This is a genomic window from Cytobacillus pseudoceanisediminis (genome assembly GCF_023516215.1).
Taxonomy (GTDB): domain Bacteria; phylum Bacillota; class Bacilli; order Bacillales; family Cytobacillaceae; genus Cytobacillus; species Cytobacillus pseudoceanisediminis.
Genome location: NZ_CP097349.1, coordinates 1,325,676 through 1,383,346 on the forward strand (window position 1 = coordinate 1,325,676; position 57,671 = coordinate 1,383,346).

The following is a 57,671-nucleotide window of genomic DNA, read 5'->3' on the forward strand; positions in this document are numbered from 1 at the left end:
ATATTATATGTCAGCTGAAAAATTTGATGTGCAAGCTTTCGAAAAAAATATGTAGCAAGGCTGCAAGATCGATCACTGGACTGGAATGTTCTTAAATTTCAAGAAGAAATTGATCCAAAGTACAAAAGGGCGCAAATGAGATATATTGGCCGCGGGGCAACAGCGAATAATGATTCAAATGTAATCGCAGCGGAACATTTCACACTCAGCACGATGGTGCTTCCAGCTGGATGTGTTGGACCTCTTCATCTTCACGATGATGTGGAAGAAGTATTCTTTATTCTTAAAGGGAGTGTAAAGGCTCTTATCCAGGAAGTAGGCAAGGATGAAGTACATGAAATTCGTCTGAATGAGCGTGACTGCATCAGTTCTCCTCCGGGAGTGTACCGCGGCATTCATAATGATGGCGATGAAGAAGCGTTAATGCTGGTTATGCTTGGAGCAGTAAAACCAAATCTTCCTACATATCCGAAAGGGAGTGCTCTTGAAGAGCTGCGCATTCAGCGTGCGAAAGAAAGAGAAGCTATCATCAACGGAAAATAATAGTTTCTGGCAAACTGGCACTCTAATGAATATAACCGGGATGGTCCGCTAAATTTAACTCTGCCGGGTCATCCCGGTTCCTTTAACAAAAAATGTTTCCTCGGCAGCCAATGATCGGAGGATTGTAAATCTATTATTTTGGAGGTGCATAGGATGTTAGGTATTACTCACTTGAGGCACATTAGTCTCATTACTCCAGTTCTTGAGGAGCAGGCTGAGTTTTACGAGAAGATTTGGGGACTTGATAAGGTATCCGAGGATGGGGATTCTGTCTATTTCAGGGGTGCTGGTTCAGAGAATCATATTTTAAATTTGAAGCGGGGAGAAAAAGCGGGGCTTCACCATATTGCATTTGGAATGGTTGATAAGAACGCCGTTGACAGGGCAGCGGAGATTCTGGCTTCCAAGGGTATCCCGGTTATTTCACCGCCGGGCTATTTAGATGAAGAAGGTAAAGGGTACGGACTTCGCTTTGCTGATCCGGAAAACCGCTGCATTGAACTTTCAGCATGGGTGGAAATGCACACGACTATCTGGAATAAGAAGAATGTGGATCCGGTGAAGCTGAATCATGTTGTCATGAATACGGCAGACCTGGATATGATTACAGATTTTTATACTAATATTTTAGGATTTAAGGTAACTGATTGGAGCGAACATCAAATGTCTTTCCTCCGCTGCAACAGGAAGCATCACTCACTTGCCTTCAATCAGGACCAGCATGCATCTGTCAATCATATTGCCTATGAGGTAGACACGGTGGATGAAGTCATGCGGGGGATTTCAAACGTCAGAAAAGCAGGTTATCAGGAGCTTTGGGGGCCTGGACGCCATGGACCGGGAAATAACATCTTCTGTTACTTTCAGGATCCTGCCAAATTTGTCATGGAATACACGTGTTATTTAGAAACCATTGAAGATGAGGAAGAATGGGTGGCTCGAGTATGGAAAAGGGTTCCACACCTGATGGATCAATGGGGAATAGCCGGACCTCCAAAACCTGAAGCACGTGCAGCGATGGGCGGAAAGCCTGATCCAGGTTGGGTTAACGTGAATGCATTAACCTAAAGCTATTTGAAAGGGGTATCGTGATGGACTTTGGTTTAAAAGGAAAAACAGCAGTCATAATGGGCGGGACTTCGGGAGTAGGCCTCAAAACAGCAGAAATGTTCCTTCAGGAAGGTGCAAAAGTTGCGGTATGCGGCAGAAATGCAGAGAGGAAGGATAAAGCATTTGACCATTTATTGCATTTCGGGCCACGGGAATCAATCTTTGCCGCCACTTGTGATGTAACAAATAAAGAGGATGTTAATCGTTTTGTCGATTCAGCAGCATCCCGGCTTGAAGGAATTGATATTTTAGTTAATGCCGCTGGACAAAGTGTTATGGGGTATTTCTTTGATATTACAGATGAGCAATGGCAGGAACAGATTCAGTTAAAATATTTTGCCATTATCCATGCGGTACGTGCTGTCCATCCATATTTAGTGAGGCGCGGAGGCGGAAGGATCATCAATATTAATGCGACGCTTGCAAAGGAACCTGAAAGACATATGGTTGCTACGGCCGCAACAAGGGCAGGTCTTTTAAACTTAAGTAAAACGCTTTCCCAAGAGCTTGCATCAGACAATATCCTGGTCAACTCCGTAAGTCTTGGATTAATCCGTACTGACCAGTGGGAACGCAGACGATTGAAAAATGCACCTGATATGGATGCCGAGGAATATTACAAAGATCTTGCAGTAAAGCGGGAGATTCCGCTGGGCAGGGTTGGAGAAGCAGAAGAAGTAGCCAGTGTCATTCTCTTTTTAGCCTCAAAGCAGGCAAGTTATGTTTCAGGATCAACCATTGAGACAGCTGGAGCGCTGGGGAAAGCGCTTTAATATTAAGCAAAGGCAGGAATGATTAGGATGAGCCAACAGGAACAATTGGTAATTGCACCGGTAAAAGCAAGTGTGCAAATGGAATTTACTGCAGCAGATGCAGTTGTGAAGGAACTCGTCCGTGCTGGTGTTGAGGTGGCATTTGGGATTGTAAGCATTCATAATATGCCGATTTATGATGCCATCCTCCGTGATGGAAGAATTCATCTGGTATGCTCCCGCGGGGAGAGCGGTGCGGCAAATATGGCAGATGGTTATGCCCGTGCGACAGGAAAATTGGGAGTGGTCATCACGAGTACGGGAACTGGTGCAGGAAACGCTGCTGGTTCACTGATTGAGTCATGGGCAGCGGGGGTTCCGCTCCTGCATTTAACAGGTGAGGTTGCATCCCCCTATTTGGGAACTGGAAGAGGCTATATTCACGAGTGTAAAGACCAGCTGTCTATTATGGAGGGTTCATGCAAAAAAGCTATGCGGCTAAGAAGGCCTGAACAGGCAGCTGCGGTTATCAGGCAAGCCATTAAGGAAGCTGCTGCTGTACCTTCAGGACCTGTTTCAGTAGAAATTCCAATCGATTTCCAATCTGCAATTATACCGGATTATTCATTGGAAGAAGTGAATGTTTCAGTACAGGAAAACAGCTCAATATCGTATCTTCCAAAAGAGGCGATAACCAAAGTCAGCCAGGCCCGCCGCCCGGTCATTTGGGCAGGTGGGGGCGTCATTAGCTCCGGGGCTTCCAAAGAATTGCAGGAGCTTGCGGAAAGGATCGGGGCAGCCGTTATTACGAGCCAATCAGGAAAGGGCAGCATTCCGGAGGATCATCCTCAATGTATTGGCCACTTTGCATCATTTGAATTAACAAAAGATTTAGTGAAAAAATCGGATCTCCTGATCAGCATTGGAGTCAGATTTAGAGGGAATGAAACCTCCAACTGGAAAATAGAAATTCCAGAAAATCATATCAGCATTGATGCTGATCTCCAGGCAATGAACAGAAATTATGCCGCGGCCATTGGGCTGGCAGGTGATGCTAAGCTTATATTGAGAAAAGTAAATGAAGAATTGGCTAAGGAATCATTATCACCTTCCAAAGATTATTTGGAAGAAGTGCTATCAGTAAGGAAAGAACTGCGTCTTCAGTTGAGAGCAACACTTGGACCATATGAAAAAATTGCTGATGCTATGCGTAAATTGCTCCCGCGGGATACTGTATTGGTGCGTGACGTTACGGTACAGGCAAATGTCTGGGGCAGCCGATTATTTGAAATATATCAGCCGCGTACATCCATACATGCTTCAGGCGGAGGAATTGGGCAAGGCTTGCCGACTGCAATCGGAGCACAAATGGGATGTAAGGATAGACAAGTTGTTTTATTAGCTGGAGATGGCGGCTTCATGGTCAATGTCGGTGAAATGGCAACTGCAATACAGGAAAGCCTTCCGATAATCGTCATCCTGTTTGATGATGCAGGATATGGTGTTCTCCGAAATATTCAGGATGCCGCTTATGGACGGCAGGTTGCGGTCGATTTAGTTAGCCCCGATTTCGTTTTGCTGGCTCAGTCCATGGGATTTGCATCTGCAAAAATCGGTTCTCCGGAAGAATTCTCATCCGAGCTGGAGAAGGCAATGGAAAGAAGAAAACCATCCATGATCGTAGTGGATATGGAAGCAGTCGGGCCAATGGCGAAACCATTTGGTGGGCCTCCTGGCGCGGCGGAAGCGTTCAAACCGAAAAAGTTGTAAGGGAGTGATTTGGGATGATTTCGACGTATCCATTTGTTTCAGGAAAATATTTAATAGCTGGAGAGTGGATTCAGACAGAAAATACAGCCCATGTTCTTAATCCGGCTGATCATCAGGAAGTTGTGGGCGAAGTTGCCTTGTGTACAGAAGAACAGGTTGAATTGGCCATTTCTGCTGCAGCAAAGGCTTTTGAAACCTGGTCGAAAAGTGAGATTGAGGACCGGGCAAACCGGATGAAGCTCGCTGCCGACGAGATTAAAGCAAGTGTCGAAGAGAACGTCACTTTGCTGATCCGAGAAAATGGAAAAGTGCTGGTGGAAGCGAAAAAAGACCTTCTGCGATGTGTTGATATTATGAAGGAAGCTGCCGAAGAGCTTTTGGAATGGTGGAAGCCTGAATCCATTCCCGGTTCCCAGAAGGTCCAAATCCGAAAGCGTCCCCGTGGGGTAACGGCAGTGATCTCTCCATGGAACTCACCAATGATCCTTACGTTTAAGCGGGTGATCCCAGCTGTTCTTGCCGGAAACACAGTCGTTGTAAAGCCGGCGACAAGCTGTCCGCTAACAATCATGTCATTCCTCAAGACAGTGGCTTCTTATTTCCCTGATGGAGTCATTAATGTTGTAACTGGTTCAGGAGGGCTGATCGGCAATAAGCTTTGCTCAGATCCGCGACTCCGAACCATTGCATTTGTCGGCAGTACCGAGACTGGGAAAGAAATCATGCGTGCTGCTTCAGGCACGGTGAAAAATGTCTACATGGAGCTTGGCGGAAATGATGCGGCTATTATTCTCGAAGATGCCAATCTGGATGAAAGCGCTATTAAGCGACTGCGTTTCGGAGTTCTTAGGGCAGCAGGCCAGGTGTGCTCAGCCATCAAAAGGATCTATGTCCATGAATCCCGATACGGGGAGCTGGTAGAAAAGCTTAGAAAAGAATTTCAACATATTAAGGTTGGAAACGGCATTCAGCCTGATGCCGAGATGGGGCCTTTGAACAATAAGGCCCAGTACGAATATGTGAATGGGCTGATCGAACGTGCCAGAAAATCCGGAGCTACCGTCATCACAGGAGGGATTCAGCTTGATCCAGAGTCCTGGGATAAAGGCTATTACATACTGCCTGCAATCATCACCGGTGTGGATCAGAAAAGTGAAATTGTTCGTGCTGAACAGTTTGGACCTGTCATTCCGATCCTTCCATTTAAAGAGGATGAGGAAGTCATCAGCCTGGCAAATGACAGTGAATTTGGTTTAAGGGCTTCTGTTTGGACAGAAGATGAATCCAAAGCACTTGAATTTGCAGACCGGTTAGAGGCCGGCGCCGTTTTCCATAATAATCATACCGTTTTTCAGGATCTCCATCTGGACTTCCCGGGCCTAAAGGAAAGCGGACTTTCACGAGAAACGCGGCATTGCGGTCTGGAGTTTTTTGCAGATTCCTATGGTTTTGCCAATTAGGGGGATACCGATATGAAATTAGCCTTAATAGGAGGCGGGAATATAGGCAGGTTCCTGCTTCAAAGCATTAATATAGACTGCTTAATACCGAATGCGAAAATTATTGGCCTTCATACTCGCTGCCAGGAACAGGCAAAGGAACTATCACGTGAATTTGAAGCGGAAATCTTTGAAGACGTGGAATCCCTTTTAAAATCCGATGCCGACCTGGTTATTGAAGCAGCAACTGTTGAAGCTGTAGAAGAGTATGCTGCTTCCATTTTGCTTTCAGGCAAAGATCTGGTTGTCAGCAGTGTTGGGGCATTGGCAGACCGGGAATTTTATAAGTGCCTTGAAGAAATCTGCATCTTAAATAATACGAAAATCCACTTGCCATCAGGGGCAATCGGCGGACTGGATATTTTAAAAGCTGCCAAATCGATTGGTGAGCTGGATTCTGTCTCCATTATCACCAGGAAGCCTCCTCAGGCACTTCCTGGTGCCCCGCTTAATGGGGAAAAGGTGCTTTTTGAGGGATCTGCCGCCGAAGCCATTAGATTATTCCCAAAGAATATCAATGTTTCCATTATCTTGTCTCTCGCGGGATTAGGTGCCGAGAATACCGGAGTTAAAATCATATCCGATCCAGCAGCAAGGAAAAATAGCCATACGATTGAGGCAGCAGGTTCTTTCGGAAAGCTATCGCTTCAAGTCGAAAATGACCCGATGCCTAATAATCCAAAGACAAGCTACCTGGCAGCTCTAAGCATCCTGGCTTCATTGAAGAATAGGGATGAGATGATCCGGGTTGGATAGATGTAAACTGGTGCAACAGCAGGAAGAGAATATTTCATTCTTTTCCTCGCTCCATGGAGAAGCTTATATTAAGACGAAGGGGAATTTACATATGATTAAAACGACAACTAAGAATTTAGAAGAAATGACCCAAAAAGAAACGATCGGCTACTTGAACGAAACAGTCCAGCCTGAGGCTGGATCCATTCCTGCCTTTATCCTCGCAGATCCTAAGATTTACGATATTGAGCATAAAAAGGTGTTTATGAAAACCTGGCTTTTTATTGGCCATGAATCAGAAATCCCGAATAAAAATGATTATATGTTAAGAGATTTAGCAGGCTACTCCATTATTATTACAAGAGATTCAGAGAATGAAATCCGCGGTTTTTACAATATGTGCACACACCGGGGGATGAAATTATGCCGTGCTGACAAAGGAAATAAATCTTCATTTGTATGTCCTTATCATGGATTTAATTTTAAAAACAATGGTGATCTTATTGGAGTACCTCTGCAGAAGGATATTTATGGTGCTGACCTGGATAAGTCCAAACTGGGACTTCACAAAATAAGGATTGAATCATATAAAGGCCTTGTTTTTGGAACCTGGAATGAAGAAGCTGAGTCTCTATCAGATTTCCTCGGCGATTTCAAATGGTATTTGGATATTTTAGCCGGACGTGCTGAAATGGAAGTCGTCGGCCCTCCGCAAAGGTTTATCATCCATTCAAACTGGAAGGTAGGAGCAGATAACTTTGTCGGCGATTCCTACCACACAATGGTCACTCATGGATCCATTGCAAAATTGGGCATGGTGCCCAGTGCGACATATTCCAAAAAGGGATACCAAATCCACACTATGAACGGACATGGTTTAAATCTGGGTACTCCTAATCCTGACTTCGCATTCCCTGAAGAGCTAAAATCTGAATATAAATCCAATTTAACAGATGAACAATATGATGTGCTGGCCAATTTGAAAAATATGATCGGAAACATCTTTCCAAACCTGAGCTTCCTCATTTCACATACAAAGGTAAAAGGACAGCTGATTTCGAATACAACCGTTCGGATGTGGAGGCCAATTGGGCCAGATAAAATGGAGGTGATTGCCTGGTTCCTGGTAGAGAAAAATGCTGCAGAGGACTGGAAGAAACGTTCAAGGGATTCTTTCATTTTAACGTTCAGCCCTTCAGGCATTTTTGAGCAGGATGATACAGAAGTTTTTACTGACATCACCGCTGCCGCATCAGGGCCAATGCCTGTTATGAAAGAACTTGTTTACAATTATACGATGGGCATGCACCGGGAACCGGTCAGCGATTTCACCGGTCCGGGTGTTGTCTACGATGATAAGTTTTCTGAAGCAAATCAAAGGAATTTCTATCGCTACTGGCTTGATCTCATAAACGCTTAAGTAAACTGGAACGATGCCTGAAATGGGGGAATACGGAATGAGTTTAGAGAAAATGCTCGCAACCTATGAATTTGAACAATGGCTCTACAGAGAAGCTGAGCTGCTTGATCATATTGATTTTGATGGCTGGTTCAGCCTTATGCATCCATCCCTGATTTATCAAATGCCTGTACGTGTCAATAAGGAAGGCACCGAAAGGCCGGATTATGCGGAAGATATGTTTTCTTTCAATGATGATATAGATTTGCTGAGCCTGAGAGTCGAACGGTTAAAAACGGACTATGCTTGGGCGGAAATTCCTCCTTCCCGCACCCGCCGCTTTGTAAGCAATGTAAAACTGGCAGACTATGTCCCGAATGAAAAAGCATCTGTAAATAGTTATCTTCTAATCTATCGCAGCCGGAGTACAGACATTCATCATGACCTGATCTCAGGAGAGCGCCGTGATGAATTTACATATGAAGATGGCATCTGGAAATTATCAAAGAGGGTTTTCATTGTCGATCAAACAACACTCAATACCAGAAATCTCGCTATTTTTGTTTAAGGAGGAACATTCAGTATGGCACAGCTAAGCGGAAAATCAGTCTATTTGACCGGGGCGCCTCTGGCATTGGCAAGGCTGTTACAGAGACTTTTATACAGGAAGGAGCCTTTGTAACTGTACTGGATAAATCAGCAGCTGGCCTCGAGCAATTGAAACAGGAATACGGGGATCGTGTTCTATGCATGGAAGGGGACGTCACTGAATACGGGGATCACATTAACGCCGTTCGAGCTGCTGTGGAAGCGGCGGGAAAACTCGATGTGTTCGTGGCCAATGCCGGCGTATTTGACGGATTTGCCAAATTTAGTGAAGTAACACCAGAGGCCATGTCAGATGCCTATGACCTGTTATTTACTATTAATGTTAAAGGCTATTTTAATGGTGCAAAAGCTTCTGCGGAAGAATTGAAAAAAACAAATGGAAATATGATTTTCACGGTTTCCGGAGCCGGCTTTTACCCAGACGGGGGCGGAGTCTGGTATACAGCAAGCAAGCACGCGCAAATCGGCTTAATGCGCCAGCTTGCCTTTGAATTAGCCCCGGACATCAGAGTAAACGCGGTGGCACCAGGCGGCACATTGACGGCACTCAATGTCATAGGCCCGCTTAAGCCGTTTGTGACAGCAGTCGATCCGGATACGAAAGCAAAAAGCATTAAATCCCGAAATCCCCTCCGCATAGCTATGACCAGCGAAGACCATGTTGGAGCGTATCTGCTGCTTGCTTCTGATCAATCCCGAGCCATTACAGGCGAAGTGATTTCCAGTGATGGAGGACTTGCTGTACGGGGATTATCTTAAAGGAGAAGCGTCATTTAGGAGGATTTTTTTATGGCAGAAAGCAAAACTACTAAAGCGCCATTAGCTGGAAATCAGGAAATAAACCAGCTGGCTTTTGTTGTTCAGGATATTGATGAGGCTTGTGAGGCTTTTTCAAGTTTACTGGGAGTTCCGAAGCCCGAGTGGTTTTTAACAGGTGATCAGGAAGTATCAAAGGTAATTTACCGTGGAAACCCTACTGCATCAAGAAGTAAATTAGCATTTCTAAATACACCAACTGTTCAATTTGAACTTATTGAACCAAATGAAGAACCAGGCACGATGCGGGAGTTTTTGGATCGGGCTGGAGAGGGCATACACCATATTGCCTTTGATGTGGAATCCATCAGTGAACGAATGCCGCTTTTTGAAGAGAGCGGGTACTCACAACTGCAAAGTGGAGAATTTACATCCAGTGAAGGCAGATATGTTTATGCTGATACCTTGAGAGACTGCAAGATATTGGTTGAACTCCTGGAAAGCTCTGAGGCAAGAAATACTGCAGCTCCCCTGATTCACTATGCCCCTTGCTTGGAACAAATAAAGTCGAGCAGCTGGCAATCGTGGTAAAAAATCTGGATTTGGCTGCAGAAGCTTACTGTAAGCTTCTCGGTGCCGATAAGCCACCCATTATACAATCAGGTCCAAGTGAAATGACGCAGGTCATTTTCAGAGGCCGGCCAACAGAAGGTAAATCAAGATATATGTTTATCAATACACCTTTCATTCAAATTGAATTAATCGAACCAGGTGATTCACCAAGTACTTGGCAGGAACATCTGGAGAAATACGGGGAAGGTGTCCATCATATTTCGTTCGTTGTCGATAACCTGAATGAAAAAATCAGATTGCTGGAAGAAATGGGATATCCTGTCATACAAACTGGCAACTTTTTTAATGGGAAAGGCAAATATGCTTATATGGACACAACCTCAACATTCAAAGTGATTATTGAATTACTTGAGAGATATTAAAAAACGGCTGCACATAAAAGTGCAGCCGTTTTTTTTAGGGTGGCATCACCTCCTGTTTAATTGTAAAATAATACTATTCTAGAAATTATTAGGGGATTTATGTACACTTACCAATCTTTTGTAACAGATGGAACCTTTACATTATTGAGGCCAGTGATTTCTAGTTTCCTATTAATTACTGTGGTTCTATTCGTTCTTGTTTGGCTTCCTAAAGCCTTGCAGGGTTTCTTGAACGGATTTACGGTTATGGCGGTTGCCCTCATTTCAATCTTTATGTCTGGTCAGGTACTATTTTTTGAAGCCATTCTTGCCGATGAGTTAGGGATGGGAGGAGGAAGCGGATTTTGGATGTTCCTTGTGATTGTCATCCTGGGAACCGTGAGCCCCATTATTTATTTCATGAGACATAGGGAGGCGGGATCGTGACCAGTTCTGAAATTAAGAAACTGAGAGTCAGGCAGCTCCTGCTCTTAAATGGCACCCTCCTATTCTTCTTAAGTGCGACTTACATTTTACAAATATTAATAGATATTACTTTTTCGCAAATGTTTATTTTCCTTGGCACGGTAACTCTGATTCAATCAATTGGGGGATGGGCAAAACGTAATTCCACTAAATCTATTCTTCCTGTTATCGAACAAGTTGCCATCTATGAAAAAGAAAAGATGGGCAATGAATGGAGTAAGCAGCGGATTGTGGGGAGTATTTGGACATTGCTTTTTAGCAGCATACTATTTATCAATGCTTACTTCCATTCTGATTCCGGGGAAATTCTGAAAATAGAGCCGATGTTTTTATTTTTTCTTACAATTGCGATTCTAATCATGACCAATATCAGTATGGTCATTCACAGCAGGAAGGTGGATGTTGCTCAATCACCTGCAAACTTCACAGGGTACACACGTAACTCTAATGTAAGGGCTATTATCTTTGGTGCTTGTTACGCCATCCTTATCTTTGTGTTAATACTTTCTTTAGTCTAACCGCTCCATATATGTTTAGAGCGGTCTTTTTTCTTCTTAAATACAAGTTGACAGGTCGGAATAGTTGGTTATATAATGTGAGTAATTAATTCTGAGGGAGGAATAGATTATGAATGAACGTTATCCTGTTTTGGACGGTGCAGAATCATTCTACTATGAAGGCAATGAGATCGGGATTCTGATCACACATGGTTTTCTTGGAACTCCCCAGAGTGTACGGTTTTTGGGGGAGTCATTTGCCAAGCTTGGCTATACCGTCTTTGCTCCAAGGCTTAAAGGCCACGGCACACATTATAAAGATATGGAAAAAACCTCTCATGAGGATTGGTTTGCTGAAGCAGAAAAGGGGTATCAATTTCTAAAAGACAGATGCACATCTGTTTATGCTGCAGGTCAATCAATGGGTGGTGCATTGACCCTTTGGCTGGCAAATAAATATCCCGAAATTGCAGGTATTGTGTTAATAAATGCCGCTCTCCGGGTTCCATGTTATGAATATTTAAAGGGGAAAACAAATCCCAGATACCTTGATGAAGGTGCACCAGATATTAAAAAAGAGGATGTAGAGGAAATTACGTACGGGAAAGTTCCGGTTCCCTCCATCTTCGAATTGCAGAAAATCATGGAAGGAACACCAGACTTATTACCATCCATTAAAACACCTGTATTAGGCTTTAAGTCGGTAGAAGATCATGTGGTGCCTGCAGAGTGTACAGATTTTATTTTGGAGAAGATTGGCTCCGTGAAAAAGAAAGCTATATCGCTCTATAACTCCTATCATGTGGCATCCATGGACAATGATAAAGAAAAGATTGTTAACATAACTCATCAGTATATTCAGCAGAATCAAGCAGGCAGCTTGTCCTTTGTGTAAGGACGGGCTGTTTTTTATGTCATGAAACCTTTTAAACATGATAACGTATAAAAAGAAAAGGGTATTCAGCCTGTAATACAGAATAAGACAGTATATTTTTCTAGGGAAGAAGGTGATGGAAATGAAGGCGAGAAGTAAATTGCTCCGTATGTACAAATTGCTTTCTATGGCACTTCACATTATATTTCAAATTTACTGGTATAAATGGACCCGCAAATCAGAAGCAGAATGGGAAAAATTATGGTCTGGCATCGGGAAAAGATTCCGGACAACACTTTTTGAATTGGAAGGGCTGCTGATTAAGATTGGTCAGTTCATCAGCATTCGTTCTGATTTGCTTCCAAAAGCTTTCATCCAGGAGCTGCAAGACCTGACCGATAAGGTACCGCCATCGGAATGGAGTAAAATCCAGAGGATTTTAAACGAAGAGTGGGGGAGCGAGCTCTCTAAAAAGGTGGTGGCGATTGAAAAAGAAGCCATTGCATCAGCATCGATTGGGGAGGTATATAAAGGCGCTCTCCAGGACGGCTCAATTGTCGCCATTAAAGTACAGCGTCCTGATATTCAATCCATCGTACATACCGACTTCCGGACCCTAAGTATTCTTGTCTGGTTTGCTGATCGGTTTGTCCCTATTCCTAAGGGATTCCTTAATTTAAAGGTCCTATTTCAGGAGCTAAAGCAGGTTATTGAGCGGGAGCTTGACTTTACAAAGGAAAAGGATACCCTGCTTTATTTTAAGGAGCGATTTAAAGATAATGAGTTGGTTAAAATTCCCCGCGTGCATCAGGAGCTTTGCACTTCAAAAGTGCTTGTCATGGAATGGGTGGAGGGAAAAAGACTCAATGATTCAGCAGCGGTTGAAAAGCTTGAGATATCCCGTCACGATCTGGCACGCCGTTTGATGAAGATCTTCCTGCCGCAATGGCTGGAACCTGGGATGTTTCATGCCGATCCCCATCCAGGAAATGTGCTGTTTACAAGGGAGGGGAGGATCATTCTTCTTGATTTCGGCATGGCCGGGGAAATTTCAAAAAAAGATGCAGTCTCTTTTCAGAATTTAATTGAATCCATTCTCGCTAAAAACTACAGTAAAGCAGTCGAATGTCTGTCACAGCTGGGATTTTTGCTGCCGGAAGCTAATGCGGGAACAATGGAGAAGCTGCTGTCAGAATGGATGGCATTTGACCTTTCTCAGGTAAAAGATATGGATCTAGTGGCTCTTAAGCTTGAACTAAATGATATGATTGCTGCTCTTCCGATCCAGGTGCCAACCCGCTTTGTTTTTCTGGGCAGGTCATTTATGACAATAGAAGGGATTGTTCGCCATCTGGCACCAGAAGATGATCTTCTTGACCTTGGCAAACCAGTTTTTACAGAGTGGTTAAGCTCACAGGGGAATAAATGGTCATTCATTTGGAGCATTATTCAATCCCAGCCGCTCTTTAAAATTTTTCATTCAGCAGTGGAATTCCTGGAAACACCGCGTAAATTGGAAAAAATGAAAGAGGCCGGGCAAAGAAGGGATTTTCAGTTTACGATCTATGAAAATCGAAAAAAACAGCTTTTTCAGCTATTCATGCTAGGTTTAACTGGGTCTGGCTTTGGCATTTATTTAGAAGAAATGCTGATCATGCAATTATCCGCAGGCATCGCAGCCATTGCGCTTGCAGGGTTTGGAGTAAACAGCTGGAGGCTGGGAAAATGGCTGAAATATATGCCGGAAAAACGGAGATAATCAAAAGAGCCGAGTTTTGGCTCTTTTTTACTATTTTGATATATAACCAGCCAGATTATGATAAAATAATTAGTTAGGTAAACAATTATTCGGAAAAGGAGAGTACTCAGTGTGCTAATTCAAATCAATAAACAACTGGAGAAAATGATGCCATTGATTACTCCAATAAGCGTGGTTCTAGGTGTTATGCTCGCTGGTTATATTAAGGATTTTGCTTTTATCATCCCTTGGGTTTTTGCGTATATGACGTTTTCAGGAAGTCTGAACTCCAGTTTTAGCAGTTTAAAAGAAATCCTTCATCATCCAAAGCCGCTTTTCCTCATATTGTTTCTGCTTCATATTTTGATGCCTCTCTTTGCATGGAGCACAGGTAAACTTGCGTTTGGTGATGATTCATTAACCATTACCGGGCTGGTATTGGCTATGGCCATTCCGACCGGCATATCGAGCTTCATCTGGGTTTCCATTTATCGCGGCAATATTCCGCTGACATTGTCCATCATTCTGGTAGATACCTTTTTGTCACCATTTATTGTTCCGCTGACATTGTCGATATTTTTCCAGAAATCTGTACAGATCGATGTTGTGCCGATGATGGCTGGATTATTCGGCATGATTGTTCTGCCTTCTTTTCTTGGCATGCTCTTCAATCAATTTGCAGGAAAAAGCGCTGCAGCCTTGAGCAGCCGGCTCTCTCCTTTTTCTAAGCTAGGAATGGCCATTGTGGTCATGCTGAATGGAGCTGTCGTCGCCCCGTATCTGAAGGAGGTAAATTTTAAATTGGTCCTCATCGGGCTTGCTGTATTTTGTGTGGCGTTTATGGGCTATCTTATCTCTTTCATCATCGCTAATTTACTGAAATACGATCAGGGCACGACTGTGGCCGTTACGTTTAATGGCGGGATGAGGAATATCAGCGTTGGCTCCGTCCTGGCAGTTACTTATTTTCCTGCTCCTGTTGCTGTTCCTGTGGTCATCGGTATGCTCTTTCAGCAGGTATTGGCGTCCCTGTATGGGATTATAATGAAGCGTCATTTCAGCAGGAAGGTTCTTCAGGAAGGTCATACTGTGTAAGGTTTAAGCTCCTGTTTCAGGAGCTTTTTTTGTTTGCCAATATATCATAAAAATAAATTTTTGATTAAAATTATCCTTCCGCACATAAAAAAGCGTTATGCGCACATAAAATTTTTATCTGCACATAAAAATATTTTTCAATATAAAAGTGTGCCATCTGCATACAAAATTGGCTGAAATAATGGCCCAACAAGCAATTAAATATATAAATTTTACTAAATTTGAACAAAAAATATGATTTATCCCGAATTTTAACGGGTAGAATATCGTAGGGATATCGCCGGCATTGAAATTATCTTTAAAAAAAGTTATAATAAGACGTTGTTAACACTACCGAGGGGGAAGTTTTTTTGTCAATCGAAATTGGAAGTAAGGTACAAGGAAAAGTAACAGGTATTACAAATTTCGGAGCTTTTGTCGAACTGCCAGGCGGTACGACAGGTCTTGTTCACATTAGTGAGGTAGCGGACAGCTATGTTAAAGATGTGAATGAGCATTTAAAAGTTGGCGATGAGGTAACTGTTAAAGTGCTTAGCGAGAAGGAAGGCAAAATTGCCCTTTCCATCAAAAAAGCAGTGGACAGACCTGAAGGCCAATCTTCTTATTCTCAGCGCCCGCCGCGCCAGGGAAGAGATGATCGCCGCGGCGGTTCCAGAGATTTCCGTTCTAAAGGAAACTTTAAGCCGAAGGAAAGCTTTGAAGACAAAATGGCAAAATTCTTAAAATCGAGTGAAGAAAATATTTCTTCATTAAAGCGCAATACTGAAGGAAAGCGGGGCGGCCGAGGCGGACGCCGCGGTTAAGCAGCCCTTTAGATAGAGTGAAGCTTCAATCAGCGGGTGGTTTCCCAACTGATTGTTAGTTGAACCAATCTGGCCTATACGCTCAGTTAGACCTGAACCTCTGGATCAAAGGGTGGGGCTTACTGAGCATTAGACTGCGATAAAGGCAAGCCGTTTTAGGCTTGCCTCTTTTCGTTTATATTTCAATTATAATCGGCAGGATCATTGGTTTGCGCTTTGTTTTTTCAAATAAATACTGCCCAAGTGATTTCTTAATGCTCTGCTTGATGACATTCCACTGGCTTTTATCCTGTTCTGGAAGATCATTGACGGTTTTCTCCGCAATCCGATTTATTTCTCTCAGCAAATCTTCGGATTCCCGTGCGTAGACGAAACCTCGGGATATCGTATCAGGTCTTGATATCATTTTGCGCTCATTCTTGCTCATGGTCAGTACGATCACAATCATCCCATCCTCGGACAGCTGCTTTCTGTCCCGGAGCACGATGCTGCCAATGTCACCAACCCCCACTCCATCAACATAAGTATCTCCGGCAGGTACCCGCCTGGTCTGGCGTGCTTCTCCGTTCTCAATATCAACGACATCCCCATTTTTAATGATAAATGTATGCCCAGTTTCAACACCGATGGATTCAGCAAGCAATTTATGATGGTGAAGCATTCTATATTCACCGTGAATCGGGATAAAATATTTCGGCTTCATCAATGTGAGCATAAGCTTTAAATCCTCCTGATAGCCGTGGCCGGACACATGCATCCCTGTTGAGCTTCCTGAACCGTATATCACCCGGGCTCCCAGCTTGAACAGGTTGTCGATAATCTTAGAGACATCGCGTTCGTTCCCCGGGATTGGGGATGCTGCAAGAATCACGGTATCCTCAGGATGAATCTCTGCATCACGGTAATTTCCGGCAGAGAGCCGTGAAAGGGCAGCCATCGGTTCACCCTGGCTGCCGGTACATAATATGCACACCTTTTCAGGAGCCAGATTCATCGCTTCTCTTGGATTCACAATCATACCCTCAGGAACTGTCAGGTAACCGCGTTCAATAGCTACATCCACGACATTTACCATACTCCTTCCAAGCAGGACCAGCTTTCGGTTTGTTCTAATCACAGCGGCCACAACCTGCTGAACACGGCTCACATTGGAAGCGAAAGTTGAGATGATAATCTTGCGTGGTGCTTTCATAAATGCTTCCTCAATGTTTTCCCCGACAATATGTTCAGTTGGCGAAAAGCCAGACCGCTCAGCGTTTGTGCTTTCTGATAGCAGGGCCAGCACTCCACTGCGGCCGATTTCAGCCATCCTATGGATATCAGCATGCTCCTGATTTACAGGGGTTAAGTCAAATTTAAAATCGCCGGTATGGACAACATTGCCCTCTGGCGTCTTGAAAACAATGCCCAGACAGTCAGGGATGCTATGATTCACCTTGAAAAAGCTAACGCCTATTTTACCGAAATCAAGGCTAGAGTCAGAATCTATGGTTATAAGCTCTGAATCACCCAGCAGGCGATGCTCCGTTAATTTTAATTCAATCAGCCCAAGCGTAAATCGGGTCGCATAAACCGGTATATTGATCTTTTTGAGAAGATAGGCAACTCCGCCAATATGATCCTCATGTCCATGAGTGACAATCAGCCCGCGGATTTTATCCCGGTTTTCCTCAAGGTATGTGATGTCCGGAATGATCAAATCGATCCCCAATAATGTCTCATCAGGGAATTTCCCTCCGGCATCAATCACGACAATATCGTCATCATATTGGATCACATACATGTTTTTTCCAATTTCATTGATGCCGCCCAGAGAAAATATGGATAGTTGCTTTCCGTTTGACTCCATATGTAAATCCTCCCACTAGTCATTTTTTATTAGCATTCCCGAATGTGCCTGCTTTATCATACTGTATTGCACGCAGTTAAAAAGTTTGTCTGGGGATTTTAATCCTTTAAATCAGCGAATTAATTATTGACATAAAATACCGAAGGATGCATAATAATTCTAATTATAAGAAGAATTCAACAGCCATGACAGGGAACCAGTAAGTAGAACTCAGGCTAAAAGAGAGCAGGATTCACCGGCTGAAAGATCCTGCAGCCTGCAAAACTATTGAACCTAGCCCTTGAGCTGCCAGGCAAACCTGGCCGAATTTCCTGCGTTAAAGGATTTTCAAAGCGGGCACTTGCTGTGTGAAGTGCCAATGAAGGTGGTACCGCGAAAGACAAAGCTCTTCCGTCCTTTTTAAAGGGATGGGAGGGCTTTTTTTATTTGATTGGATGGTGGATAGCGTGAAAAGGAAACGAATTGTCGTCAAAATAGGAAGCAGTTCACTGACAAATACAAATGGAGGACTTTGCATCGAAAAACTTGAGGAGCATGTAGCTGCACTTTCCCGTTTAAAACAGCTTGGCCATGATGTCATCCTGATTTCATCTGGGGCAGTAGCAGCAGGTTTTGCTGATTTGGGCTATCCTTCCCGGCCTGTGACCATCGCCGGAAAACAGGCGGCTGCTGCAGTCGGGCAAGGGCTGCTGATGCAGGGATATACCGAAGAGTGTAAGAAGCATGGGATTGTAGCTGCACAGCTGCTGCTCACACGGCAGAACTTCCTGCACAAAGAGCAATATCAAAATGCACATGCAACTTTAGCGGAGCTTTTAAAGCGAAATATTCTCCCGATCATTAATGAAAACGATTCGGTGTCGGTGGAGGAGCTGGCATTTGGCGATAATGATATGCTTTCTGCTCTCGTAAGCGGACTTGTTCAAGCACAGCATTTAATCATTCTGACAGATATCAACGGCATTTATGATTCAAATCCGAGGACAAACCCCAATGCGAAAAAATATCATTTTATCACAGAAATCACAAAAGAAATGGTGAAAGCTGCTTCTGGTTCGGGCTCCAAGGTAGGGACCGGCGGTATGGTGACAAAGCTGGAGGCGGCACGGACAGCGCTGGCGCTGGGAGTGCAGGTGTTTATTGGAGTTGGCTGCGGACGGGAAAAATTAGTCGATATCCTCAATGGAAAAGGGAACGGCACCTATGTTGGCAACAGTTCAAAGGCGAGCGTTAGGACATCCAAACAGTGGCTGGCTCTGCATTCAGTACCTAATGGGAAAATTGAAGTGGACCAGGGTGCGGCACACGCGATGTTATCGCAAGGAAAAAGCCTTCTGCCTGCTGGGGTTACGAACATAACCGGGCACTTTCTGGTAAATGATGTGGTTGAAGTTGTAGGGCCAAAAGGAGTCATTATCGGCAAAGGCCAGGTTAATTTTTCATCTGAAGAATTGAGCGAAATCAAAGGCCTGCCAAGCTCTGAAGCCATGGTGATCGCCAACAGTGATCGCAGTGTGGTCATTCATCGTGATCATTGGGTAAGCCAAAAAAGAAGGGAGACGAGATAATGGAATTGATTCAAAAAGGGGAAAAAGCAAGGATAGCTGCGGGGAAGATGGCGAAAATGTCGACGGACCAAAAGAACCAGGCATTGGCATTAATTGCAAAACAGCTAATGGCTGAGAAGCACTTTATTTTAGCCGAAAATGAAAAAGACCTTGCTGCGGGAAAAAACAACAGAATGAATGAATCATTGCTCGACCGGCTTCGGCTTAATGAAGCCCGCCTTCAGGATATGGCGGACGCATTAATCCAGCTTACTCACCTGGACGATCCGGTTGGGGAGGTTTTATCCTCATGGGAACGTCCGAACGGACTCGCCATTACACAAGTAAGGGTCCCGCTTGGCGTTGTCGGCATGATATATGAAGCGCGTCCAAATGTCACGGTCGATGCATCCAGCTTATGTTTGAAGACTGGGAATGCTGTTATGCTGCGCGGAAGTTCTACTGCTATACATTCGAATAAAGCAATTGTGAAAGTGATTCATCATGCATTGGAAAAGAGCGACTTGCCTTCTGATGCTGTGCAGCTTATTGAGGATACGAGCCGGGAAACCGCTTCGGGGATGTTTAAACTGAACGAATACCTGGATGTCCTGATTCCGCGGGGAGGGGCAAAGCTTATTAAGACAGTAGTTGAAAATTCTACAGTCCCTGTACTTGAGACAGGTGCAGGCAATTGTCATGTCTATATTGATGAAAGTGCTGATAAGGAAATGGCGATAAACATTGCCATCAATGCGAAAACACAGCGTCCTTCCGTTTGCAATGCATGTGAAACGATCATTGTGCACAGAGAGTGGGGGGCCTGAATGATCTTGTGCTTGCTCTGGAGGAAAAAGGGGTTACCATTCACGGCGATGAAGGTGTATGCGGAGAAAAGATCATTCCGGCTGTGGAAGAAGATTGGGCCACAGAATATTTAGGCTTGGAAGTCGCGTTGAAAGTGGCGGAAAGCGTGGATGAGGCAATCGTTCATATTAACCGCTACGGCACTAAACATTCTGAGGCAATTGTTTCTTCAAACCCAGATAATGTGGAAAAATTCCTGAATGAAGTCGATGCAGCGGCAGTTTACCATAATGCATCCACACGCTTCACAGATGGATTCGAGTTTGGATTCGGCGCTGAAATCGGGATCAGCACACAAAAGCTCCATGCCCGCGGTCCGATGGGACTGCCGGCTCTGACTTCGACAAAATATATTTTGAAAGGGGATGGGCAGATAAAAAAATAAGCTGCCATTCCTTTTAATAAGAACGAATGAGCCATTTTCCTATTTATTGGTGTCGTTTAGAAATGAATGGTAAGATACATTTAGGTGAATGTGATGAAAATAAAGACATTATTTATTGCCCCTTATCCTGCTATGCTTCCATTAATTAAGGAATGCAGGAAAGAGGAAAAAGATTTGGACATTAAAATAGCAACTGGAAACCTGGGGCAGGCACTCCCGCATGTGAAAAATGCCGAATCTGAAGGCATTGATATGATCATCAGCAGGGGTGGAACAGCAAAGCTGGTCCAACAGGAAACAAATATCCCTGTTATTGATATTCAGGTATCCGGGTACGATATGCTTCGGGTGTTAACCCTTGCCAATGATTTTCCAGGGAAGAAAGCGATTGTCGGCTTTTCCAACATAACGCTTGGCGCCAAAACGATTACTGACATATTGGATATTGGTATAGAGGTTTTTACGATTCAAAAGGAAGAGGAAGTAGAAGCCCTTGTTCATGAATTAAGGTCCAAGGGTTTTGAATTGATCATGGGGGATGTTGTAACTGTTGAGGCTGCTGCTAAAGCAGGGCTCGAGGGAATCCTGATACAATCCGGACGTGAAGCCATCTTTGATGCGTTTCAAAAAGCGAAATCCCTGTATGATTCGTTTCGCAGAAAACAGCAGGAAAACGACCTGCTCAGGGCAATTATTAAGGAGAATACTGACAATATAATCCTTTTTAACCGTAATGCTGAATGTGTATTTGAACAATGGAATACTTTTTCTTCCCCTCCCATACTCTTGAGTGATTTACAGAGTCTTGTACACCGGAAGGGAAATGCAGAATCCGTTGTAATGATTGAAGGTATAAAGGGAGATATGCTTAAAGTTCAGGTTTCAAGCCTTGAAATTGCCGGTGAAACTTATACTCAATTTATTATTAAAGAGCTTAATGATATAAAGAGTTCTTCAGAAAATCTTAACGTGGAATCAGTATCTCAGCTGCCGATGATCATCCATGAAAGTGAAGCAATGAAAGATTGTCTGGCTGCCATATCTGCAGGAAAAAACCGAAATCTATGGCTTTTAATTGGTGCTGCAGGCACTGGAAAAGGATTATTAGCACGCTATATCCATTACTTAAAGCACCAGGGGGCCGGTTTGTTTCTTTCTATACATGCAAAGGAAGCAAGAAGAGGCTTAAATCCCTTTGATGACGACATCCGATCCATATATATTTATGACGCTGAGGACATTTCTGCAGAAGAGAAATCCCGGTTGCTCAACCAGTGTCAGAAATGGGCAGAATCGGGGAAAGAAGTGATCCTCTCTCTATCCAGTGAAATTCAAGAGTTGTACTCACTTCTTTTTAAAGAAGAAACAGTTCGCATCTATATCCCCTCTCTGTTAGAACGCAAGGATGATATAAGAGCTTTAACAGCATACTTTATTGCACATTTTCATCAGCAATATGGAACATCCGCAGTAAAAATAAGGGAGGATGCGATGGAGCTGCTGGAGCGTTATAACTGGCCTGGCAATACCGCTGAGCTGAAAGCATTCCTTTTTGATGTCTTGGCAGCTGAGAAAGGCTATATCATCAGTAAAGAAACGGTTTCAAGACAGCTGAATCGGAAGCAGCGTCCTGTCCAAATTGAAGATAGTCTGTTAACCGGAACACTCGATCAAATTGAAAAACGAATTATCGAAGCAGTTATGAAGGAAGAAAACCAAAACCAAACAAAGGTGTCAAAACGGTTAGGCATTAATCGGTCGACATTGTGGAGGAAGCTGAAGGAGTAATATTCAGCTTCTTTTTTTGTTTTATTATATGTTTAAAAATGCAACACAAAATAAAAAACTAGAAAATACCAAACTATTTTTCTGTAAAATGTGTTGAATTTTGCATTGAAAGCGTTTAATATGAAACTGTAATCGTTTTCACTAATTGTTTAAAATTGAAACAGATATAAAGGGGATGTTAAAATTATGAAGATCAAAGCAACTCTTGAGCGTATTCCAGGCGGGATGATGGTAGTTCCGTTGCTAATTGCAGCAGTGCTTAACACTTTTGCACCTGATTTGCTCCGTATCGGGAATTTTACTGAAGCATTGTTTGTTGACGGTGCATCAGCTTTAATCGCTTTATTCCTATTATGTACAGGTGCTCAAATTAATGTAAAATCATTTGGTGTTTCAATTGGGAAAGGGGCTACCCTTTTAGCAACGAAGTGGGTAGTTGGTGCGGCATTCGGGTTAATCGCTTACATGTTTGCAGGTGAAAATGGCCTTTGGCTGGGTTTGGCTCCAATTGCGATTATTGCAGCTATGACAAACAGTAATGGCGGCCTATTCGTCGCACTTGTTGGCCAGTATGGAAGCAAGGAAGACCGTGCAGCTTATTCATTGCTGGCTCTAAATGACGGTCCGTTTTTAACGATGGTTGCCTTATCTATCTTTGGAGCAATGGGCTTTGTTGATGGAATGTTCTCATTGCAGTCATTCATTGCCGTACTGCTTCCAATCCTCGTAGGTATGGTATTAGGGAATTTAGACGAAGAAATGCGTGCATTCCTTGATAATGGCAGCTCCATGCTCATTCCATTTTTCGCTTTCGCCCTTGGAATGGGAATTGACTTCAGTGCTATTGTAGACGGTGGTCTATCAGGTATTATCCTTGGCCTGTTAACAGTATTCGTAACGGGTACAGCTGGATATTTAGTGTTTAAAGCGTTTAAGTGGAATCCAATTGTAGGAGCTGCTGAAGGCTCAACTGCCGGTAATGCTGTAGCAACACCTGCTGCCATTGCAGCAGCAAGTGCAGGGTTTGCACAGTATGCTGAATTGGCTACAGTTCAGGTTGCGGCATCTACAGTGACAACCGCAATCCTGCTTCCGCTGTATATAGCGTTTTTGGTTAAGCGTCTAGAGAGAAAAGGATATGAGTTTAAAGAAGGAAACCTGACGAAAGTTAACGGCTAAAGGATGTGGTTCTTGTGTTTGAAAAATTTGGCATTATTGCGGATGATTTGACTGGTGCTAATGATTCAGGAGTGCAGCTGGCGAAAAAAGGGCTGACTGCCACTGTTATGATGGATTATACCGGGAAAAACATTCAATCTGACCCTGATGTCTTAATTGTTGATACTGATAGCCGTGCAAAAACACAAGAAGAAGCATATGAAGCAGTGGAAAAAGCTGCTTCTCTTCTTTTGAAAAAGGCTATGCTCATGTCTATAAAAAAGTAGATTCAACTTTAAGAGGAAATATAGCAGCTGAACTGGCAGCGCTTGAAGAGGTATATCGCCCGGAAATCATTGTTATTGCCCCTGCTTTTCCAAAAATGAATCGTACAACGGTATCTGGACATCATTATGTAAATGGTAAACTGATTACAGAAACAGAGTTTGGAAGGGATCCAAAGACACCTGTAACGGAAAGCTTTCTTCCTCGCATGTTAAATAAGAATGCAGGAAAAGATATTGCATTGCTTGATCTGGAATTGATCCGGGGAGAGAAAGCAGATATTCTTGAATTCATTGAAAGAGCTGTTGCGGCGGGGAATACCTGGATTGTTTGCGACAGTGAAAGGGAAGAGGATCTGCAGGTAATTGCCGAGAGTTTCACAAGCGTTCAGAAAAAAACGATTTGGACTGGCTCTGGTGCTCTAGTTGAATATTTACCCGATGCTCTAAAGCTTAGATCTCATCATGAAAATGATCATGAGGAGAATAACATCAGGAAAACACTCACAGTTTCAGGGAGTCTGTCACAGGTTACAAAAAAACAGCTTACCCGGATTAGAGAACTTGATCAATCTTATTTTGCAGAAATCAATCCTGTCCAATTGGTTAATCAGACAGTGGATCTTGAAGAAGTCATTGAAGAAATTGGACAAAACCAGGATAATAGCCATTTTGTTGTTTATGTGGATTCTTCAGATCAGAACCGGGATGCAGCCCGTATAGCGGGAGAAGCAATAGGATTATCAGGAAAGCAGATTGGTGAAAGGATTGCCATGGGACTAGGGCAAATTGCAAACAGACTTGTAAATAAGTTCCCGGAACTCGACGGCTTGATTTTAACAGGCGGAGACATTGCAAAAGCTGCTTGTTCAGAATTGGGTATTCAGGAAATGGAGCTCCATACAGAAATAGAACCGGGTCTCCCTTTTGGCCGATTGCGCAGCAAAGAAAGAAGCTATTGGGCTGTTACAAAAGCAGGGGGATTCGGAAATGAGCAATCTCTGGCTAACGCAATACATTATATGACAAGAAAGGTTGAGTGCAATGAGTCAAACTAAACCAGTAGTAGGCATTACAATGGGGGATGCAGCGGGTGTAGGGCCGGAAATTATTTTAAAAAGCCTGGCAGAGGCTGAAATGTATGAAATAAGCAACCCGCTTGTCATTGGTGATAGAAAAATTTTAGAACGGGCCAAATCATTTGTTGACAGCGGGCTTATTATTGAAACAGTAACGGCAGAGCAGATAAGCGAGATCCCTTATAAGCATGGAGTAGTACATTGCCTAGATTTGGACCTGTTGCCGGAAGACCTTCCCATTGGCCAGGTATCTCCTGAAGCTGGAGACGCAGCATTTCAATATTTGGCTAAAGCGATCGAAATGGCAAAAGAAAATCGAATTGATGCGATCTGCACTGCACCTTTAAACAAGGAAGCCTTGCAAAAGGGCGGCCATATGTATCCAGGCCATACAGAAATTTTAGCGGATTTGACCGATACAAAAGATTATTCCATGATGCTATCTGCACCAAACTTAAGGGTTATTCATGTGACAACACATGTCGGAATTATTGATGCAGTTAAAATGATCAATCCTGAAAGAGTGTACCACGTGCTGAAGCTAGCCCATGACACATTGAAAAAAGCAGGCATTGAATCACCTAAAATTGCTGTTTGCGGAATCAATCCTCATGCAGGCGAAAATGGATTATTCGGGTATGGCGAAGAGGAAGAAAAAGTCATTCCTGGAGTGGAAAAAGCACAGGCAGAGGGGATTAATGCTGTAGGGCCGCTGCCGGCTGACACATTATTTTTCAGAGCTGTCCGCGGCGATTTTGACATTGTCGTAGCCATGTATCATGATCAGGGTCATGGGCCAGTTAAAGTATTAGGGCTGGATGCCGGGGTTAATATCACCGTCGGCCTTCCCATCATTCGTACAAGCGTTGATCATGGTACAGCCTTCGATATTGCCGGAAAAGGCATAGCTGACGAGAAAAGCTTAATGGAAGCCATGCGTCAGGCAGTAGAGCTTGCACCAAAGAAAAAATAGCCTGATTTTAACCTGCTCGGGCCCCCGGGCGGGTTTTTTTATAGAATTTAATAGATAAATTTTTTTGAAAATGATATCGTTAACCTCACAATTGATGCTAAAATAATAGAAAAAACACAAAAAAGAGGAATATATGAGTAAACGGACAGGTCAAATTTCACTTGTGCTTATTTCGGTTTTATTTACCTCATATCAAACCATTTTCTCGCAGGAAACGTTTTTTACTTTTGATTTTATTCTATTTACCTGTATTGCCTGGTTTGTCGGCTGGCAGTTTGACAAAAGCAGGTACTACGCAGAAAAAGCGCGGGCCAGCGAGAAGAGCCACAAATTGCTTCTGGAATCACTGCCGGTTTCCGTGCTCATACATAAGGACTTTGAAATTTTGTATGCAAACTCGACTGCAGTTGCCGAATTGTCGTCATCAGATAAAGGTGCATTAATTGGCAGGTCGCTGCTTGACTTTATAGAGTTGGACTATATGGGACGTTTGCAGGAGCGTTATCAGTACATTAAGTCAGAGAAGCAGCTTTTAAACAATATAGAATATAAAATAAAACGTTTTGATGGAACCACTAGATTTTTTGAAGTTTCATCACTTTATGTTGAATTTGAAGGGAAAGAGGCCATACTCTCAATTGGAACTGATATTTCTGATAAAAAAGAGGAACAGGAAAAGCTCCTGCAGAAATCAGAAAAGCTGGCACTTCTTGGCCAAATGGCAGCTGGAATCGCTCATGAAATCCGTAATCCTCTTACTTCGATCAAAGGGTTTGTTCAGCTCTTCAAGTCAAATAGCCAGAAAGATGAATACTTTGACATTGTACTTTCAGAATTGGACCGCATAAATGGAATCGTCGGCGAATTTTTAGTGCTTGCAAAGCCGACTGCAGACATTTTCGAAAAGCAGGACCTTACTAAATTAATCAACGAAGTGATTCTTTTGAGCAGCACCCAATCCGTATTAAACAATGTCGAAATAGCAGCAGAAAATAATCTTCACGCCCCAATGATTCATTGTGAAAAGAACCAGCTGAAACAAGTATTCCTCAACATTATTAAGAATGCCATTGAAGCAATGCCAGGCGGAGGAGAGTTAAACATTAAAGTGTTTAAAAAGTCCGGCAACACTATTTCCATTCAATTCATCGATCAGGGTGTTGGCATATCAGAAGACCGGATTTCAAGTCTGGGGGAACCTTTTTATACGACAAAGGAAAAAGGAACAGGGCTGGGACTGATGATTTGCTACAAAATTATCGAAAACCATAATGGCCGCTTAATAGTCGAAAGTAAAGTTGGGGAAGGCACCAAGATTGAGATAGAACTCCCCTATGAAGGGGATTCGATACATGCAGAAGATGATCAAAACGGAAACATCGTTTTAATTTAAATGGTGGAGCGGGACCTGACAGTGCATGAAAATGTGCTGTTTTTTTATTATCCGCAGCGCATGCATAGGATGTTATAATTAAAATAAAATCCATTCTAACGGTGATTATAGTGTTTTATTTCATTTTGCTGGGCCTTTTGTTTATAGGGGCTGTTTTCGTTATCATTCGTAAAAAAATAAATATTAATACTGCTGCAATGGCGGCTGTGATGGCGTTTGGCATTGTGACACAGGGTGTTTTACTGAATTTCTTCGGTTTGTCCTTCTTTTTGGGGAGCATCGGCAAGATTATCAGCATAGCAGATATAGCCTTATGGATGGCCATCTTAGTTTCGATCGGCATGACCATCTATAAAGGAGAGTTTAAGAAGCTGCATTACATTAATCCAATTAACCGTTTCGGCATTGGAACCTGGGTGGCCGGCACGTCGATTTGCGGAATCATGTTCTGCAAGCAATTTGGAGCAGGTGCAGAAGTCCAGGCGCTGGCCATTCTGAATGCGGGATTATGGATTATTTATATTTGGATTAGTTTAATAGGCTTCAAAGAGCTCAAGGATACATCTATTGGTCAGCAGACGCATGGAGTTTTGCTGCTGACGGCGGTCAGCACACAATCTCTTGTTCTCCTTTTCAATACTGTCTTTGCAGATGTACCTGGATTTCTGAATGCCGCTCTTATTTTTTTAGGGCTGCTTTTTTATTTCATTAGTGCGTGGTTTATTCTTAAACGTTATGCCATACGCGGCTGGAACATTGCGAAAGATTGGAATAATACCAATTGTATTTTTCACGGTGCCCTGTCCATCAGCGGGCTCGGCATGTTCAAATCCTGCCTTGTAACCCAACAGGCGGCTGCTTGGTTTTGGCTTGCCGTTTTCCTGGTTTTCATTGTGGTGGAGATTATTGAAATAGCAAGGGCGATTTGCCGCAGTCTAATATATGGCTTGAAGGAAGGCATCTTCACATACGATGTGACACAGTGGAGCCGAATCTTCACTTTTGCGATGTTCTTTACGTTTACCTTTTTCATAGAAACCCCGGTACAGGCAGTAATATTGAATACAGGCGTTTGGATCATTTTAATGTTATTGATCATTGAATTATATTTAAGTGTTGATTCAATTAGAAGAAAACATGTCCGGATTCCGTTGACATCCAGAAAGGAAAGGTCGGTATAAGAGCTAAACGCACATAAATTTTTCTATCCGCAAGTAAAAATCGCTTATCCGCAAATAAATTTTTCTATCCGCAAGTAAAAATCCCTTATCCGCACATAAATTTGGAAAGCATATGTAAATTCAAGCTTTTCACAAATAAATCTGATAAAAACGCGCATTAAGATAGGGCATTTTTCGAGGCAAGCATAAGAAAATAGCGGCTTTTCACAAAAAAAGAGCCAGTCACATGCAATTTTGCAATGCGGCTGGCTCTTTTTAGGCCTTTTGGACGGATTTTCAAATGGGCACTTATCCTGAGTATAGGACAAGTTTGGTTCCGGGAAGGCTGAAGATAAGGAGGCGATGTATAAATGGGTACCTTTGAAGTGTTGTCTTTGATGATCAGTTTCGGTATGTTTGTTATCGCCATGCTCCAGTTCACAAATAGAGACAGGGATTCATAAACACGCTCTCAAGCGTGTTTTTTTCGTCTTTATTTGGAAAGCCCCTCATATTCTTTCTTAATATCTTCTGCGGTTTTATCGATTTCTTCTCCCCAATGGTCATTGACCTTGTTGAACACAATATTGCCTTTTGTATCCATTAAAGCGTAGCCTCTATAGGCTGATTCGCCATTTTTCATATCAGCCCTTTCAATGAGCTGCATTTCAGGGTCTGACACAAATGGGAGGCTGTGTCCCATTTTTTCTTCAAGAGCATTATACAGCTCAAGCTGCTGCTCAGGCTGATCATTGCTTACGATGTACACGTTGACGTCCAAGCCTTCTAATTTATCCATATTCTGATGCAACTCGACCAGTTGCTGCTGACAGAGTCCTCAGGTGTATGTAGTGATAAAGAAGAAAACACTTGGCTTGTCCTGCGGGAAGGTAACTTCATTACCGGTCTGGTCCTTTAAGGTGATCGCTTCCTGTGCCTGATCTTTACCGCAGGCTGTCAGAACAAGAAGGACGATTCCTAATAAAATCATGAATTTTTTCTTCATAAGATCTCCAATTCCTAATAGTTGTTATCCATATCATTATGGCTATATTTTTAGCTTTTCTCAATAAAAATGCTTAAGTGAACGGATGTTTTTCTACGATTAAGCGTCAATCATAAAACAAACACACCCTTTTTATAAGAGTGTGCGTTTTATGGAATATTTATTACTTTTGAGGTAATAACCGGGGATGTTCTAATGGATGAATTTGCTTCGCTGCACTTTATAAATGAGCTTATCGAGCTCCTCTGAGTACATAAGCGTTTCAGGGTGTGACAATCCCTTTCTTTTTCCAACAGAAATCATCTTTTTGCGCAGGGCATCGATGTCATGATGAAGTTTTTTTATAGCAGTCGAAGGTGTGGTCATTGATTCGGCTCCTAATCAGGGGATGAAATACTATATTCTATTATCGACAAATTAAACCGCAAATAAACAGATTCGACAAAACTTATAAAAAGATTACAAGTTTCTACAATATGCATTTTCTAGTGAAAGAGACCTATTCCGAAATGCTTGTATTAATATTCCTGTAATCTATTATTCTTCCAGATTTTACATCGAATTATCACAGGGTTAATATTTCGTCCCTATTCTTAATATGTAAACCATTATAGATAGGGGACGGAGACTTTGAAGAAGAGAATGATTTCTGTTATTGGTGCAGCAGTTATTGGTCTAAATGCGTTTGGAGGAGGTGCGGCATTGGCAAAAGATATACATAAGGACATTGTAAATGTTTCACATCGCGGGGCTTCTGCTTATGCACCTGAGCATACCATCGCTTCATATGACATGGGCGAGAAATTGCATGGGGATTATATTGAAATTGATTTGCAGATGACAAAGGATGGTCATCTCATTGCGATGCATGATGTGACGCTTGACCGGACGACTAATGGTACAGGGTCCGTAAAGGATTACACTTTAAACGAAATAAAGCAGCTTGATGCAGGCAGCTGGTTCAACGAAAAGTACCCGTATGCATCAAAAGCGGAATACGAAGGCTTAAAGGTGCCGACACTTGAAGAGGTTTTCAAGAAATTTGGAAAAAACAACAGCTACTACATTGAAACAAAATCACCGGATGTTTATCCTGGCATGGAAAAAGAACTGCTTCGACTGGTTGATAAGTATAAGATTAATAAAGAGAAACTGCTTGTCCAATCTTTTAGTTCTCAAAGTCTTAAAGTGATGAATGAATTGGACCCCTCCATTAAGCTGGTTCAATTAATCTCTTATAAAGCAAACGCAGAAATTACCGAGGCAGAGATTAAGGAAATCAAGCAGTATGCAATGGGCATCGGTCCTAATCATACGTATCTAAATGAGGAATATGTGCAAAAGGTTGTGAACAGCGGCCTTGAACTGCACCCGTATACTGTCAACGACAAGGAAAGAATGAAGCAGCTGATTAATTGGGGAGTAACCGGCATGTTTACAAACCATCCGGATTTGCTGCATGATGTAAAAAAAGGGAGGTAAATAGAAAGAACTCCGGGAATCGTTTCCGGGGTTTTTTTGTATAATAACCAACACTGCCATAGTGAAAAATTACTAAAAAGGGCTTGAACATGTTATTTCAAAGTGATATGATTTTTATTAGTTCAAAAATCTGTCACATTTTGATTTGAGATAGCGAACCTGTCGTCGGTTAAAATGTCATCAGATTCCATTTTGATTAACAGTTGGTCCTTTAGGCAGCGAATCCTGCTTGATACTAACCGTCAATCCTGCTTCAGCATACCCAAATTCGGGAATGCGGGAGAGATTGACGGTTTTTTTATTTCAAGAAACAATCCTGTAACCGCTTTAAAAACCAGGATACGAGCATTATGAGGGGGAAAAAGAGTGAAAAAGACAAAAAATCGGTGGCTGATTGCCGCCTCGGCCGTAGGGATTCATATCTCAATCGGTTCGGTTTACGCTTGGAGCAACTTTACCAATCCATTGATTGAGCAGTTTGGCTGGACATCAAAGGAGGTACAGCTGACCTTCAGTTTGGCGATTCTATTTTTAGGGTTGTCAGCCGCATTCCTTGGCCATTTTGTTGAAAAGCATGGTCCCAAAAAGGCTGGCCTTCTGGCAGCAGGATTCTTTGGAGCCGGCATGCTTGGTGCCGGTTTGGCTGTAAATATGGGATCATTGCCATTTTTGTACATAACCTACGGTGTTCTTGGGGGTATTGGTTTGGGAGTCGGCTATATTGCACCGGTCTCTACACTGGTAAAATGGTTCCCGGACCGCCGCGGATTCGCAACCGGCCTTGCCATCATGGGATTTGGCTTCGCTGCAGCGGTAGCGAGCCCGGTCATGGATGGACTGATTAAATCTGTTGGGACAGCTAACACGTTCTTTATTTTAGGTGCAGCTTACTTAATCATCATGACATTATCATCTTTATATTTAGAAAGACCGCCTGCCGATTGGGCACCTGAAGGCATGAAAGAAAAAGCTGCAGCCGGAAAAATCAAAATCAAACAGGATTTGGCACAGTTAACGGCGAATGAAGCAGTAAAGACATCCCGGTTTTATTATTTATGGATTATGCTGTTCATTAATGTAACTTGCGGAATTGCGATTCTGTCAGCTGCAAAGCCGCTGGCACAGGAAAGCATAGGCCTGACAACGGCAGAAGCAGCCACGCTTGTCGGCGTACTCGGCATCTTTAATGGACTTGGCCGTCTGGCATGGGCATCCATTTCTGATTATATCGGTCGCCCAAACACGTATACGATTTTCTTCGTATCACAGATTGCCCTATTCCTGCTGCTTCCGATAACAAAAGAAGCCATTCTTTTCCAGATTATGCTGGCCATTGTGTACACCATGTATGGCGGCGGATTCTCATCCATCCCGGCATTTATCGGTGACGTTTTCGGAACAAAGCAGCTTGGCGCCATTCACGGCTACATTCTTACAGCATGGGCTGCCGCAGGACTTGCAGGTCCAATGTTCGCAGCGTGGATGAAGGACTCAACAGGAAGCTATGCTTCAAGTCTAACTAGCTTTGCAGGACTTTTTGTGATTGCACTCATTGTGTCAATCCTGATCCGTTTTGATATTAAAAAATTGCGCAAGCAAAATGAAGCAAGTGAGCGTATGGCAGGTTAAATTTAATAAAAACAGCATGGAAAAGCATTCAGCCCCGCTTCCGCTTTTCCATTGGTATGGCACTTGGCAGCGATCCTGCTAAAGACTAACCGCCGCAGAAATCAGCAACTATTAATTAGAGGCTTTTTGCGGTGGTTTTTTATGAAAAAAGGGCAAATTTATTCCATTTACCCATATACAATAATAAATGCTATTTGAACATTGGAAATTAAGAGATTCAGGATCTCTATTAAATAGAAAAAATCAAGGGAGTGTTTCAGGTGGGAAAAACAAAACATCCAGGACCTCAGAATAAAAAGGCAATGCCGGATCCGAAGCATTGGGTGAGCCCAATTCCATTTGGTCTTGGTAAAATAAAGCCGAAACATATGAGGGATACAGCAAAAATCCTATGGGAAAACAAAGATAATATTGGGTATGCCGCAAATATTTTAACGAAAGGTGTGTGTGACGGATGTGCCCTTGGCGTTTCCGGTCTTTATGACCAGACACTTAAGGGGCCGCACGTATGTACAACAAGGTTAAATGTCCTTCGTTTGAATACTGCCGGAGCAATCAAACCAGAAATTCTGCATGCCGATATCGATGAGCTGCGCAAATATGACAGCACCGAGCTTCGTAAATTGGGCCGCATTCCTTATCCAATGATCCGCAGAAAAGGAGAGCGCACATTCTCCCGGATTACTTGGGATGATGCCATGAACATGATTGCTGAAAAAATGAAGGTGCTCGATCCTAAACAGTATGCGTTCTACCTGACTAGCAGGGGAATTACGAATGAATCTTATTATGTGGCCGGCAAAGTTGCCCGCTTCCTTGGAACGAATCACATCGATAATGCGAGCCGCATTTGCCATTCGCCTTCTAAAACCGCTTTAAAGCGTTCCATTGGAGTAGGAGCTTCCACAGCCAACTATCTTGACTGGATTGGAACGGATGTCCTGTTATTCTGGGGCAGTGTGGCATCAAACAGCTCGCCTGTTTCATCCAAATATATGCTTGAAGCGAAGAAGAACGGCACAAAAATTATCGTCGTCAATCCATACAGAGAGCCGGCAATGGACAAATATTGGATTCCGTCAAATCCTGAATCTGCTTTGTTCGGCACAAAAATTGCAGATGATTTTTATCAGGTAAATATCGGCGGAGATATTGCCTTTATGCACGGGATCATGAAACACTGGTTTGAAATGGAAAAAGCGGAGCGCGGTTCTGCCATCAATCATAAGTTTGTGAACGAGCATGTAAATGGATATGAAGATTTGAAAAAGAAAGTAAAAGAGCAGTCATGGGAAGAGATTATTAAATCTTCTGGTGTAAGCAAAGAGCGTATCATCGAGCTTGCTGAACTGCTTGCGAACAGCAAAAATGCCGTCTATGCCTGGGCTCTTGGCCTGACCATGCATTCTTTTGCGACTGATAACATCTCACAGGTTGCCAATCTTGCGCTGCTTCGCGGTCATCTGGGCCGAAAGCATAATGGGCTTATGCCATTCCGCGGACATTCATCTGTGCAGGGAAGCGGTGAAATGGGGGCAGATCCATTCGTATTGCCTGGCGGTGACTTTTACGGAGACAATTTTACCCGCATTCAAAATCTTTGGGGATTCGAGCTTGAGAAATGGCAGGGTGATATTGTCGGGGTGACACTGGAGAATATCCTGCTTCCAGAAGACCATGAACGGAAAATCAAGCTTTACTATCTTTCAGGCGGCAACTTCCTTGAGACAATGCCAGATCCTGATTTTATTGAAAAAGCTCTATCTGAACTGGATATCCGTGTTCACCAGGATATTATTTTAAATACGTCTACACTGGTTGATGCGAAAGAAGCGGTCATCGTGCTTCCTGCTAAAACCAGGTACGAGCAGGAGGGCGGCGGTACGTCCACTTCAACGGAACGCATGGTGTATTTCAGTCCGGAAATTGAAGGGAATAAAAATAAAATTGAAGAGGCACGCGAGGAGTGGAAGATCTACATTGATCTTGCCAAACGTGTAAAGCCTGAAACTGCTCATCTCGTTGAATTTAAAAATGCACAGCAAATCCGTGATGAAATTGCTGTGGCTAACCCTAGTTATGATGGCATCCAGCATCTGAAAAAAGCAGGAGATGTCTTCCAGTGGGGCGGAGCATGGTTATGCGAGGACGGCATCTGCCCTACACCGGATGGAAAAGGCACACTTATTACTGTGGATATTCCAGACCTTGGAAAGAAAGAAGGGCAATTCATTGTTACGTCACGCCGCGGGAAGCAGTTTAATTCCATGGTCTATAAAGAGGTGGACCCGCTGAATGGAGCCGGACGATATGATGTATTAATGAACGCAGAGGATGGAAAGGACTTAAGCATTGCAGAGGGTGAAGGGATCGTCCTATACAATGGATTCGGTGTATTCCAGGGAAGAGCCAAATTCGTCGACATCGCCCGCGGCAACGTCGAAGTCCACTTCCCGGAAGGAAACTTCCTATTGCCAAGAGGCCGCTACGAAAAATTCGCAGGTATCCCTGACTATAACATCACGGTTACCCTTGAAAAAGCAGACCGCTACAATGCACGCAAAGATGTGGAATATAACGAAAAACACATTGCTGAAGATGAAATAGATGCACCAGCATAAAGGGGAGAGAGATGGCTTAGGGCCATCTCTCTTCTTTGTGTGAAGAGGTGATTTTAAGAGGAGATGGGGATTGAGGGCCAAATTGAATATCTTAATGAAAATGGCAGTTAAACCGAGTGAATAAAGGCGAAAGGGGAAGTGCCTTAGGAAAAATGGTAGTTAATCCGAATGAATAACACCGAAAAAGAGAGGTATCAGGAAAAATGGTAGTTAATCCGGGTGAATAACGACGAAAAAAGGGAGGCATCAGGAAAAATGGTAGTTAATCTGAATGAATAACGACGAAATGGTAGTTAATCCAGATGAATAACGACCAAAAAAGAGAGGCATCAGGAAAAATGGTAGTTAATCCAGATGAATAACGACCAAAAAAGAGAGGCATCAGGAAAAATGGTAGTTAATCCGGGTGAATAACGACGAAAAGAGAGCTACCATAGGAAAAACGGTAGTTATTCCGAATGAATAAAGCCGAAAAGAGAGCTGTCTTAGGAAAAATGGTAGTTAATCTTAATTAATAACGACGAAAAGAGAGTTACCTTGAGTAAATGGTAGTTAATCCAGATGAATAACGACCAAAAAAGAGAGGCATCAGGAAAAATGGTAGTTAATCCAGATGAATAACGACCAAAAAAGAGAGGCATCAGGAAAAATGGTAGTTAATCCAGATGAATAACGACCAAAAAAGAGAGGCATCAGGAAAAATGGTAGTTAATCCGGGTGAATAACGACGAAAAGAGAGCTACCATAGGAAAAATGGTAGTTAATCCTAATGAATGAAGCCGAAAAGAGAGCTGCCATAGGAAAAATGGTAGTTAATCCGAGCGAGTAACGCCTAAAATCGATCGGCCATAGGGAAAATGGTAGTTAATCCGAATGAATAAAGCCGAAAGGAGGCTGCCTTAGAAAAAACGGTAGTTAATCCCAATGATAACGATGAAAAAAATGCAGTTAATCTCTAACCACTAATGCTGCCCATTTTCCAAAATAGGCTCGTCATCCTGCGACATCCATTATTTCCCTTCGTCATATATAGTGAGGTGAAAATAATGAAGAAAATCAAACAGGCAATTGCAGCAGGAGTCATTTCTCTGGCAGTTATTTTTACAGGGGAGCAGTATTTGCGGACCACAGCGGAGATAAAGAAATAGCTGTCGTGAAAAAGGGGACACACTATATTCCCTGGCTAAGAAGCATCATATGAGTGTGGCACAAATTTCGGATCTGAATGATTTAAAAGGTACAACAATCTATCCGGGGCAGCGTCTCATTCTATCCGGAGAGGAAGCTGGATATCATAAGATTATTGCCGGTTCTTTCAGCAAAAAAGAGAATGCGGAAAAGCGGGCAGCACTACTAAAGAAAAAGAGATCCCTGCCGCAATTGGCACCGCTGTCATTGATGGCAAAACCTATTACCGTGTGCAGGCTGGTGCATTTAAAGACAAAAAGAATGCTGTGAAGCAACTGGAGGCAGTCAAAAAGGCAGGAATTAAAGATGCCTTTATTCTTTCGAAAGAAGAACTTCATATTTTTGGCTTAAAACCAGGAGATGCTTTTGATGAGATAGTATCCAGAATGGGCAAGCCAAAAAAGACTGAAACCCAGCTCAATATTAAAAGCCTTTACTATCAGAGTGATGGGGCCGGGCTAAGGGTAACCTTAAATAAGAAAGATGGTACAATAGGCAGTCTTGCTGTATATCCAGAATATTTAAGCCCGCGTATGTTTCCTGCGCTTCCCTTTACCAAGGACGAAGTAGTAAAAATGTACGGTAATTCTGACAAGACAAAAACTGTAACTTGTTACGAATCAGCAAAGTGTGAAGAGTTAACCTACCAGCTTGATCATTTGGAACTCAAAGCCCGGATTGACAGGGATCAAGCAACTGTTCAGTTTCTTGAAATAACCGATCTCAATTATCGATAACCCAATTGGAGGCCTCCTTTAGCCTCCGTTTTTTTTTGAAGGAATATTCTTCCTTTTGGAGAATACTTATTTATCTGGGTATTTTTACCAAATCAGGAGGGAAGGTAATGGAGCAAAAAAATGGACACCGCTAAAGGAAATGGACGGATCGAATACGCTGATTTGGGGCGATAAGCCGGAAGTGCTGCCAGAACAGGCATTTATCTCCCTGACAAGAGGGGAAGGACTAAATCTCATTCAACTGTTTATTAATCAGGTGCTGACATTATTGGTAATGAATCAGATGAGAAAAGCGCCTGGTCTTATTTATGCGGAACTAAATGGAGAACTAAAGAAATGTAAGGGAAACGGGCAGACAATGACGGTTTGGGACGGAAAGCTGATGCCTAAATTCCGAAATCGCAATACACATGCTTTTGCGATGAAATTTTTCACATGGATCATCCATCGGAAAAACACTAAAAACTACTATCTTACATACTCTGCAAATGAGACAATCCCTTCCGTTGCTGAAGTGAAAGATATCTTAAGACAGTTCGGCAAGTTTTATGATGGAGGTGTTCTTGCCAGGAAGGCTTCACTCCCGGCTTTGGGGAAGAAAAGAAGTCTTCATAGATAAAATATAAACACAGTTCCCGATTACTTTTTTGGAGCTGGTGTTTATTGGTTTTCCGAAGATTTACGAATTAATCCCATCAATCCGCGTGTCATTAAAAAAGTTGCCATAATGGTTACAAAGCTATAATAGGAATTCCATGATTTCTTATATCTGATCAGCTGTGTATATTTTTCAAGAAAATGTTCAGCAACTGCGGAAGGAGCACTGAAGATCAGGGACTTTAACAAAATCCCCTTAACTCCATTCTTCATGGTTAGCTGATTAAAATAAACACACGTTATCGGGAATATTATATAGCTGAATAGCACGCTGACATCAAAAGTTTTAAACAGATTTACCGGGTATTTTAGATAGCCTTTACGCACTAACAGATTATCTAAAAAGGTGGCAATATAGCTTTTTAAAAAGAATATGATTAGCCATTCCTTCATTGGGGGCTTTCTAATCAAATTAAAGAAAGACATAATTCCAAATATAAATAACAAACGCAATAGATTTCTTTCGAATTTTCTTCCCAATTGTTAATCCCCCTTTTACACAACCTATAGTCTTCCTTTATTGTTAAGTTGTTTAACCTGCATTATACGATATTTCCAGAGGTTTCGATTGTAAAAAACCATTATTTTTGTATAGGGCAGTGTTAGCTGGGGTTTTAAAGAGCAGGAAAACATTTCTATTGAAATCATCACTTAATTATTTTATTATAATAAAACAAGCTGCATTGTACGTAATCATACTAAAGTTTTAACCTTTAAGCTGAAATAGGGAGTTTAACATCGGAACAGGAATGACAAGCCTCTGTCTATATGACAAGGAGGACATGCAGGAATGTTTCTGCGGACACCCACTTTGAGGAGTGGTGGTTTAAAACTTTCTTATAACAGTTACGGCAAGAGCGGCTCCATACTTATATTATCAAACCAGTTTCCAATCGGGGGCTGGTTTTTTTATTATATAGAAATTATAATTACCCTGATACTATAGCTGTCAGGAGGAATTATGAAAAAACTGCTAAAAATCAGCATTTCTATCATTCTGATTTTGGGGATTTGCTTTTTGCTGTTTGAAATTTCCAAGTCAAGGAACTTTCAGTTTTTCGGAGGCCTTGTAAATAAAGCAGAAACAGAGGAAAAAGTGGCAGCATTAACATTTGATGATGGACCAGGCGTCAACACGGAGGAAATATTGGATATTCTGCGGGAAGAAGAAATTAAAGCCACTTTTTACCTAACAGGGCAAGAGATTGAGCAACATATGGACGATGCCAAAAGGATTGCGGGAGAAGGGCATGAAATTGGCAATCATTCATATTCTCATACACGGATGGTTCTAAAATCTCCCTCTTTTATTAAAGATGAAATTGCGAAAACAGATGATTTAATCAGGCAGACAGGCTATGAAGGAGAAATTCATTTTCGGCCTCCATACGGAAAAAAACTATTTTTTCTGCCTTACTACTTATCTAAACATGAGCGTAAGACGATCTTATGGAACGTTGAGCCTGAAAGTCATCCGGAAATAGAAGGGGATGCAAATAAAATCACTGAGCATGTGGCTGAGAATATAGAACCAGGCTCCATCATTCTTCTTCATGTCATGTATGAGAGCCGGGAAGAGTCTTTGAAATCTGTTAAGAAAATTATTTCTTCATTAAAAGAGCAGGGTTACCATATGACTACGGTTTCCGAATTGCTGAAACATCAGAAGTAGAGCTGTCCGTACAGCTCTTTTTTTATTGGATTAGTTGCCTTTTACCCCATAAAGAATGCAGCCGACTCCGCAAAGCACCCATAATATCTTGCTTAGTGAAACTTTATCTGCCATTCCAGTTAATCCGATCACTGTCGTCAAGAGAAGCACAGGCGGTCCAATCAGGGCAAGTGAACTATTCACAACCAGCGCTTTTTCGATATCATTCATTTTTATAATCAATAGTGCAACAAAAATTTCAATGCTTCCAGAAATAAGCCGCAGAATCGCCATCCCAAGAATCGCCTTATCAAGAAAAATAAACATCATGTACCTCCTATACCTTCTTGTCAGTCATTATATGTAAGCTGCTCTAAATGAAGGACAGGTTTTGAGAAGAAAGTATTTCATAAATATTACAAAAATGACGAAATAGGAAAGGGTGAAGATCGCCAAATGTGCATAGTGAGCGTTTCCGGGCGTTTTCAAATGTAATAAGCCTTAAGTATTTATTAGACTTTTTGTTTTAAAAATACCCCTTACAGGATCGCTATTTGGAAAAATAATGAAGGGACAGCAGCTCATTTTTGCATAAATAATCTATTTTTAACGGTGCTGTAATCCTTGAATATGAGGGTTTTAGTAAAATAAAGGAAAGGGGGTCATTGCCATGGATAAAGCGATTTTACATATCGACGATTTACTGGAAATGCTGGATGGATTGTTAAGAGAACCAACAGCCTTCTGGGAAAAATTTTATGAAGACCGGGACAAAGAGGTTCCATTTTTCATAGCGAAGGGGCCGGATGAAAACCTGTATGAGTATGTTCAAAATGGATTGAGGCCTGGAAAAATCCTTGAGATTGGCTGCGGTCCAGGGAGGAATGCCATTTTTCTGGCGAAGAATGGAGCCCAAGTGGATGCCATTGATTTTTCCAAAAAGGCGATCAAATGGGCCGCTGAAAGAGAAAAAGAAGCACAAGCCGATATAAATTTTAAATGTGTATCTTTTTTTGACTTCCATTTTGAACCTCACACCTATGATTTTATTTATGACAGCGGCATGTTTCATCATCTTCCCCCGCATAGAAGGCTGACATATTTGGAAATAATCAAAGCTGCACTGAAGCCGGGCGGAAAGTTCGGACTTGTTTGCTTTAATACTGATGGCGCGCTTCCTACTCCGGACAGGGAGGTATATCGCAGCGGCAGCTTAAAGGGAGGCATCGGGTATACGGAAGAACGCTTGAAAGCGATCTTTCACAATGACTTTCATTTCATGGAGATTAGAAAAATGAAAAAGATTCTGCAGCCTAGTAATCTATTTGGAGAAGATTTTTTATGGGCCTGCTTAATGAGGCTAAAATAGAACTTTCCAAATTAGGAGGAGATCATGACAAGGATAGTGGCAGTTACTCCATATAATCCCGATTGGCCAACCTTATTTAAAAACGAGGCAGCACTCCTCAAGAAGATTTTTAAAACAGAGATTCTAGACATTCATCATATAGGCAGCACGTCCATTCCAGGTCTGGCAGCAAAGCCGGTCATTGATATAATGCCAATCGTAAATGATATTGAGAAGGTTGATCGCCTTAATACTGAAATGATTTCTCTTGGGTATGAACCACGCGGAGAAAACGGACTGCCTGGCCGGCGGTATTTCGAGAAAGGGGGCAATCAGCGGACCCATCATGTCCATATCTACGAAAAAGGGAATCCTGATATCACCCGGCATCTTGCATTTCGTGATTATTTAAGATTAAACGGCGAAGAAGCAAAACAATATGGAGCTTTAAAAATGGAGTTAGCGAAACAGTACCCCTTTAACATTGAGGCATACATAAAGGGGAAGGAAGCACTGGTGCGAAAAATTGAGATGAAGGCAATAAAGTGGCATGGGGCATTATGCTAAGTGAATCCATTATTCATCTATCAATTTAAAAAAATGAGGACCTATATCTAATCGGACAGCAAAAAGACTAACGGCTGCTTGCTCGTCCGAATCAGGCACACATTCGGACAGCAAAGGCCAAATCGCAGGTGATGGTGTCCGAATCAGGCAGGCATTCGGACAGCAAAGGCCAAATCGCAGTTGATGGTGCCCGAATCAGGCAGGCATTCGGACAGCAAAGGCCAAATCGCAGGTGATGGTGTCCGAACAAGGCAGGCATTCGGACAGCAAAGGCCAAAGTCCAGATCACGCTGTCCGAACCAGCTACGCATTCAGACAGCAAAATCCAAATCGCAGATCCCGGTTTCTAAATCAGCTGCGCATTCGGCAGCAACAAGTGTATTCCGGTATTTACAGTATCCTCCGCCAAACTATTATTCATAATTCCGTTCAATAATAAAATGAGCATAGTCCCCGCGGAACATCGTTTTGGAATACTCGATTAAGCTTCCGTCTTCAATATGGGCATATGTTTCAAGAGCGAAACACGGTGTTTCAGGTTTGATTTTTAACAGGTTACTAATTTCCTCTTCCGGAAGTGAAATTTCTAAATGCTCGATTGTCTTTTTGATTTTCAGGTTGTATTGAGTCTGCAGCAAATTGTATAAGGATTTTTCACAGGCCTGCCGGTTCAAGCTGGGGGTCTTTTTCCATGGCAGAAAGGCTTTTTCATATTGAAGCGGCTCGTCATCCGCATATCTGATCCGTTCGAGTACATTAACGGGATCGCCTTCTGACAGCTCAAAGACATCTGCTAAGAAGGGATCGGCAGGGATGACTTCAAGGTTTATTACTTTTATAAGCGGGTTTTTTCCCTGCATCGCCATTTGCTTTGAAAAGTTTTCGACTGTAGAAGTCAGCCGCTGTTTAACTTTATTGCTTGATACAAATGTGCCTCTGCCTTGCTGGCGATAAATATGGCCTTCTGTGCTCAGCTGCTGGAGTGCTGTTCTAATGGTCGTCCGGCTGACCCCATATTTTTCACAAAACTCCGCTTCTGTCGGCAATTTTGTATCCGGTTTGAATGCTCCATTTCGAATAAGCTCAAGAATACTTTCTTTAACCTTCAAGTGCAGGGCACTATCCTCGGTGAAACCGTCTTTCATCCCCGTTCCTCCTACTCTGTTCTTCTTTCTATTATTCCATAAAACATATTGTCATATCAATTCCAAATTAATTTGTAATAACAAATTTTAAAAATGTATTGAAAAATTAATCATTTGTCATTACAATTAAATTCAAGCATAGGATATTGAAGGGGGTGAGTGACTTCAAAAAAGGAATATTTTTCGATTGAATTAACTGAATAATCTGTTTTATTGATGGTACTATTAGAATAAGCAATCATTCTATTATTTTGAAATCGCTTACACAGAAAAGGGGGTCAATGATGAATATTTTGTTATGCTGTTCGGCAGGAATGTCTACTAGTCTTCTAGTGACTAAAATGCAGGCAAGCGCTGAAAGCCAGGGAATCGACTGTAAAATTTGGGCTGTCGGCAACGGGGAGGTTAGAAATCATATTGATTCGGCAGATGTACTGCTGCTGGGACCGCAGATCCGGTTTATGACCGAGCAATTGAAGAAAGAGGCAGGCGGCAGGATCCCTGTAGCTCCCATAAACCCCATGCATTATGGCTTATGCAATGGAGAGGAAGTATTGAAGCAAGCTATGTCATTAATAAAGGGTGAATAGTGATGATGACGTTTATTGAGAAATATATCATGCCTTATGCTATGAAATTCGGCAATAACAGGCATTTGCTTGCTATCCGGGATGCCTTGATCGGGATGATTGCCATCACGATGGTAGGATCATTTGCTGTTCTGTTTAATAATTTAGGGGAAATCATTAAGCCATATGGAAGACTCATGGAAAGCATTTTCGGCGAATCCTGGAAAACACTGGGCGGAGATATTTGGTGGGGCACGTTTGCTTTCTTGACCATATTCGCCGTTTTTGGCATATCCCACAGGCTTGCCAAATCCTATGGGGATGATGGATTCGAGGCGATGCTGGTTGCCGCAGCCTGCTTCTTCCTCTTAGTCCCTCAGGTAGGCCAGGTGCCGGATACAGAAGGTGTCTGGGGGTTCATTGGCTATGGATACTTTAATGCTACGGCTTTATTTACAGGGATTGTGGTGGCCCTTCTTGCAACAGAAGTATTTATACGTCTGAGTAGGGTAAAAGCCTTTATTATCAGACTCCCGGATGGAGTACCTCCTGCCGTTGCAGGAGCATTTGCCAAATTGGTGCCGGGCATGCTGACGATTTTCATATTTGGAGTGGCAGGCCTTCTGTTCAGAAAAATGACAAATGGGGAATTCTTAAATGACTGGCTAAATGCAACCCTTGTCGCACCTTTGACAAATGCAGCTGATTCCCTGCCATTTGCGATACTTATTGTCTTTTTGGTTCATGGCTTCTGGGCGGTTGGCCTTCATGGGCCTAATATTCTTGGAGGTGTAACAACGCCTTTATTCACATCTCTCGGGACCAAAAATACAGATTTATATGCTCAGGGTGTGGCAGATCTTGATAAATATGCAATTCTGGCAGGTCCATTCCTGGATGCCTTCGTTTATCTCGGCGGGTCTGGAGCAACGCTTGGCCTTATCATTGCCATGTTTATTGCAGGAAGAAAGAGGCACAAGCAAATGCTGGCATTGGGAACACCGCCTGGAATCTTCCAAATCAATGAGCCATTATTATTTGGCCTTCCGATCGTGTTAAATCCAATCTGGCTAATACCGTTTATTTCGGCACCTGTCATTATGACTGTAGTCGCGTATCTGGCGATTAAATGGGGGCTTGTTTATCCGGTCGTTGTGGCAAGCATTCCCTGGGTGACGCCTGCAGGTATTGGCGGCTATCTTGCTACAGGAGGACATATCTCCGGTGCAGTACTGGCACTTGTGAATTTAGCGATTTCCATTGTCATTTATCTTCCATTCGTATATGTAACAGGGAAAATGGATGAAAAGAAACTGAAGCAGGTGCAGCCAGAACAAACACCAACAATTCAAGGTTAGGCGGGTTAATGAATGGATAAAGAAAAGCTTTATCAAATATCATTTCAGCTTATTTTGCACAGCGGGAATGCCAGAAGTCTGGCAATGGAATCCATCCAGAAAGCAAAGGCCGGAAAGTTCGAAGCAGCGGAAGCAAAAATCCGGGAAGCCGAGGAGGAGTTTGTGCTGGCACACAGACATCAAACTGAGTTAATTCAGGGGAGGCTTCCGGAGCTCAATTCGATCTGCCGATAATTCTTGTCCATGCACAGGATCATTTGATGAATGCACTGACTATTAAAGACATGGCACAGGAATTTATCGACTTATACAAGAAACTTGACTAAGAGAGGTAAACGAATGGCACAGCAACCAGATAGTATAAAAATAGCCGTAATAGGCGGAGGTTCAAGCTATACACCTGAATTGATTGAAGGCTTTATCAAAAGACATCAGGAATTGCCTGTCAGGGAAATTTGGCTTGTAGATGTGGAGGAAGGAAGAAAAAAGCTCGAGATTGTCGGGCAATTAGCGAAGCGGATGGTTGAAAAAGCAGGGGTTCCCATACAGATTGAGCTTACTTTAGATAGAAAAAAGCACTTATGAATGCCGATTTTGTTACAACCCAATTCCGTGTCGGGCTATTGGATGCAAGAGCAAAGGACGAGAGAATTCCGCTGAAATATGGAGTGCTGGGCCAGGAAACCAATGGCCCGGGAGGATTTTTTAAGGCACTCAGAACCATTCCAGTCATTATGGAGATCTGCCGTGAAATAGAAGAATTGTGCCCAAACGCATGGCTTATCAATTTTACCAATCCGGCAGGAATGATCACAGAAGCAGTCCTGCGATACAGCAAAATCAAAAAAGTGGTTGGTTTATGCAATGTACCCATTGGGATGGAGATGGGGGCAGCCCAATTAATGAATGTGGATCACAGCAGAGTAAGAATTGACTTTGCGGGTCTCAACCACCTTGTATACGGTCTTGACGTCTATGTCGATGGAGTGAGCGTCAAGGAAGATCTGCTGAAAAAGCTTACGGACAAAGAACAATCGATCACGATGAAAAACATCCATGCGATGGGATGGGAACCGGAATTTTTGCAGGCATTGAATGTGCTTCCTTGTCCTTACCACAATTATTACTATAAAACACGTGAAATGGTGGAAGAAGAAGTAAAGGCAGCATCAGAAGGCGGAACTCGGGCTGAAGTGGTTAAAAAGCTGGAGGAAGAGCTCTTCCTGTTATATCAGAATCCAGATCTTGCTGAAAAGCCGCCGCAGCTGGAAAAAAGGGGAGGGGCTTACTACAGTGATGCAGCATGCAGGCTGATTCATTCCATCTATACTGATAAAAGGGATATACAGCCGGTTAACACCCGAAATAATGGCGCCATTGCAGGCATTCCGTCTGAATCAGCTGTTGAGGTCAGCTGCATGATAACGAAAGACGGGCCAAAGCCGTTAGCGGTCGGAGAACTCCCAGTTTCAGTAAGGGGACTGGTTCAATCAATTAAATCCTTTGAAAGGGTGACCATAGAAGCCGCCCTGACTGGTGATTACAATACTGCTCTTCTAGCGCTGACAATCAATCCGCTGGTGGGTTCCGACAGGATAGCTAAAAAGATACTGGATGAAATGCTCGAAGCCCATCGTACCTACTTGCCGCAATTTCAATAAATTAGACGCAATCAGGTCCAGAGAGCGCAAAAATGCAAGGGTCAGACGCAAATGACATAAATATCGGCGCAATAAAGAAACTGAACAGCGCAATTAAAGCAAATCAAGACGCAATCAGGCCCCGAAAGCGCAAAAAAGCAAGGGTCAGACGCAAATGACATAAATATCGGCGCAATAAAGAAACAGAACAGCGCAATTAAAGCAAATCAAGACGCAATCAGGCCCCGAGAGCGCAAAAAAGCAAGGGTCAGACGCAAACGACTTAAATATCGGCGCAATAAAGAAACAGAACAGCGCAATTAAAGCAAATCAAGACGCAATCAGGCCCCGAGAGCGCAAAAAAGCAAGGGTCAGACGCAAACGACTTAAATATCGGCGAAATAAAAAAAGAGAACAGCGCAATTAAAGCAAATCAAGACGCAATCAGATTCCGAAAGCGCAAAAAAGCAAGGGTCAGACGCAAATGACATAAATATCGGCGCAATAAAAAAAGAGAATAGCGCAATTAAAGCAAATCAAGTCGCAATCAGATCCCGAAAGCGCAAAAAAGCAAGGGTCAGACGCAAAATGACATAAATATCGGCGCAATAAAAAAGAGAACAGCGCAATTAAAGTGAAAATTGGCAGGGCAGCAGATTGTTTTTTGCTGTCTTGCAGCTATGTTACCGGAGGAGTATAACCATGATTAAGCTCATCGTCAATGCTGATGATTTCGGCTATAGTCCCGGAGTTAACTATGGAATTTTGCACAGCCATCTATTTGGAATTGTCAATTCCGCCACCATGATGATGAACATGCCCGGAACCGGGCAAGCCCTGGCAATGGCCAGACAATACCCGGGTTTACGAACTGGCGTCCATTTAGTCCTGACATGCGGGAAGCCGTTATTATCCCATTTAAGAACTTTAACGACTAAAGATGGATACTTCAGATCACAGGCAGATTTGGACGGAATATCCGCACTTGAGCTCGAGCTTGAATGGTCTGCACAAATTGACCGTTTTATCGGGGCTGGTATTGTGCCTTCCCATTTGGATAGCCATCATCACGTTCATACACGCGAAGAGTTTCTCCCAGTGATTCAAAGCCTTTCCAATAAATACGATCTCCCTTTCAGAGTCAATGGCGACTTTCCGCTTGAAGGAGTCAAAAGTTATTCTAACAGATGCTTATTCGATTTTTACGGAGATAGCATTCAGGAAGATTATTTCAGCATACTGGCAGAAAAGGCGGAAGACGGGGAAACAGTGGAAGTCATGTGCCATCCGGCATTCGCAGATCAATTGCTAATGGAGGGGTCATCTTATAATTTAATGCGGTTAAAAGAGCTGGAAATACTGTGCTCCACAAAGCTTCCACCAGATATAAAGCTGCTATAAGAAAAACAGTGTCCGGAAGAGGACACTGTTTTTTAGTCATTACTTCTTAATTTTCTTCATTTCATCTGCTACAAATTCCACATCTGTACCAACAATGATCTGAAGGTTTGTCTTGCTTAATTTCATGATTCCTTTTGCGCCATGTGCTTTCAGTGCACTTTCCTTAACCTTTTCCATATCAGCAATATTTAAGCGGAGGCGTGTTGCACAGTTATCAATGGAAGTGATGTTGTCAGCTCCGCCAATATCTTTGATAAAATGGCTGGCCATAACTTCATACTTATTATTGCCCTGACTGGCAGGTGCCTCTTCTTCTTCAACTACATCTGTTTCATCTTCACGGCCAGGCGTTTTCAGGTTAAACGCTTTTATTAAGGCATAGAAGATAACGAAGTAAACAATGGCGTAGATGACGCCAATTCCTAAAAGCAGCAGCGGCTTTTCAGCGATATTAAAGTTCAGCGCATAATCGAGTGCGCCTGCTGAGAATGTGAAACCATCGCGGATTCCCAACAGAGACGTAACCCACATGGAAACCCCGGTTAAGATGGCGTGAACTCCATATAGAAGCGGTGCAATAAACATAAATGAGAACTCGATTGGCTCTGTAATACCAGTCAGGAATGAAGTTAGTGCAAGACCAATGAACATTCCTGATACAGCTTTCCTATTTTCAGGCTTAGCTGTTGCAATGATTGCAAATGCTGCAGCTGGAAGACCGAACATCATAACAGGGAAGAATCCAGTCATGTAAGCGCCTGCTGACGGGTCTCCGGCGAAGAAGCGGGCAATATCTCCATTAACTCCTTCAAATTCGCCGAACTGGAACCAGAATAAACTGTTCAATACGTGGTGAAGACCCAATGGAATTAGCAGGCGGTTTAAGAATCCAAATAGACCTGACCCTAAAGCACCGAGACCAATGATCCAGTTGCCCAATGAATCGATTGCGCCCTGGATTGGAGGCCAGGCAAAACCTGCAATGGCAGCCAGCAGAATCATCGTTACGGAAGTAATAATCGGAACGAAGCGTCGGCCGCTGAAGAATCCAAGCCAATCCGGAAGTTTGATATCATGGAAGCGGTTATATAATAATCCAGCAATAATACCGGCAATAATACCGCCCAGTACTCCCATATTTATATTTTCATCGATGGCAATTGCTCCTTCTGTTAATACAAGAAAACCGATGGCGCCTGAAAGGGCAGCTGCTCCATTACTGTCTTTCGCGAATCCCATGGCAACCCCGATGGCAAAAATAAGTGCGAGGTTGGCGAAAATGGCATTGCCGGCATTTGCGATAAACGGAATGCCCAATAAATCATCTTGTCCAAAGCGGAGCAAAAGACCTGCGGCAGGCAGGACGGCAATCGGAAGCATTAATGCTTTACCAATTCTTTGTAAGAATCCTAACATATAGATCTCTCCTTAATAAAAAATAATGAATAAGAAAGCGTTTTACTAAACTGTCGTAATCATACCAAAATATAAATATAGTTGTCTATACCATTTTAAAATAAAAAATTCTTAAAATCAGGATTTACGTTCTTATGTTAAGACTTTTCTAACAATGAAATTGGTATAGACAACTATACTTTGGGGTGATACGATATTTATTATAAATGGGTTTATTTAATTACTATATTTTGCATTTAAAAGTGCAAATATATTCTTATTCAGCTTTTTAAGCAAGGAGGAAACTCATGATGGAGATTATTAAAGTAAACAGCTATGAAGAAATGAGTAAAACCGCAGCAGATTATATCATCAGGAAGGTACGCCAGCATCCTGAAGCAACACTGGGATTGGCAACCGGAAGCACTCCTGTGGGAACTTATAAAAGGTTGATTGAAGACCACCAGGGCAACAAAACAACATATAAAAAAGTGACAACTTTTAATCTGGATGAGTATATCGGTCTTTCAGGGGAAAATCCGCAAAGCTACCGTTATTTTATGGATTCAGTATTGTTTAATCATCTGGACATCCAGAAGGAAAATACTTTTGTCCCTAATGGTACAGCTGAAGATTTGGGAGAAGAATGCCGTAATTATGAAAGTAAGCTGAAAAACCATGGCGGCATTGATCTGCAAATTTTGGGAATCGGCAATAATGGACATATTGGCTTCAATGAGCCTGGAACGTCTTTTTCATCTAAAACTCATATTGTTGATTTAGCAGATTCTACAATTAAAGCCAATGCCAGGTTTTTTCATACGATCGAAGAGGTGCCGACCAAAGCCATTACAATGGGAATCTCAACGATCATGCAGAGCAGGGAGATCCTTCTTCTCGCTTCAGGTGAAGCAAAAGCAGATGCCATTCAAAAGCTTCTTGGAAATGGAGTTAATGAACATTTCCCGGCATCCATCTTAAAAAATCATCCAAACGTGAAAGTGATTGCCGATGAAGCGGCTCTAAGCGCATCAAAAGTCTCGGTATAAATGGGGTAGTAGCAATGCTTGCGAAATATCTGAATGAAGTAAAAGAATTATTGACCCTTGTGGAAAAAGAAGAAGGTCAAAAAATGAAAAATGCCGCCCGTGCTTTGGCTGAGTGTATTCAAAACAATGGGATTATTCATGTATTTGGATGCGGACACTCTCATATGCTCGGGGAAGAGCTGTTTTACCGGGCAGGTGGGCTGGCCCCGATTAAGCCTATTTTTGTAGAGGATTTAATGCTTCATAAAGGAGCGGTCCGTTCCTCTTTAATGGAAAAACAAAATGATCTTGCCGGAAGCTTTATGGAAAATGCTGATATCCGGCCTGGTGATGTGGTCATTGTAGCATCAACATCAGGACGGAATCCAGTCCCAGTCGATGTAGCTGAAATCTCAAAAGAGAGTGGAGCATTCGTCATTGGGATCACATCCCCGCGTTATGCGAATACACAGTCCTCCCGGCACAAAGACGGAAAATACCTGTATTCATCTGTGGATTTAACAATTGACAATCATATAGAACCAGGGGACGCAATGATGGAGCATTCAGCTTTGGGGATCCGGTTTGGCTCCGCTTCATCTATTATTGGCTTTGCAATTGTAAACAGCCTGATGGCGGAAGCAGTGGAAGTGATGATTAAAAACGGTTATGAACCGCCTATCTTTAAAAGCGGCAATGTAGACGGAGCAGAACAGCATAACCGCGAGCTGGTTAAAAAGTATAAATCCCGAATTCCGCTGCTGGAAGGATAAAAAAATGGAATTGATAAAGGCAATAGAACAGACCAGACAAGCTATGATTGATTGCATTTATTCAAGGGGACTAACTGATGAAAAGACCTTGAAATTAAGCCGGGAACTGGATAAGTTAATTGTTGAATCACAGCTAATCAAAAGTTATAAAATGAGACAATTTGCAAATAAATGCGAAGAAATTGCAAACAAATCGGAAATTAGGAAATAACCTTAGAAAACCTGCAAAAAAACAGCTGGAACTTGCAAACAAACTCTGCAAAACTGCAAATAAAACCGCTCAGGCCAGCATACCTGAGCGGTTTTTCTATTATAGTGCATCTTTTATCACTTTTTTCGAATAGATTACAGACAAAATTCCGAAAATCGAATAAAGCACTGTGTAAAGCACCATAACCAGGATCATCGGCATCCAAAGCTCGCTTCCGAAGAAGAACCAGCCGGATTGTACGGCAAAGTAGCTGTGCAGAAGGCCGACGATAAGCGGAATTCCAAAGTTGAAAGCCATTTTGGATTGAATTCCGCGCAGCAGGTCTCCCTGTGTAAAGCCAAGTTTCCGCAGGATTGTATAGTTTGGTTTTTCATCCTCACTCTGATCCATTTGTTTGAAATATAGAATACAGCCTGAAGTGACCAAAAAGGTTAAACCGAGAAACCCGACAATAAACATGATCAGTCCCATGTTCATTTTTTGCCTTGTGCTCATCTCTTGCTGGGAATCGGCTCTGCCGCTGAATTCCATTTCTTTGAAGAGTGTATTGGCTTTTTCAATATCGCTGTCACTCTTCATATCCACTCCGATGAAAAGCGAATCTTCATCCTGGAGTTCAGGATTTAGATCAGCTTTCAGGTCTTCATATACCTTCTCATCCACAATAGCAACAGGCAGCCCGCCTGATGTAAAATAAAACGGGAGAACAAAATCTTTTTTTAACCCTAAATATTTTTGTTTAATCGTGTTTGTTTTTCCCATGAACTCAAGTTCTCCTGAGTCCTTGAGCGTCATAAATTTCTGCAGTGCATCATTATATCCTGTCAGTACGGTTTCTTTTGCAGAAAGCTTAATGCCATCTATGGATGTTTCGCTTACAACAGGCAAGATCATGTTTGGTGAATCAAAATTCATTTCTTCCAGATTGACATCCAGAATGTCCTCCATATTAGCATCTACATGCAATAACTCAATACTTTTTTCCTTATATTCTAATCCCTCTTTTTGAAGGCTCCCCGTAAACTTCCCTGCATCTTCCTTGTCAGTGAACGAAAAGTGGGAGGGAGGCTATCCTGGGCTGATTTTTCCGCTGAGTAGTAAGAAATATAGCTTAATGACAGCAGCCCGATCGCAAGGGCGGACACAGTTGTAATAATCGTTAAAAGCAGTGCACTCGACTTCATGCGGAACATGATGGAGGACAATGAAAGCACTTCGTTTACATTCAGGTATCCATCTTTCCTTTTGCGGATCAGGCTGGCGATAAAGCTTACCGATCCTTTATAGAAAAGGTAGGTTCCAATGATAACGGAAGCAAGAATCACCACCATCGCGAGGAACAGCTCGTTCATGGATGTGAAATCCCCGCCGAATAAAAGGGAAGAGATATAATAGCCGGCAATGATCAAGGCTAAACCAAGCACGCCCAATATCATTTCCAAAATGGACAGCTTTTTGACTTTTCCTTCTGCAATCGAAACCACCCTGAATAAAGATAGAATGGTTTGCCTTTTGATAAAAACAAAGTTCATCAGCATGATGAAAATATAAATAACCGTAAAGACGATGACAGTCTGCAAAAGCGCCTCACTTGAAAAGTGCAATGATGCAATTCCTTCAACACCTGTCAATTTAAAAAGGACCATCAGTATTAATTTCGAAACCGAAAAACCGATAAAGATTCCAATGATCAAAGAACCAAAATACAGCAGGAGATTTTCCAGGCTAAGGAGCCTGAAAATTTCATTTTTTGTCATTCCTATCAGCTGAAAAAGCCCGATTTCTTTGCTTCGCCTTTTGATAAAAATAGTGTTGGCGTACAGAAGAAAGATGGAAACGATCGCCACGAGCAGAATAGAGGCTGTTTTGATTGCTGCTGCACCTTTAATCGAGCCTTTTGCTTCGGACATCGATGGGTCATATTGAAGGGTGACAAAGGCGAAATAAAGCGCGACACTGAAAATGAGGGCGAATACATAAAGATAATAATTTTTCAGATTCTTTTTCAAATTGCGGAGGATGATGGTATTAATGCTCATGCTGCACACCGCCCAAAACGCCCTGTGTTTTCATGATATCTTTGAAAAAGCCTGTCTTGATTGATCACCCTTATTCAGCTGAGTATAAATCTGGCCATCCTTGATGAAAATAACCCGGCTGCAGAAGCTTGCCGCCACAGGATCATGGGTGACCATGATAATCGTTGCTTTCCTTTTCTGATTTAAATCACTTAACTTATTCAGTAAGTCTGATGCTGATTTCGAATCCAGCGCACCTGTCGGCTCATCCGCGAAAATGATGCTTGGTTCATGAATGAAAGCACGGGCTGCGGAAGTCCGCTGCTTTTGCCCGCCGGAAATTTCATTAGGGTATTTATCCTTTAACTCGAATATTCCGAGCTCACTCGCAACCGCTGCAAACTTTTCATCTGCTTCTTTTTTTGGTGTTTTGCTGACGGAAAGGGGGAGAAGGATATTTTCCTTCACTGTCAATGTATCCAGGAGATTATATTCCTGAAAAATAAACCCGAGGTGCTTCTTGCGGAACTGTGCGAGCTGCTTTTCCTTCAGTCTTGTCATTTCCTTTTCTTCAATCTTGATTTCTCCGCCGCTAACACTGTCAATAGACGAGAGTACATTGAGAAGAGTGGTCTTCCCAGAACCTGAAGCGCCCATAATGCTTACAAATTCACCCGTTTCAATTTTTATATCAATTCCTTTTAATACTTCCTGCCTATTAAATTTATTGCCGTAGCTTTTATGAATTTTTTTGGCTTCTAGTACAAACATGTGTAACCATCCTTTCTTTGATAGCTTTATTATAGAAGGTAACGTATATGTAATTCCTTCGATTGAACGAACAAACAGCAAAAGCATGTGACATTTTTGTCACATGCCTGTTATGCTGACGAAATCATTGCGCGTAGGGAAGACTAGTGTCATGATTGTGCCTTTGCCTAAACAAGACTCTACATGGATTTTTATTTTTAGCTGGTCTGCGGCTTTTTTGGCTAAATATAACCCCATGCCTGTTGCTGCGTTTTCATGATGATTTGCAGTGGAGGTGAACCCCTTCTCAAAGATTCGAGGCAAATCCCTCTGATCGATGCCTCTGCCAAAATCCTGAATCCTCAAGGATATTTTACTGTCTTGCAGGAAACTCGAAATCAAAATGTCTGTTTCCTCACTATACTTCACAGCGTTGGTTAAAAGCTGGCGTATGATAAAACTGAACCATTTTGCGTCGCTTAGAGCTTCTGTTTCTTCCATTTCCATATCAAAGCCAATGCCTTTTTGCATGCACCAGGACTGCAGAGATTTGATTTCGCTGAATAGGATGTCTTCGAGATGAATCATTTCAATATATAAGTCATTTTCCATTGAAGGAATCCGCTTTTGATGCAGCTGCTGATCAAGAAGAAGGTGGATGCGCAGCCATTCATACGTTAGGGCGGATTTCAGATTCTGATCCCCAATCCGGTCAATCATGAGATGCATGGCAGTCAAGGGTGTTTTTACTTCATGAATCCAGGACAGCAGTTCATCTTTTTCCTGCTCGAGAAGTGTCCAGTTCTGGGTGAACTCCTTTTTAAACCGTTCGGTTTGGCTAACCAGGCCCGACTCCATTATTTTTTCAAATGGGCTTTCAGGCTCCGGTATGCTCGATAAATCTAAATTATTTTCCCGCTCGGCTACTTCTCTGTAAAATCGTGTTTCTTTCTGATAACGGAGAAAGATGAATCCAGTGAAAATGATTGCAGATAAAAAGGTGTAATAAAGGAAGGGCTTAAAGGATATGGCCGAGTCCATATATACTACAAAGGCGGCAAGCACCTGAAGGAAACCGAACAGCAGGATCCAGCTTAACCTTTCTCTGATATAGTTCCTAAACATGCGAGGCATCCTCTTCAATTGCCATATATCCCTGGCCGACCTTTGTTTCGATCTTTGCGCCAAGCCCGATGTCATCAAGCTTCTTCCTTAGTCTATTAATATTGACCGTAAGAGTATTGTCACTAATGAATCGTTTGTCATCCCATAGGCTATTAATGATATCGTCCCTGCTGACAATTTGATTTTTTCTTTCTATCAAAAGCTTTAATATGTAAATTTCATTTTTCGTTAATTCTATGCAGCCACTCTCATTTGTAACGGTATTCTTTTCGAAATCAACCGCCGCATCGCACCAGGTCTTTAGGTTATTCTGAACGGCACTATAGTTATAGACGCGTCTGAGGATTGCCTGTATTTTGGCAATCAGGACTTCAAAGTGGAAGGGCTTTTGGACGAAATCGTCAGCGCCAAGCTGCATGGACATGACCATATCTGTTGGATGATCCCGGGATGACAGGAAAATAATCGGCACATTCGAATGTGATCGAATCATCCGGCACCAATGAAACCCGTCGAACTTCGGAAGCTGAATATCGATAATGACCAAATCGGGCTGAATGCCGGCAAACTCCTTCATGACTCCACTGAAGTCATGAATTCCATGGACTTCATAAGACCACTGGGAGAGGCGGTCTTTGATTTCAGAAAAAAGGGAGGCATCATCCTCAATTAATAGCACTTTAAACAATCAACTCACCACACTTTTGCATATTCCTTCCATTATTGTATAGGAAAAGACCAAAGTGTGCCAGATTGTTTCCAGGCTGTGTTAAAATAGGGTAAAAAGCAGGTTTTGTGCATGGAAATCTTTCTTTTCATCTTTATTATTTTAATTGCATCCATTCTGCAGACAAGCACGGGATTTGGTTTCTCGATCTTGGCCACACCGTTTTTGCTGCTTCTTTTTGAACCTAGAGAAGCCATTCAAATTAATTTGATTTTATCTTTAATGATTTCTGCCGCATTATTTTCAAAAATCAAGAAGGATACAGACTTTGGAGTTTTGAAAAGGTTTGCAATTGGAAGTGCAGCCGGGCTGCCTATCGGAATTTCCATTTTTTTATTTTTGGATATTTCCAGGCTGAAGTTAGCTGTCAGTTTCATTATTTTGCTTTTAACGATCCTTTTGATGGCGAATTTCCGTGTGAAAGAAACAAGCCGCAGGGATTATTCAGTGGGCGGATTGTCAGGAATAATGACAACCAGCATTGGCATGCCCGGCCCGCCGCTCCTGTTGTATTTTTCAGGAACTGATACCCAAAAAGAGCGGCTTAGGGGAACTACCTTGGCTTTTTACTTGTTTATCTACTCCGCAAGTCTGGTATTTCAGATAATCTTTGCAGGGACCAATAAGACGATTTGGCTTTCAAGTTTGTATGCTTTGCCGCTGGTGCTGCTGGGTCTATACTTTGGACAAATTTTATTTATTAAAATCAATCAGCGTTTTTTCAAGGTTTTTACATACAGTATCTTGATTTTCACAGGGATTTACCTGCTGGTTGAGAGTGTGAGGTAGGAAGCCGGCATGAAAAGAAAGGCGGGGCTAATAAAATAGTGCTAATTAGAATTAAGCAAATCACGAAAAGGGGTCTGTTCTTGAGTAAAAAACTGATCTTTTGGATCCTGTCCTTCCTGTTTTCATTCTTTGGTTTTTACCTGATAGAACACCTTTTTACGGTAAATCCGCATGTGACTTCCGGCAATGGAAATTTAGGCATCCTCGTAATCTTTCTTTTTACACCTGTTTTTATTTCCAGCTGGGTCTATACTTTTAAGCTTGTAAAAACAAAGATGGTGAAAGATGGTAAAATAACTGTAGGAATTCTGCTTTTTTCACTTGCCGGCTGTGTTTTGCTGATGATTGAAATGAATGATTACACAAGTGAGCTGATCACTGCTCTAGGCGGGACGCCGGATAACCCGGATTCAAGAATTTACCGTTTTGGCTGGTTCAATCAATACACAAATAGTCTTTACTTTAATGTTTATACCTTTTTCTTATCCCATATCGTAACCGTCATTTTAGGCATCCTTTCAGCTATAAGAAGGACAAAGATATATTAAAAAACTCGCCGAAGCGTGGCGAGTTTCTCTTTATTTTTTTGAAGGCAGTTTTATTGGACGCCAACAGCATCATATGCTGCCATGACTGCGTTTACCTCAGCTGAAGGCTGTCCGTTTCGATCCGGATGCAGGTCTCTTGCTGCCTGGATGGCTGCCTGGCGCATTTGGCTGAAGTCGGAGCTTGCTGTCAGATAATGGGTAAGTGCTCTGTAGAAAATCTTCTCGGCTTTTGTTTTTCCGATGCCTGTAACCGAAACACCGTAATGAGTGCCTCCATCTGTGATCAGGTGGGCTGCTTTGTTGTTGATGCTGCTGTTGATATGGACACCGCCTTTATCAAGTTCTCCAATATAACGTTTGCTGTAATGATCAGGGTAGTAGCCTGATTCTGTATAGCCGCCGATATAGACCGAACCTGGATCACTCATGGAACGGAGACCGTCACCTGGTGTAGTTGGCGTCCAAATATCCTCGCCCAATAACCATAGGTCTTCACCTGTTTTATTTTCAGCAAAAGCCCCTAAAATATCTGCAATGGATTCATTGATCGCACCGGATTCATTTTCATAAATTAAATCGGCTGTATTGGTGATCACTCCATGTGTCATTTCATGCCCGATTACATCCAGGCCCCCGGACAGGGAAATCATCCTGGTTCCGTCTCCATCTCCGTATAGCATTTGCTTGCCATTCCATGCAGCATTATTCCACTTCGAACCGATATGGACAGTTGAAACTAATTTCATTCCTTCGCCATCAAGGGAATCCCGGCCATGTACCTTTTTATAATAATCATAAACTTTTCCTGCGTTCACATGGGCAGACACCGCAGAAGGATCATAGAAGAAGTTGTTTCTGCTTTCCACCTCGAATCCGGTCATTCCAAGCAGGGCTGAAAGGATTATAAACGCGTTTTCAGGCATGCGGTTCGCTTTAAATGTATGGACACCTTCAGATCTTGTCCCATCGAATAAATAGTGCGTTCCTGTTTCCGGGTCTTTAACCGCCTGGAATGATTGAAGTGTCCCGAAAATATCCATTCCTCTTGCTTGAACAGGTTCTGAAACAGTCGGAAGTGCTTTCGGTTCAGGCTGGGAAGAAGCAGTCTGCTGTGCCTCAGGTTGTTCAGGTAAAGATGGTGTCAGTTCCGTGATGGCATTATAGCTATGAATGATGTTTCCAGTT

Annotated in this window: 53 protein-coding genes, 1 other RNA gene, 6 pseudogenes and 1 other annotated feature (1 of these 61 only partly in view); of the genes and pseudogenes, 47 read left to right on the forward strand and 13 right to left on the reverse strand. The window is 42.5% G+C overall.

The features are described 5' to 3' along the window. The first annotated feature begins 135 nt into the window (after positions 1-135). From M5V91_RS07060 to M5V91_RS07140, 17 genes are all read left to right on the forward strand, one after another. The gene (locus M5V91_RS07060; RefSeq protein ID WP_369425940.1) at positions 136-543 is read left to right on the forward strand and encodes a cupin domain-containing protein; all 408 of its coding nucleotides are present in this window, start codon (positions 136-138) and stop codon (positions 541-543) included. A gap of 153 nt (positions 544-696) precedes the next feature. Beyond that, positions 697-1,611: a VOC family protein gene (locus M5V91_RS07065; RefSeq protein WP_071157713.1), complete on the forward strand. Its 915-nt coding sequence runs from the start codon at positions 697-699 to the stop codon at positions 1,609-1,611. A 23-nt stretch (positions 1,612-1,634) separates the two neighbouring features. Then, positions 1,635-2,426 (forward strand): SDR family oxidoreductase, encoded by a 792-nt coding sequence (locus tag M5V91_RS07070; RefSeq protein ID WP_019381317.1) that lies wholly within the window; start codon positions 1,635-1,637, stop codon positions 2,424-2,426. 27 nt (positions 2,427-2,453) lie between these two features. Continuing rightward, positions 2,454-4,175 carry a thiamine pyrophosphate-binding protein gene (locus tag M5V91_RS07075; protein ID WP_251174488.1) on the forward strand — a complete coding sequence of 574 codons (1,722 nt, stop codon included), beginning with the start codon at positions 2,454-2,456 and terminating at the stop codon, positions 4,173-4,175. 14 nt (positions 4,176-4,189) lie between these two features. Beyond that, positions 4,190-5,635: an aldehyde dehydrogenase family protein gene (locus tag M5V91_RS07080; RefSeq protein WP_251174489.1), complete on the forward strand. Its 1,446-nt coding sequence runs from the start codon at positions 4,190-4,192 to the stop codon at positions 5,633-5,635. Positions 5,636-5,647: 12 nt separating this feature from the next. Further along, a complete protein-coding gene (gene nadX / locus M5V91_RS07085; protein WP_035329820.1) occupies positions 5,648-6,430 on the forward strand; it encodes an aspartate dehydrogenase in 783 nt (260 codons plus the stop codon). Between the two features lie 91 nt (positions 6,431-6,521). Then, a complete protein-coding gene (locus tag M5V91_RS07090) occupies positions 6,522-7,829 on the forward strand; it encodes an aromatic ring-hydroxylating dioxygenase subunit alpha (protein ID WP_019381322.1) in 1,308 nt (435 codons plus the stop codon). A gap of 37 nt (positions 7,830-7,866) precedes the next feature. Then, on the forward strand, positions 7,867-8,376 hold the full coding sequence (locus tag M5V91_RS07095; protein ID WP_019381323.1) for an aromatic-ring-hydroxylating dioxygenase subunit beta: 510 nt from the start codon (positions 7,867-7,869) through the stop codon (positions 8,374-8,376). 65 nt (positions 8,377-8,441) lie between these two features. Then, the gene (locus M5V91_RS07100; RefSeq protein WP_284522258.1) at positions 8,442-9,176 is read left to right on the forward strand and encodes an SDR family NAD(P)-dependent oxidoreductase; all 735 of its coding nucleotides are present in this window, start codon (positions 8,442-8,444) and stop codon (positions 9,174-9,176) included. A gap of 30 nt (positions 9,177-9,206) precedes the next feature. Continuing rightward, a complete protein-coding gene (locus tag M5V91_RS07105; protein WP_284521943.1) occupies positions 9,207-9,764 on the forward strand; it encodes a VOC family protein in 558 nt (185 codons plus the stop codon). Continuing rightward, on the forward strand, positions 9,758-10,168 hold the full coding sequence (locus tag M5V91_RS07110; RefSeq protein ID WP_284521944.1) for a VOC family protein: 411 nt from the start codon (positions 9,758-9,760) through the stop codon (positions 10,166-10,168). Before M5V91_RS07105 ends, M5V91_RS07110 begins: the two co-directional genes overlap by 7 nt. A gap of 99 nt (positions 10,169-10,267) precedes the next feature. After that, the gene (locus M5V91_RS07115) at positions 10,268-10,594 is read left to right on the forward strand and encodes a hypothetical protein (RefSeq protein WP_050807826.1); all 327 of its coding nucleotides are present in this window, start codon (positions 10,268-10,270) and stop codon (positions 10,592-10,594) included. Beyond that, positions 10,591-11,151: a hypothetical protein gene (locus M5V91_RS07120; protein ID WP_217024493.1), complete on the forward strand. Its 561-nt coding sequence runs from the start codon at positions 10,591-10,593 to the stop codon at positions 11,149-11,151. Before M5V91_RS07115 ends, M5V91_RS07120 begins: the two co-directional genes overlap by 4 nt. 109 nt (positions 11,152-11,260) lie before the next feature. Further along, a complete protein-coding gene (locus M5V91_RS07125) occupies positions 11,261-12,025 on the forward strand; it encodes an alpha/beta hydrolase (protein WP_251174491.1) in 765 nt (254 codons plus the stop codon). 121 nt (positions 12,026-12,146) lie between these two features. Further along, entirely contained in the window at positions 12,147-13,763 is a 1,617-nt protein-coding gene (locus M5V91_RS07130; protein WP_251156977.1) for an ABC1 kinase family protein, read from the forward strand. A 111-nt stretch (positions 13,764-13,874) separates the two neighbouring features. After that, positions 13,875-14,837, forward strand: coding sequence for a bile acid:sodium symporter family protein (locus tag M5V91_RS07135; RefSeq protein ID WP_251174493.1), 963 nt, complete (start codon positions 13,875-13,877; stop codon positions 14,835-14,837). Positions 14,838-15,187: 350 nt separating this feature from the next. Next, entirely contained in the window at positions 15,188-15,640 is a 453-nt protein-coding gene (locus M5V91_RS07140; RefSeq protein ID WP_009334297.1) for a S1 domain-containing RNA-binding protein, read from the forward strand. Between the two features lie 175 nt (positions 15,641-15,815). Here M5V91_RS07140 and M5V91_RS07145 read toward each other — a convergent pair whose 3' ends face one another. After that, positions 15,816-17,489: a ribonuclease J gene (locus M5V91_RS07145; RefSeq protein WP_251174494.1), complete on the reverse strand. Its 1,674-nt coding sequence runs from the start codon at positions 17,487-17,489 to the stop codon at positions 15,816-15,818. Positions 17,490-17,665: 176 nt separating this feature from the next. Then, positions 17,666-17,890: a binding site (T-box leader), on the forward strand. A gap of 45 nt (positions 17,891-17,935) precedes the next feature. Between M5V91_RS07145 and proB the strand changes: the two genes are divergently transcribed. The 10 genes and pseudogenes from proB (at position 17,936) to M5V91_RS30345 (ending at position 28,587) form a co-directional block, all read left to right on the forward strand. Next, positions 17,936-19,057: a glutamate 5-kinase gene (gene proB, locus M5V91_RS07150; protein ID WP_009334300.1), complete on the forward strand. Its 1,122-nt coding sequence runs from the start codon at positions 17,936-17,938 to the stop codon at positions 19,055-19,057. Further along, positions 19,057-20,288: pseudogene (locus M5V91_RS07155) on the forward strand (glutamate-5-semialdehyde dehydrogenase). The gene proB and the pseudogene M5V91_RS07155 overlap by 1 nt, the downstream one beginning before the upstream one ends. A gap of 93 nt (positions 20,289-20,381) precedes the next feature. Continuing rightward, positions 20,382-22,076, forward strand: a complete 1,695-nt coding sequence (locus M5V91_RS07160; RefSeq protein WP_019381334.1) for a sigma-54-dependent Fis family transcriptional regulator — start codon at positions 20,382-20,384, stop codon at positions 22,074-22,076. A 186-nt stretch (positions 22,077-22,262) separates the two neighbouring features. Next, positions 22,263-23,255, forward strand: coding sequence for a 2-keto-3-deoxygluconate permease (locus M5V91_RS07165; RefSeq protein WP_009334303.1), 993 nt, complete (start codon positions 22,263-22,265; stop codon positions 23,253-23,255). Positions 23,256-23,326: 71 nt separating this feature from the next. Beyond that, positions 23,327-23,895 (forward strand): annotated as a pseudogene (locus M5V91_RS07170) (four-carbon acid sugar kinase family protein); the annotation flags it as partial. A gap of 177 nt (positions 23,896-24,072) precedes the next feature. Next, complete coding sequence (locus M5V91_RS07175) at positions 24,073-24,576, forward strand: nucleotide-binding domain containing protein (protein ID WP_284522259.1); 504 nt, start codon at positions 24,073-24,075, stop codon at positions 24,574-24,576. Continuing rightward, complete coding sequence (gene pdxA / locus M5V91_RS07180) at positions 24,563-25,570, forward strand: 4-hydroxythreonine-4-phosphate dehydrogenase PdxA (protein WP_192908663.1); 1,008 nt, start codon at positions 24,563-24,565, stop codon at positions 25,568-25,570. Before M5V91_RS07175 ends, pdxA begins: the two co-directional genes overlap by 14 nt. Before the next feature lie 133 nt (positions 25,571-25,703). Continuing rightward, entirely contained in the window at positions 25,704-26,963 is a 1,260-nt protein-coding gene (locus M5V91_RS07185) for an ATP-binding protein (protein WP_009334306.1), read from the forward strand. Positions 26,964-27,073: 110 nt separating this feature from the next. Beyond that, positions 27,074-28,144: a TDT family transporter gene (locus M5V91_RS07190; protein ID WP_284521945.1), complete on the forward strand. Its 1,071-nt coding sequence runs from the start codon at positions 27,074-27,076 to the stop codon at positions 28,142-28,144. A gap of 377 nt (positions 28,145-28,521) precedes the next feature. Beyond that, positions 28,522-28,587 carry a putative holin-like toxin gene (locus tag M5V91_RS30345; RefSeq protein WP_369425981.1) on the forward strand — a complete coding sequence of 22 codons (66 nt, stop codon included), beginning with the start codon at positions 28,522-28,524 and terminating at the stop codon, positions 28,585-28,587. A gap of 29 nt (positions 28,588-28,616) precedes the next feature. On the opposite strand, the gene M5V91_RS07195 is transcribed toward M5V91_RS30345, so the two are convergent. From M5V91_RS07195 to M5V91_RS07205, 3 genes are all read right to left on the reverse strand, one after another. Next, positions 28,617-28,922, reverse strand: a complete 306-nt coding sequence (locus M5V91_RS07195; RefSeq protein ID WP_232292518.1) for a hypothetical protein — start codon at positions 28,920-28,922, stop codon at positions 28,617-28,619. A gap of 39 nt (positions 28,923-28,961) precedes the next feature. Next, on the reverse strand, positions 28,962-29,129 hold the full coding sequence (locus M5V91_RS07200; RefSeq protein ID WP_009334309.1) for a hypothetical protein: 168 nt from the start codon (positions 29,127-29,129) through the stop codon (positions 28,962-28,964). 192 nt (positions 29,130-29,321) lie between these two features. Then, complete coding sequence (locus M5V91_RS07205) at positions 29,322-29,495, reverse strand: aspartyl-phosphate phosphatase Spo0E family protein (RefSeq protein WP_009334310.1); 174 nt, start codon at positions 29,493-29,495, stop codon at positions 29,322-29,324. A 276-nt stretch (positions 29,496-29,771) separates the two neighbouring features. Between M5V91_RS07205 and M5V91_RS07210 the strand changes: the two genes are divergently transcribed. The 6 genes from M5V91_RS07210 (at position 29,772) to M5V91_RS07235 (ending at position 37,405) form a co-directional block, all read left to right on the forward strand. Further along, positions 29,772-30,611: a glycerophosphodiester phosphodiesterase gene (locus M5V91_RS07210; protein ID WP_372675461.1), complete on the forward strand. Its 840-nt coding sequence runs from the start codon at positions 29,772-29,774 to the stop codon at positions 30,609-30,611. A 366-nt stretch (positions 30,612-30,977) separates the two neighbouring features. Then, a complete protein-coding gene (locus tag M5V91_RS07215; protein ID WP_009334312.1) occupies positions 30,978-32,240 on the forward strand; it encodes an L-lactate MFS transporter in 1,263 nt (420 codons plus the stop codon). A gap of 260 nt (positions 32,241-32,500) precedes the next feature. Beyond that, the gene (locus M5V91_RS07220) at positions 32,501-34,861 is read left to right on the forward strand and encodes an FdhF/YdeP family oxidoreductase (protein ID WP_009334313.1); all 2,361 of its coding nucleotides are present in this window, start codon (positions 32,501-32,503) and stop codon (positions 34,859-34,861) included. A 1,197-nt stretch (positions 34,862-36,058) separates the two neighbouring features. Then, positions 36,059-36,319, forward strand: a complete 261-nt coding sequence (locus M5V91_RS07225) for a LysM peptidoglycan-binding domain-containing protein (RefSeq protein ID WP_284521946.1) — start codon at positions 36,059-36,061, stop codon at positions 36,317-36,319. After that, positions 36,280-36,786 (forward strand): hypothetical protein, encoded by a 507-nt coding sequence (locus M5V91_RS07230; protein ID WP_284521947.1) that lies wholly within the window; start codon positions 36,280-36,282, stop codon positions 36,784-36,786. Before M5V91_RS07225 ends, M5V91_RS07230 begins: the two co-directional genes overlap by 40 nt. Before the next feature lie 55 nt (positions 36,787-36,841). Next, complete coding sequence (locus M5V91_RS07235) at positions 36,842-37,405, forward strand: hypothetical protein (RefSeq protein WP_284521948.1); 564 nt, start codon at positions 36,842-36,844, stop codon at positions 37,403-37,405. A 41-nt stretch (positions 37,406-37,446) separates the two neighbouring features. On the opposite strand, the gene M5V91_RS07240 is transcribed toward M5V91_RS07235, so the two are convergent. Beyond that, entirely contained in the window at positions 37,447-37,923 is a 477-nt protein-coding gene (locus M5V91_RS07240) for a CBO0543 family protein (protein ID WP_009334316.1), read from the reverse strand. 192 nt (positions 37,924-38,115) lie between these two features. On the opposite strand from M5V91_RS07240, the gene ssrS reads away from it, so the two are divergent. Beyond that, a non-coding RNA gene (gene ssrS / locus M5V91_RS07245) (6S RNA) lies at positions 38,116-38,311 on the forward strand. A gap of 93 nt (positions 38,312-38,404) precedes the next feature. Beyond that, entirely contained in the window at positions 38,405-39,115 is a 711-nt protein-coding gene (locus tag M5V91_RS07250) for a polysaccharide deacetylase family protein (protein WP_009334317.1), read from the forward strand. 30 nt (positions 39,116-39,145) lie between these two features. On the opposite strand, the gene M5V91_RS07255 is transcribed toward M5V91_RS07250, so the two are convergent. Beyond that, positions 39,146-39,421 (reverse strand): YqhV family protein, encoded by a 276-nt coding sequence (locus M5V91_RS07255; RefSeq protein WP_009334318.1) that lies wholly within the window; start codon positions 39,419-39,421, stop codon positions 39,146-39,148. Between the two features lie 343 nt (positions 39,422-39,764). Between M5V91_RS07255 and M5V91_RS07260 the strand changes: the two genes are divergently transcribed. Further along, entirely contained in the window at positions 39,765-40,463 is a 699-nt protein-coding gene (locus tag M5V91_RS07260) for a class I SAM-dependent methyltransferase (protein ID WP_284521949.1), read from the forward strand. A 24-nt stretch (positions 40,464-40,487) separates the two neighbouring features. Beyond that, complete coding sequence (locus M5V91_RS07265; RefSeq protein WP_009334320.1) at positions 40,488-41,009, forward strand: GrpB family protein; 522 nt, start codon at positions 40,488-40,490, stop codon at positions 41,007-41,009. Positions 41,010-41,422: 413 nt separating this feature from the next. Here the strand turns inward: M5V91_RS07265 and M5V91_RS07270 are convergent, their stop codons facing one another. Further along, positions 41,423-42,154 (reverse strand): GntR family transcriptional regulator, encoded by a 732-nt coding sequence (locus tag M5V91_RS07270; RefSeq protein WP_019381345.1) that lies wholly within the window; start codon positions 42,152-42,154, stop codon positions 41,423-41,425. Between the two features lie 284 nt (positions 42,155-42,438). Here M5V91_RS07270 and M5V91_RS07275 point away from each other — a divergent pair, with 284 nt between their 5' ends. From M5V91_RS07275 to chbG, 5 genes and pseudogenes are all read left to right on the forward strand, one after another. Further along, positions 42,439-42,744, forward strand: a complete 306-nt coding sequence (locus M5V91_RS07275) for a PTS sugar transporter subunit IIB (RefSeq protein ID WP_009334322.1) — start codon at positions 42,439-42,441, stop codon at positions 42,742-42,744. 2 nt (positions 42,745-42,746) lie between these two features. Next, a complete protein-coding gene (locus M5V91_RS07280) occupies positions 42,747-44,081 on the forward strand; it encodes a PTS sugar transporter subunit IIC (protein WP_019381346.1) in 1,335 nt (444 codons plus the stop codon). Between the two features lie 12 nt (positions 44,082-44,093). Next, positions 44,094-44,407: pseudogene (locus M5V91_RS07285) on the forward strand (PTS sugar transporter subunit IIA). Between the two features lie 13 nt (positions 44,408-44,420). Further along, positions 44,421-45,742, forward strand: a pseudogene (locus M5V91_RS07290) (6-phospho-beta-glucosidase). 681 nt (positions 45,743-46,423) lie between these two features. Further along, on the forward strand, positions 46,424-47,122 hold the full coding sequence (gene chbG, locus M5V91_RS07295; protein ID WP_251174502.1) for a chitin disaccharide deacetylase: 699 nt from the start codon (positions 46,424-46,426) through the stop codon (positions 47,120-47,122). A gap of 39 nt (positions 47,123-47,161) precedes the next feature. Here chbG and nagE read toward each other — a convergent pair whose 3' ends face one another. Beyond that, positions 47,162-48,538 carry an N-acetylglucosamine-specific PTS transporter subunit IIBC gene (gene nagE, locus M5V91_RS07300; RefSeq protein WP_009334327.1) on the reverse strand — a complete coding sequence of 459 codons (1,377 nt, stop codon included), beginning with the start codon at positions 48,536-48,538 and terminating at the stop codon, positions 47,162-47,164. Positions 48,539-48,828: 290 nt separating this feature from the next. On the opposite strand from nagE, the gene nagB reads away from it, so the two are divergent. From nagB to M5V91_RS07315, 3 genes are read left to right on the forward strand one after another with little or no spacing between them, the layout of a single operon-like run. After that, positions 48,829-49,566: a glucosamine-6-phosphate deaminase gene (gene nagB / locus M5V91_RS07305; RefSeq protein WP_284522260.1), complete on the forward strand. Its 738-nt coding sequence runs from the start codon at positions 48,829-48,831 to the stop codon at positions 49,564-49,566. 14 nt (positions 49,567-49,580) lie between these two features. After that, entirely contained in the window at positions 49,581-50,318 is a 738-nt protein-coding gene (locus tag M5V91_RS07310) for an SIS domain-containing protein (RefSeq protein WP_009334329.1), read from the forward strand. 4 nt (positions 50,319-50,322) lie between these two features. Continuing rightward, positions 50,323-50,529 (forward strand): aspartyl-phosphate phosphatase Spo0E family protein, encoded by a 207-nt coding sequence (locus M5V91_RS07315; RefSeq protein ID WP_009334330.1) that lies wholly within the window; start codon positions 50,323-50,325, stop codon positions 50,527-50,529. A 99-nt stretch (positions 50,530-50,628) separates the two neighbouring features. On the opposite strand, the pseudogene M5V91_RS07320 reads toward M5V91_RS07315, so the two are convergent. The 4 genes and pseudogenes from M5V91_RS07320 to M5V91_RS07335 all read right to left on the reverse strand — a co-directional run bounded on the left by M5V91_RS07320 (position 50,629) and on the right by M5V91_RS07335 (position 55,110). Beyond that, positions 50,629-52,568, reverse strand: a pseudogene (locus M5V91_RS07320) (ABC transporter permease). Then, positions 52,558-53,318: pseudogene (locus tag M5V91_RS07325) on the reverse strand (ABC transporter ATP-binding protein). Before M5V91_RS07325 ends, M5V91_RS07320 begins: the two co-directional pseudogenes overlap by 11 nt. Before the next feature lie 99 nt (positions 53,319-53,417). Then, positions 53,418-54,422, reverse strand: a complete 1,005-nt coding sequence (locus tag M5V91_RS07330) for a sensor histidine kinase (RefSeq protein ID WP_009334334.1) — start codon at positions 54,420-54,422, stop codon at positions 53,418-53,420. After that, entirely contained in the window at positions 54,415-55,110 is a 696-nt protein-coding gene (locus tag M5V91_RS07335) for a response regulator transcription factor (protein ID WP_251264541.1), read from the reverse strand. The genes M5V91_RS07330 and M5V91_RS07335 overlap by 8 nt, the downstream gene beginning before the upstream one ends. Before the next feature lie 111 nt (positions 55,111-55,221). Here M5V91_RS07335 and M5V91_RS07340 point away from each other — a divergent pair, with 111 nt between their 5' ends. Then, complete coding sequence (locus M5V91_RS07340) at positions 55,222-55,938, forward strand: sulfite exporter TauE/SafE family protein (RefSeq protein ID WP_284521950.1); 717 nt, start codon at positions 55,222-55,224, stop codon at positions 55,936-55,938. An 80-nt stretch (positions 55,939-56,018) separates the two neighbouring features. Then, positions 56,019-56,486, forward strand: coding sequence for a hypothetical protein (locus tag M5V91_RS07345; protein WP_019383146.1), 468 nt, complete (start codon positions 56,019-56,021; stop codon positions 56,484-56,486). A gap of 50 nt (positions 56,487-56,536) precedes the next feature. Here M5V91_RS07345 and M5V91_RS07350 read toward each other — a convergent pair whose 3' ends face one another. Then, positions 56,537-57,671, reverse strand: the 3' portion of a protein-coding gene (locus M5V91_RS07350; RefSeq protein WP_284521951.1) for a M4 family metallopeptidase. Its footprint extends 647 nt past the window's final position; 1,135 of the gene's 1,782 nt are visible here — the last part of the coding sequence; its start codon lies off the right edge, out of view; the stop codon is at positions 56,537-56,539.

What these genes read in the sequence shown, in the direction of transcription:
- M5V91_RS07160 (WP_019381334.1), top strand. Translation starts at nt 20,382, where the DNA reads ATGAAAATAAAGACATTATTTATTGCCCCTTATCCTGCTATGCTTCCA.
- M5V91_RS07225 (WP_284521946.1), top strand. Translation starts at nt 36,059, where the DNA reads ATGAGTGTGGCACAAATTTCGGATCTGAATGATTTAAAAGGTACAACA.
- M5V91_RS07315 (WP_009334330.1), top strand. Translation starts at nt 50,323, where the DNA reads ATGGAATTGATAAAGGCAATAGAACAGACCAGACAAGCTATGATTGAT.
- M5V91_RS07330 (WP_009334334.1), bottom strand. Translation starts at nt 54,422, where the DNA reads ATGTTTAGGAACTATATCAGAGAAAGGTTAAGCTGGATCCTGCTGTTC.
- pdxA (WP_192908663.1), top strand. Translation starts at nt 24,563, where the DNA reads ATGAGTCAAACTAAACCAGTAGTAGGCATTACAATGGGGGATGCAGCG.
- M5V91_RS07095 (WP_019381323.1), top strand. Translation starts at nt 7,867, where the DNA reads ATGAGTTTAGAGAAAATGCTCGCAACCTATGAATTTGAACAATGGCTC.
- nagB (WP_284522260.1), top strand. Translation starts at nt 48,829, where the DNA reads ATGGAGATTATTAAAGTAAACAGCTATGAAGAAATGAGTAAAACCGCA.
- M5V91_RS07065 (WP_071157713.1), top strand. Translation starts at nt 697, where the DNA reads ATGTTAGGTATTACTCACTTGAGGCACATTAGTCTCATTACTCCAGTT.
- M5V91_RS07115 (WP_050807826.1), top strand. Translation starts at nt 10,268, where the DNA reads ATGTACACTTACCAATCTTTTGTAACAGATGGAACCTTTACATTATTG.
- M5V91_RS07090 (WP_019381322.1), top strand. Translation starts at nt 6,522, where the DNA reads ATGATTAAAACGACAACTAAGAATTTAGAAGAAATGACCCAAAAAGAA.
- M5V91_RS07200 (WP_009334309.1), bottom strand. Translation starts at nt 29,129, where the DNA reads ATGAAGAAAAAATTCATGATTTTATTAGGAATCGTCCTTCTTGTTCTG.
- nadX (WP_035329820.1), top strand. Translation starts at nt 5,648, where the DNA reads ATGAAATTAGCCTTAATAGGAGGCGGGAATATAGGCAGGTTCCTGCTT.
- M5V91_RS07165 (WP_009334303.1), top strand. Translation starts at nt 22,263, where the DNA reads ATGAAGATCAAAGCAACTCTTGAGCGTATTCCAGGCGGGATGATGGTA.
- M5V91_RS07275 (WP_009334322.1), top strand. Translation starts at nt 42,439, where the DNA reads ATGAATATTTTGTTATGCTGTTCGGCAGGAATGTCTACTAGTCTTCTA.
- nagE (WP_009334327.1), bottom strand. Translation starts at nt 48,538, where the DNA reads ATGTTAGGATTCTTACAAAGAATTGGTAAAGCATTAATGCTTCCGATT.
- M5V91_RS07080 (WP_251174489.1), top strand. Translation starts at nt 4,190, where the DNA reads ATGATTTCGACGTATCCATTTGTTTCAGGAAAATATTTAATAGCTGGA.
- M5V91_RS07265 (WP_009334320.1), top strand. Translation starts at nt 40,488, where the DNA reads ATGACAAGGATAGTGGCAGTTACTCCATATAATCCCGATTGGCCAACC.
- M5V91_RS07210 (WP_372675461.1), top strand. Translation starts at nt 29,772, where the DNA reads ATGATTTCTGTTATTGGTGCAGCAGTTATTGGTCTAAATGCGTTTGGA.
- M5V91_RS07075 (WP_251174488.1), top strand. Translation starts at nt 2,454, where the DNA reads ATGAGCCAACAGGAACAATTGGTAATTGCACCGGTAAAAGCAAGTGTG.
- M5V91_RS07280 (WP_019381346.1), top strand. Translation starts at nt 42,747, where the DNA reads ATGATGACGTTTATTGAGAAATATATCATGCCTTATGCTATGAAATTC.
- M5V91_RS07310 (WP_009334329.1), top strand. Translation starts at nt 49,581, where the DNA reads ATGCTTGCGAAATATCTGAATGAAGTAAAAGAATTATTGACCCTTGTG.
- M5V91_RS07125 (WP_251174491.1), top strand. Translation starts at nt 11,261, where the DNA reads ATGAATGAACGTTATCCTGTTTTGGACGGTGCAGAATCATTCTACTAT.
- M5V91_RS07105 (WP_284521943.1), top strand. Translation starts at nt 9,207, where the DNA reads ATGGCAGAAAGCAAAACTACTAAAGCGCCATTAGCTGGAAATCAGGAA.
- M5V91_RS07205 (WP_009334310.1), bottom strand. Translation starts at nt 29,495, where the DNA reads ATGACCACACCTTCGACTGCTATAAAAAAACTTCATCATGACATCGAT.
- M5V91_RS07185 (WP_009334306.1), top strand. Translation starts at nt 25,704, where the DNA reads ATGAGTAAACGGACAGGTCAAATTTCACTTGTGCTTATTTCGGTTTTA.
- chbG (WP_251174502.1), top strand. Translation starts at nt 46,424, where the DNA reads ATGATTAAGCTCATCGTCAATGCTGATGATTTCGGCTATAGTCCCGGA.
- M5V91_RS07255 (WP_009334318.1), bottom strand. Translation starts at nt 39,421, where the DNA reads ATGTTTATTTTTCTTGATAAGGCGATTCTTGGGATGGCGATTCTGCGG.
- M5V91_RS07340 (WP_284521950.1), top strand. Translation starts at nt 55,222, where the DNA reads ATGGAAATCTTTCTTTTCATCTTTATTATTTTAATTGCATCCATTCTG.
- M5V91_RS07250 (WP_009334317.1), top strand. Translation starts at nt 38,405, where the DNA reads ATGAAAAAACTGCTAAAAATCAGCATTTCTATCATTCTGATTTTGGGG.
- M5V91_RS07195 (WP_232292518.1), bottom strand. Translation starts at nt 28,922, where the DNA reads ATGGATAAATTAGAAGGCTTGGACGTCAACGTGTACATCGTAAGCAAT.
- M5V91_RS07145 (WP_251174494.1), bottom strand. Translation starts at nt 17,489, where the DNA reads ATGGAGTCAAACGGAAAGCAACTATCCATATTTTCTCTGGGCGGCATC.
- M5V91_RS07060 (WP_369425940.1), top strand. Translation starts at nt 136, where the DNA reads ATGAGATATATTGGCCGCGGGGCAACAGCGAATAATGATTCAAATGTA.
- M5V91_RS07270 (WP_019381345.1), bottom strand. Translation starts at nt 42,154, where the DNA reads ATGAAAGACGGTTTCACCGAGGATAGTGCCCTGCACTTGAAGGTTAAA.
- M5V91_RS07130 (WP_251156977.1), top strand. Translation starts at nt 12,147, where the DNA reads ATGAAGGCGAGAAGTAAATTGCTCCGTATGTACAAATTGCTTTCTATG.
- M5V91_RS07260 (WP_284521949.1), top strand. Translation starts at nt 39,765, where the DNA reads ATGGATAAAGCGATTTTACATATCGACGATTTACTGGAAATGCTGGAT.
- M5V91_RS07070 (WP_019381317.1), top strand. Translation starts at nt 1,635, where the DNA reads ATGGACTTTGGTTTAAAAGGAAAAACAGCAGTCATAATGGGCGGGACT.